The 50,111-nt window shown below is 62.6% G+C and carries 49 protein-coding genes and 2 pseudogenes (1 of these 51 cut by a window edge); 11 read left to right on the top strand and 40 right to left on the bottom strand.

From position 1 onward, the window contains the following. The first annotated feature begins 601 nt into the window (after positions 1–601). The 4 genes from E5CHR_RS31590 (at position 602) to E5CHR_RS31575 (ending at position 7,031) form a co-directional block, all read left to right on the top strand. Positions 602–1,972 (top strand): replication initiation protein, encoded by a 1,371-nt coding sequence (locus E5CHR_RS31590; RefSeq protein WP_068682748.1) that lies wholly within the window; start codon positions 602–604, stop codon positions 1,970–1,972. Between the two features lie 511 nt (positions 1,973–2,483). Next, complete coding sequence (locus E5CHR_RS31585) at positions 2,484–2,954, top strand: excisionase family DNA-binding protein (RefSeq protein ID WP_068682746.1); 471 nt, start codon at positions 2,484–2,486, stop codon at positions 2,952–2,954. 29 nt (positions 2,955–2,983) lie between these two features. Further along, positions 2,984–3,535: a PIN domain-containing protein gene (locus tag E5CHR_RS31580; RefSeq protein WP_232062360.1), complete on the top strand. Its 552-nt coding sequence runs from the start codon at positions 2,984–2,986 to the stop codon at positions 3,533–3,535. 580 nt (positions 3,536–4,115) lie between these two features. Next, entirely contained in the window at positions 4,116–7,031 is a 2,916-nt protein-coding gene (locus tag E5CHR_RS31575) for a Tn3-like element IS1071 family transposase (protein ID WP_003158660.1), read from the top strand. A 130-nt stretch (positions 7,032–7,161) separates the two neighbouring features. Here the strand turns inward: E5CHR_RS31575 and E5CHR_RS31570 are convergent. From E5CHR_RS31570 to E5CHR_RS31520, 11 genes and pseudogenes are all read right to left on the bottom strand, one after another. After that, positions 7,162–7,539 (bottom strand): annotated as a pseudogene (locus tag E5CHR_RS31570) (DNA-binding protein); the annotation flags it as partial. 178 nt (positions 7,540–7,717) lie between these two features. After that, on the bottom strand, positions 7,718–8,767 hold the full coding sequence (locus E5CHR_RS31565) for a transcriptional repressor gene korB (RefSeq protein ID WP_011114060.1): 1,050 nt from the start codon (positions 8,765–8,767) through the stop codon (positions 7,718–7,720). Beyond that, complete coding sequence (locus E5CHR_RS31560; RefSeq protein ID WP_011114061.1) at positions 8,764–9,528, bottom strand: ParA family protein; 765 nt, start codon at positions 9,526–9,528, stop codon at positions 8,764–8,766. Before E5CHR_RS31560 ends, E5CHR_RS31565 begins: the two co-directional genes overlap by 4 nt. Then, complete coding sequence (locus E5CHR_RS31555) at positions 9,525–9,833, bottom strand: transcriptional regulator KorA (protein ID WP_011114062.1); 309 nt, start codon at positions 9,831–9,833, stop codon at positions 9,525–9,527. Before E5CHR_RS31555 ends, E5CHR_RS31560 begins: the two co-directional genes overlap by 4 nt. A 106-nt stretch (positions 9,834–9,939) precedes the next feature. Then, positions 9,940–10,269 carry a DUF2761 domain-containing protein gene (locus E5CHR_RS31550; protein WP_011114064.1) on the bottom strand — a complete coding sequence of 110 codons (330 nt, stop codon included), beginning with the start codon at positions 10,267–10,269 and terminating at the stop codon, positions 9,940–9,942. A 1-nt stretch (position 10,270) separates the two neighbouring features. Then, the gene (gene kleE / locus E5CHR_RS31545; protein ID WP_011114065.1) at positions 10,271–10,597 is read right to left on the bottom strand and encodes a KleE stable inheritance protein; all 327 of its coding nucleotides are present in this window, start codon (positions 10,595–10,597) and stop codon (positions 10,271–10,273) included. Between the two features lie 208 nt (positions 10,598–10,805). Next, positions 10,806–11,042, bottom strand: coding sequence for a stable inheritance protein KleA (gene kleA, locus E5CHR_RS31540; protein WP_011114066.1), 237 nt, complete (start codon positions 11,040–11,042; stop codon positions 10,806–10,808). Positions 11,043–11,199: 157 nt separating this feature from the next. Continuing rightward, positions 11,200–11,457: a transcriptional repressor KorC gene (korC, locus tag E5CHR_RS31535; RefSeq protein WP_011114067.1), complete on the bottom strand. Its 258-nt coding sequence runs from the start codon at positions 11,455–11,457 to the stop codon at positions 11,200–11,202. 16 nt (positions 11,458–11,473) lie between these two features. After that, positions 11,474–12,682, bottom strand: a complete 1,209-nt coding sequence (locus E5CHR_RS31530) for a hypothetical protein (RefSeq protein ID WP_011114068.1) — start codon at positions 12,680–12,682, stop codon at positions 11,474–11,476. An 11-nt stretch (positions 12,683–12,693) separates the two neighbouring features. Further along, positions 12,694–12,912, bottom strand: a complete 219-nt coding sequence (locus E5CHR_RS31525) for a hypothetical protein (protein WP_012478187.1) — start codon at positions 12,910–12,912, stop codon at positions 12,694–12,696. Positions 12,913–12,956: 44 nt separating this feature from the next. Further along, on the bottom strand, positions 12,957–13,385 hold the full coding sequence (locus tag E5CHR_RS31520; RefSeq protein ID WP_011114069.1) for an antirestriction protein: 429 nt from the start codon (positions 13,383–13,385) through the stop codon (positions 12,957–12,959). A 172-nt stretch (positions 13,386–13,557) separates the two neighbouring features. On the opposite strand from E5CHR_RS31520, the gene E5CHR_RS31515 reads away from it, so the two are divergent. From E5CHR_RS31515 to E5CHR_RS31505, 3 genes are all read left to right on the top strand, one after another. Further along, complete coding sequence (locus E5CHR_RS31515; RefSeq protein ID WP_011114070.1) at positions 13,558–13,821, top strand: type II toxin-antitoxin system RelB/DinJ family antitoxin; 264 nt, start codon at positions 13,558–13,560, stop codon at positions 13,819–13,821. Further along, the gene (locus E5CHR_RS31510; RefSeq protein ID WP_011114071.1) at positions 13,808–14,089 is read left to right on the top strand and encodes a type II toxin-antitoxin system YafQ family toxin; all 282 of its coding nucleotides are present in this window, start codon (positions 13,808–13,810) and stop codon (positions 14,087–14,089) included. The genes E5CHR_RS31515 and E5CHR_RS31510 overlap by 14 nt, the downstream gene beginning before the upstream one ends. A gap of 716 nt (positions 14,090–14,805) precedes the next feature. Further along, positions 14,806–17,721, top strand: a complete 2,916-nt coding sequence (locus E5CHR_RS31505) for a Tn3-like element IS1071 family transposase (protein WP_003158660.1) — start codon at positions 14,806–14,808, stop codon at positions 17,719–17,721. Between the two features lie 245 nt (positions 17,722–17,966). On the opposite strand, the gene E5CHR_RS31500 is transcribed toward E5CHR_RS31505, so the two are convergent. The 4 genes from E5CHR_RS31500 to E5CHR_RS31485 all read right to left on the bottom strand — a co-directional run bounded on the left by E5CHR_RS31500 (position 17,967) and on the right by E5CHR_RS31485 (position 19,832). Next, on the bottom strand, positions 17,967–18,593 hold the full coding sequence (locus E5CHR_RS31500) for a lytic transglycosylase domain-containing protein (RefSeq protein ID WP_068683781.1): 627 nt from the start codon (positions 18,591–18,593) through the stop codon (positions 17,967–17,969). Next, a complete protein-coding gene (locus E5CHR_RS31495) occupies positions 18,581–19,156 on the bottom strand; it encodes a S26 family signal peptidase (protein WP_232062359.1) in 576 nt (191 codons plus the stop codon). The genes E5CHR_RS31500 and E5CHR_RS31495 overlap by 13 nt, the downstream gene beginning before the upstream one ends. Next, complete coding sequence (locus E5CHR_RS31490; protein WP_083944709.1) at positions 19,149–19,379, bottom strand: helix-turn-helix domain-containing protein; 231 nt, start codon at positions 19,377–19,379, stop codon at positions 19,149–19,151. The genes E5CHR_RS31495 and E5CHR_RS31490 overlap by 8 nt, the downstream gene beginning before the upstream one ends. A 186-nt stretch (positions 19,380–19,565) precedes the next feature. Further along, complete coding sequence (locus E5CHR_RS31485; RefSeq protein ID WP_198161340.1) at positions 19,566–19,832, bottom strand: DUF2285 domain-containing protein; 267 nt, start codon at positions 19,830–19,832, stop codon at positions 19,566–19,568. Positions 19,833–19,846: 14 nt separating this feature from the next. Between E5CHR_RS31485 and E5CHR_RS31480 the strand changes: the two genes are divergently transcribed. Further along, positions 19,847–20,152, top strand: a complete 306-nt coding sequence (locus E5CHR_RS31480) for a helix-turn-helix transcriptional regulator (RefSeq protein ID WP_232324497.1) — start codon at positions 19,847–19,849, stop codon at positions 20,150–20,152. Positions 20,153–20,160: 8 nt separating this feature from the next. On the opposite strand, the gene E5CHR_RS31475 is transcribed toward E5CHR_RS31480, so the two are convergent. From E5CHR_RS31475 to E5CHR_RS31450, 7 genes are all read right to left on the bottom strand, one after another. Then, positions 20,161–20,670, bottom strand: coding sequence for a DNA -binding domain-containing protein (locus tag E5CHR_RS31475; RefSeq protein ID WP_068683790.1), 510 nt, complete (start codon positions 20,668–20,670; stop codon positions 20,161–20,163). A 34-nt stretch (positions 20,671–20,704) separates the two neighbouring features. After that, positions 20,705–20,908, bottom strand: coding sequence for a transcriptional regulator domain-containing protein (locus tag E5CHR_RS32220; protein WP_232324498.1), 204 nt, complete (start codon positions 20,906–20,908; stop codon positions 20,705–20,707). Between the two features lie 8 nt (positions 20,909–20,916). Further along, complete coding sequence (locus E5CHR_RS31470) at positions 20,917–21,783, bottom strand: phytanoyl-CoA dioxygenase family protein (RefSeq protein WP_068683792.1); 867 nt, start codon at positions 21,781–21,783, stop codon at positions 20,917–20,919. Further along, positions 21,780–22,385: an acyl-homoserine-lactone synthase gene (locus E5CHR_RS31465; protein WP_068683794.1), complete on the bottom strand. Its 606-nt coding sequence runs from the start codon at positions 22,383–22,385 to the stop codon at positions 21,780–21,782. The genes E5CHR_RS31470 and E5CHR_RS31465 overlap by 4 nt, the downstream gene beginning before the upstream one ends. A 73-nt stretch (positions 22,386–22,458) precedes the next feature. Then, positions 22,459–23,244, bottom strand: coding sequence for a LuxR family transcriptional regulator (locus tag E5CHR_RS31460; protein WP_083944710.1), 786 nt, complete (start codon positions 23,242–23,244; stop codon positions 22,459–22,461). 156 nt (positions 23,245–23,400) lie between these two features. Continuing rightward, entirely contained in the window at positions 23,401–25,155 is a 1,755-nt protein-coding gene (locus tag E5CHR_RS31455; protein ID WP_162584083.1) for an amidohydrolase, read from the bottom strand. Beyond that, positions 25,142–25,966 carry a hypothetical protein gene (locus tag E5CHR_RS31450; protein WP_159597443.1) on the bottom strand — a complete coding sequence of 275 codons (825 nt, stop codon included), beginning with the start codon at positions 25,964–25,966 and terminating at the stop codon, positions 25,142–25,144. Before E5CHR_RS31450 ends, E5CHR_RS31455 begins: the two co-directional genes overlap by 14 nt. 277 nt (positions 25,967–26,243) lie before the next feature. Between E5CHR_RS31450 and E5CHR_RS31445 the strand changes: the two genes are divergently transcribed. The 3 genes and pseudogenes from E5CHR_RS31445 to E5CHR_RS31435 all read left to right on the top strand — a co-directional run bounded on the left by E5CHR_RS31445 (position 26,244) and on the right by E5CHR_RS31435 (position 32,544). Then, a complete protein-coding gene (locus E5CHR_RS31445) occupies positions 26,244–28,592 on the top strand; it encodes a thiamine pyrophosphate-dependent enzyme (RefSeq protein ID WP_068685872.1) in 2,349 nt (782 codons plus the stop codon). Between the two features lie 76 nt (positions 28,593–28,668). Further along, positions 28,669–29,481 (top strand): annotated as a pseudogene (locus E5CHR_RS31440) (indolepyruvate oxidoreductase subunit beta family protein); the annotation flags it as partial. Between the two features lie 147 nt (positions 29,482–29,628). Continuing rightward, entirely contained in the window at positions 29,629–32,544 is a 2,916-nt protein-coding gene (locus E5CHR_RS31435; protein ID WP_003158660.1) for a Tn3-like element IS1071 family transposase, read from the top strand. Between the two features lie 116 nt (positions 32,545–32,660). Here the strand turns inward: E5CHR_RS31435 and E5CHR_RS31430 are convergent, their stop codons facing one another. The 18 genes from E5CHR_RS31430 to topA all read right to left on the bottom strand — a co-directional run. Next, positions 32,661–32,897, bottom strand: a complete 237-nt coding sequence (locus tag E5CHR_RS31430) for a TrbM/KikA/MpfK family conjugal transfer protein (RefSeq protein ID WP_159597444.1) — start codon at positions 32,895–32,897, stop codon at positions 32,661–32,663. Positions 32,898–32,910: 13 nt separating this feature from the next. Then, complete coding sequence (locus E5CHR_RS31425) at positions 32,911–33,462, bottom strand: OmpA family protein (RefSeq protein ID WP_159597445.1); 552 nt, start codon at positions 33,460–33,462, stop codon at positions 32,911–32,913. Positions 33,463–33,962: 500 nt separating this feature from the next. Then, entirely contained in the window at positions 33,963–34,187 is a 225-nt protein-coding gene (locus tag E5CHR_RS31420; RefSeq protein WP_070697993.1) for a hypothetical protein, read from the bottom strand. 21 nt (positions 34,188–34,208) lie between these two features. Continuing rightward, positions 34,209–35,606, bottom strand: coding sequence for an LPD7 domain-containing protein (locus E5CHR_RS31415; RefSeq protein ID WP_159609101.1), 1,398 nt, complete (start codon positions 35,604–35,606; stop codon positions 34,209–34,211). 11 nt (positions 35,607–35,617) lie between these two features. After that, positions 35,618–36,337 (bottom strand): KfrB domain-containing protein, encoded by a 720-nt coding sequence (locus E5CHR_RS31410; RefSeq protein WP_159597447.1) that lies wholly within the window; start codon positions 36,335–36,337, stop codon positions 35,618–35,620. A gap of 110 nt (positions 36,338–36,447) precedes the next feature. After that, on the bottom strand, positions 36,448–39,042 hold the full coding sequence (locus E5CHR_RS31405; protein ID WP_159597448.1) for a type IV secretory system conjugative DNA transfer family protein: 2,595 nt from the start codon (positions 39,040–39,042) through the stop codon (positions 36,448–36,450). A gap of 221 nt (positions 39,043–39,263) precedes the next feature. Next, complete coding sequence (virB11, locus tag E5CHR_RS31400) at positions 39,264–40,334, bottom strand: P-type DNA transfer ATPase VirB11 (protein ID WP_159597449.1); 1,071 nt, start codon at positions 40,332–40,334, stop codon at positions 39,264–39,266. Next, a complete protein-coding gene (virB10, locus tag E5CHR_RS31395) occupies positions 40,312–41,391 on the bottom strand; it encodes a type IV secretion system protein VirB10 (RefSeq protein WP_442907309.1) in 1,080 nt (359 codons plus the stop codon). The genes virB11 and virB10 overlap by 23 nt, the downstream gene beginning before the upstream one ends. A gap of 53 nt (positions 41,392–41,444) precedes the next feature. Next, on the bottom strand, positions 41,445–42,323 hold the full coding sequence (virB9, locus tag E5CHR_RS31390; protein ID WP_046532891.1) for a P-type conjugative transfer protein VirB9: 879 nt from the start codon (positions 42,321–42,323) through the stop codon (positions 41,445–41,447). Continuing rightward, on the bottom strand, positions 42,320–43,051 hold the full coding sequence (locus tag E5CHR_RS31385; RefSeq protein ID WP_159597450.1) for a virB8 family protein: 732 nt from the start codon (positions 43,049–43,051) through the stop codon (positions 42,320–42,322). Before E5CHR_RS31385 ends, virB9 begins: the two co-directional genes overlap by 4 nt. Before the next feature lie 2 nt (positions 43,052–43,053). Continuing rightward, on the bottom strand, positions 43,054–43,218 hold the full coding sequence (locus E5CHR_RS31380; protein WP_141762690.1) for a conjugal transfer protein TraI: 165 nt from the start codon (positions 43,216–43,218) through the stop codon (positions 43,054–43,056). A 145-nt stretch (positions 43,219–43,363) separates the two neighbouring features. Next, entirely contained in the window at positions 43,364–44,449 is a 1,086-nt protein-coding gene (locus E5CHR_RS31375; RefSeq protein WP_159597451.1) for a type IV secretion system protein, read from the bottom strand. Positions 44,450–44,460: 11 nt separating this feature from the next. Further along, positions 44,461–44,769 (bottom strand): EexN family lipoprotein, encoded by a 309-nt coding sequence (locus E5CHR_RS31370; RefSeq protein ID WP_070698001.1) that lies wholly within the window; start codon positions 44,767–44,769, stop codon positions 44,461–44,463. A 113-nt stretch (positions 44,770–44,882) separates the two neighbouring features. After that, positions 44,883–45,602 (bottom strand): P-type DNA transfer protein VirB5, encoded by a 720-nt coding sequence (gene virB5 / locus E5CHR_RS31365; RefSeq protein ID WP_159597452.1) that lies wholly within the window; start codon positions 45,600–45,602, stop codon positions 44,883–44,885. Positions 45,603–45,606: 4 nt separating this feature from the next. Further along, complete coding sequence (locus E5CHR_RS31360; RefSeq protein WP_159597453.1) at positions 45,607–48,141, bottom strand: VirB4 family type IV secretion/conjugal transfer ATPase; 2,535 nt, start codon at positions 48,139–48,141, stop codon at positions 45,607–45,609. 9 nt (positions 48,142–48,150) lie between these two features. Next, the gene (locus tag E5CHR_RS31355; RefSeq protein ID WP_070698004.1) at positions 48,151–48,462 is read right to left on the bottom strand and encodes a type IV secretion system protein VirB3; all 312 of its coding nucleotides are present in this window, start codon (positions 48,460–48,462) and stop codon (positions 48,151–48,153) included. Positions 48,463–48,489: 27 nt separating this feature from the next. Next, complete coding sequence (locus E5CHR_RS31350; protein ID WP_070698005.1) at positions 48,490–48,795, bottom strand: TrbC/VirB2 family protein; 306 nt, start codon at positions 48,793–48,795, stop codon at positions 48,490–48,492. 165 nt (positions 48,796–48,960) lie between these two features. Continuing rightward, a protein-coding gene (gene topA, locus E5CHR_RS31345; protein ID WP_159597454.1) for a type I DNA topoisomerase crosses the window boundary here: on the bottom strand, positions 48,961–50,111 show its 3' end. 1,207 nt of this gene lie beyond the right edge of the window; only the last 1,151 of its 2,358 coding nucleotides appear in the window; its start codon lies off the right edge, out of view; it ends in the stop codon at positions 48,961–48,963.

The following is a 50,111-nucleotide window of genomic DNA, read 5'->3' as shown; positions in this document are numbered from 1 at the left end:
GTTGATGGTTGGGCGCGGTGGGGCAATGTCAGTGGAAACCTGGTTTCCACCGACTGGCGGTACGAGAGCGGACATATTGAAGAAGCCTCATTCGACAGAATTCGGCGATTCTATGAGAATCTGCCGAATGAACAAGTTTCAGCCATTCTCCCCTGGAACACCCTCCGCGAAGTGTGAGGTTTATTGGGGAACCGGGGCTTTGGCGGGTCACCAACGCGTTCCGCCAAGGGGTTGAGACGGCCTTTCCCACCCGTGGGCACATCCTTATGGCCCTCTGCAGGGCTATGCACGGGGCGCTGAGGGATTGAAGGAGGGCGGTTGCCCATATCCACTCACATCAAACCCCAAGCCACCTCACATCTTGGTTGATAGGAACCCAGATCTGCTCACCTCAAATCCCATCCGTTCTCACATTATTTCCCAAGGAACCTCACACCAAGTGGTGCAAGCCATTGATCCAATTGAGGAAAATGAAACTTCAACTCTTCAATCTCCCAAGTGTTTCACTTCAACAGCTCAAGCGAAAGCACTCTGCCAACTGTGAATTGACGAAATCACATTAGGCCGACATGATGTGAGCTTCAGCACGAACACTACTTTCATGGTCGAGGACGAATCCCCGCGCAGTTCGCCTCGCCCACCCCCCTCGGTCGAGGAGCAAAGCGTTGCCAAGGCCAACGAGGCCATCGCCATCCGCCCGAAGCGCGGACGCCTGACCCTGCTTTCTCGGCGCATCTATAACGCGCTGCTCTACCATTCCCAGCGTCAGGGCGTTGACGAGCCGGTTTACCGATTGGCCCTGAGCGAGTTGATCGGTGACGCACGCTTCAACTCCAACAACACGGAGCTGCTGAAGTCCCATCTGCGCGATATGCAGGCGACGACGATCGAATGGTCGACCAGCAGCAGCTCGCTCAAGCGCTGGGTTTCGTCCCAGCTGCTGGGCACCGTGACCATCGAGGAGCAGGGCAGGGGGCGCCCGTGCATGGTCACTTGGCGCTATCCCGAGGAAATAAAGGAGCGCCTCGTCAAGCCCCACCAGTACACGCGGGTGTTGCTCGAGATGAGCAGCCAGATGCGCAGCTACTCGGCGGCCGTGCTCTACGAGATCGGTGCTCGTTACCTGACTTCGCCCGGTCGGTTGTCCATGCGAGAGGACGTAATGTGGTGGGCTGCGGTCCTGACCGGTCGCAGCGATATCAAGGAAGTGGACTACCGCTTCCTCAAGCGCGACGTCATCAGCAAGGCGATCGCCGAGATCGACGCCTTGTGCGAGGAGTTCGGGTTGGAGCTGATCGAGCACAAGAGAGGCCGCAAGATCGAGGAAATCCAGTTCCGAGTGGTCCCCAAGGTTCAGCAGCGGCTTGAGGACATCAACGCCGCCAACCGCAACGTTTTCGACCTGGAGCTGGTGGGGCGCCTGATTGCGCTGGGGATCAAGCAAGACGAGGCGCAGGACCTCTATGCAACCACGGACGAGGGGCAGATCCGCGCGACCCTGGATCACGTCGACGCGCGACTGCGCAGCGCTACGATGCCGGCTCTGAAATCGCCTGCCGCCTATTTCAAGGACGCACTCAAGAAGGGTTACGCGGGCGTCGGCATCGCGGTGCCCGCTTCGCCGCCGGACGAGCCAGGCGCCGCACCCGCTACGTCCGTTCCCACGCTGTCGGAGGGCGACCGCCTGCGGCGCATCCGCGAACTGTGGGAAAACGATCAGATGGCCAAGGCGCGCGCGATGTATGCGGAAATGCTGGAGCCGATGCAGGCGGAGTGGCGGACACGTTTCCAGGTCGAGCAGCTTGAGAAGGTTGCCTCTCCCATCGCGCGTGCCTGGCGCCGCGATGGGCCGGCCAGTCGCATTGCCGGGACGACGTTCTTCAAATGGCTGGCCGGCACCACCTGGCCCGCGGAGCCGACGGACCGGGTGCTGTTGGACTTCGCCCTGCAGCGGGGCGTGCCAGGCCTCTGACGGCGGTCCCTGGCCAGACTGGTTTCAGGAATCTGCATCGAGCGGCCGCTGCGCATTTGCGCGGCAAGGTGCTTGGACGCACGATCCCTTCGCAGGGTATTTGGTTGGCCGCGCTTGGGGCGGAACGAGTAACCGAGAGGCTTGTCTTTTCCCATCTGGCGTTCGCCCATCGGGTGGGTGCCAGGCTCACGTGCCCACCAAGATCGCTTGAATCTGACGCCGGCACTTAGAGGAACGTTTACGCTGCTACCGCTTAGTTCGCGTCGTAAGTTAGCCATCACATCGATCTCATAACTAGCACCCTTGACACGTCCGGGTGCTGTCGCAAGTGGCCACCGCCCTCGAAAAGTTGGCACGTGGGCGCGCTCCGCTTCACACGCCGGGGACGCCCCGCCTTGTAAATGCATTATATGAACCAACGTGCGATTAGTTCATTTGTTGAGGTACAGTATTACCCATCAAGGCAGGTAATCGAGGCAACTGCATTCCCTTTGCATAAGGAGCATACAAAATGACCACTTCGGAACGTACGCGTCGCCGTCAAGCTGCGGAAATGACACCTGAAGAGTTGGAAATGGCTCGCACGGCACAGCGCTGCATCGGCGAGTCGTTGGATCGCTCGCGAGCGGCGAGCATTCTTTTGACCAGCGACGATGGGGATCTCCCGCCGGTGCAGGTGCCGACAAAGGCGCTGCGGTTGATCGGTGAAGTGCTGGGTGCATTGAGCGAGCGTAGGGCGGTGACTGTTATCTCGGACAAGCAAGAAATGACGACCGTCGAGGCTGCCAACCTTCTGAACGTTTCTCGCCCATTTGTCATTCGCGCGATCGAAGAGGGGCGGCTGGCTCATCGCATGGTCGGCACACATCGCCGCATTCCGTTCGACGGGTTGATGGCTTTTCGTGCGCAGATGCGTGAAAAGCAGATCGCAGCCTTGCAACGGCTGTCTGAAAACGCGCAGGAATTGGGCCTCGAATACTGATGGCGGGGAACGCGAGGTACACAGCCCTCTTGGACGCCTGCGTCCTTTATCCGGTCAGCGTCGCCGACGCTCTGATGAGCGTTGCCGTGACCGGGTTGTTTGCCCCCAAGTGGACGACGGAGATCGAGGCAGAATGGATGGGCAACCTCGAGGCTGAACGCCCCGATCTCGTCGGCAGGCTCAGCTTTCGCCGCGACAACATGCGTGAAGCCATTCCCGATTGGGAGATTTCGGAAGCGGCCTGGCGGCCGCTTGTCGGATCGCTCACGCTGCCTGACCCCGATGACGTCCACGTGCTTGCCGCTGCGATCGTTGGCCATGCTGATTGCATCGTGACCGCGAACCTCAAGGACTTTCCGAATGATGTCCTGGCGGGATACGATTTGACGGCAGTGCACCCAGACGATTTCTTGGTCGCACAGCTTGATCTGGACGAGATTGCTGCATTGACGGCATTCAAAGCCATGCGGGCACGGTCCAAGCGTCCTCCCTTCTCGCCGGAAGAGTTCGCTGATGTCCTCGAGCGGAACGGCCTGGCCGCAACCGCTGAGCGCTTGCGAGAGGCAGCTGCGCTGATCTGAATACGACCTCATCACCTGCGTGAGCGCCGGGATCGCTCCCGAAAGCCAATGCGTCGCGCGCTGATGGCTTGGACCGACTCTCGCGTGCTGACATGTCTTCCCTGCCTCATCGTTCATGCGTTCCCATCGGAACCAGCACTCGCTCGCGAGCCCTTAAATACGGGAGAAGCCCGGTGCTCTTCGGGTCCCTGCATAAAGACTGAAGAACCGAGGCGTCATGCTGACCTGCTGGGCGAACGGCCTGCGGCTGTGGCCGATCGGTCAAACTTTTTGCCAGCGACGTCAAACGAGGGAGGGCAGGTGCCCGACGGTTCGTTGACGTCTGATTCTGACTAGTTCGCGCCACAAGGTCTCTTGTGAACGTCGAGGACATCGATTGCTTCACGAGCCCCGCGGCCTACTACCGACGGCGCTGCACGAACTCGTGTACTAGATGGGGTCTCCTCGTTTTCAGTGCAATAAGTGACGGTACGCAAAGCTAGCACTGGCGCGGGGGTGGTCTGGGTAGACCGTTGATTTCATTGACTTTCCTGTTCGCTTTGTAAACGGGTATGGTGGCCTCCCACTTTTGAGGTTCACGATGCAGGGTTGGCACACAACGTTTTTGGGGATGCGTGGGCTCCCCCGCGATATCAGCGACTTCGAGATGAAGGCATTTTTCACCTTCGATGGTGCCGAGCGCGACGCAATCAATGCACGCCGAGGTGATTCCCACAAGCTTGGTCTGGCGCTCCATATTGGTTTCCTGCGCATGAGTGGGCGTTTGCTCGGTGCCTTTCGGGTAATTCCAGTAGCCTTGTGGCGCCACCTTGGCAACGAGCTTGGCATTGCAGCACCAGAAGTCGCCTCGCTGAGAGCCATGTATGAACGCGGGCGCACGCTATTCGATCACCAACAAGTAGCCTGCACGGTCCTTGGATTCCAGTGGATGAGCGAGCACCAGCGCCGCTCACTGGTACGTGAACTGCGCGACGAAGTGGCGCGCTGCGCCGACCGCGATCAGCTACTCGTGCGGGCGCGTCAATGGCTGTACAAGAACAAGCTGGTGATCGTGCACGAGCGGGCAATTCGGACACTGATTGCGGCGGCACTTGCCCAGCTTGAAGTTGAAACAGGCACCGCCATCGCCGCCAGCGTTGATCCAGCAACACTTGATCGCTGGCGAGCCTCAGTTTCAGAGCTGCGCCCAGATGGACAAACCCAGCAGAGTTGGCTATGGGCTGCACCGGCGAAACACTCAACCCGCCAAATCAGCGAGGTACTGGAGCGCATCGACCTGCTTTACACGCTGGACGTTCATAAGCACCTGGCAGACATCCCCGATCTCATCTTGCGCCGCTACGCGCGCCGACTTGTCTCCAGGCCGCCCTCAGCCGGAGCCAAGATCAAAGAGCCAGCGCGCACCGTGGAGGTCGCATGCTTTCTTCGGTATTGCCTGTTCACCACCACAGACCAGTTGATCCTTATGGTGCAGCGCCGGATCGCCGATCTGTGGCGTCAGGCTGCCGCCGATGTCCCCGCTACCGTCAATTGGGCCGCAATGTACAAAACGCTGCTCGGCGAACTTGTTGCCTTGAGCGCGCAAGGTGCGGTGCCAGATGCTGAGTTGCGTGCCCGTCTTGAAGCCTTGATCACCGAAACCCAGAAACGCAAACCACCGAGCAGGGCCTCCCTGGTCCGCGAGGGATTGATTGATGGAATTCGCCCCGTGCGGTCGTTGCTCGTCGCCATTGCAAAGCTGCCCTGGCAGGCCACCGGCGAGCATCCTGCCATCGAGTACCTTGCCAAGCTGCAAGCTTTATATCTCAAAGGATCCAGAAAGCTGCCAGTTGAAGTGGTGGCACCAAGTCTGGGAATGATCTGGCAGGTTTCGATCTCCAGCCCAGACCGGGAACGGGCGTTTCAGGCGTTGGAGGTGGCCACCCTGTTTGCCCTGCGCCGCGCGGTGCGCAATGGCTCGGTCTGGATTGAGCACAGCCTGAGCTTTCGGGGTCGTGCGCGCTTGTTCTTCACGGACGAGCGTTGGCAGGCAGAGTCCAAGAAACACTATGCCCGTCTATCGTTACCCAGCAAGGCTGCCACTTTCTTGAAGCCTTTGCTGGCCAGAGTAACTGCCGGTGTCGATGCGGTGGCCGCTGCAGCCCGCAGTGGCGTACTGCGCGTGGATGATGAACTCCATTTGTCGCCATTGCCCGCAGAGGACGAAGACCCAGAAGTGACCAAGCTGCGCGCGGCTTTGGATCACCGCATCGGTGAGGTTCAATTGCCGGAAGTGATTCTGGCCGTTGACGCCCAGGTGCGCTTTAGCTGGATCATGCTCGGACGTGAGCCGCGCTCTACCGACGAGCTGCTGATGGTCTATGCCGGCATCATGGCCCACGGCACCAGTCTGACTGCGGTCGAATGCGCGCGCATGATTCCGCAATTGTCTGCCACCAGCATTCGCCAGGCCATGCGCTGGGCGCGGGACGAACGGCGTCTGAGCCAGGCCTGCCAGGCTGTGCTGGAATTCATGCAGCGACACCCGATTGCCGCCACCTGGGGGCGGTCCGATTTGGCATCTTCTGACATGATGACCATGGAGACCACCAAACGGGTGTGGCAAGCCCGGCTTGATCCTCGGCGCAACACACCTTCCATTGGAATCTACTCCCATGTAAAAGACCGGTGGGGCATCTTCCATGCGCAGCCCTTTGTGCTCAATGAGCGCCAGGCGGGCGTGGCCATTGAAGGTGTCATCCGCCAAGAAAAGCTGGAGACCAGCCAGCTTGCTGTGGATACCCATGGCTACACCGACTTTGCCATGTCACATGCCCGTTTGCTTGGTTTTGATCTTTGCCCGCGGTTGAAGGAACTCAAACAGCGCCACCTCTTTGTGCCACGCGGCACCAAAGTGCCCGCAGAAATCGCTGCGGTGTGCGAAGCCAATGTCGACGTCGCTTTGATCGAAAAGCATTGGGATAGTCTGGTGCACCTGGCAGCCTCGGTCATGAGCGGACATGCCAGTGCGGTGGCAGCTCTTGCGCGGTTCGGTTCTGCCGCCCAGGGCGATCCAATCTATGAGGCTGGCGTGCAATTGGGGCGGTTGCTGCGTACGGCGTTTTTGGCTGACTACTTTGTCAAGGACGCTTTCAGGAACGAGTTGCGCCGGGTGCTCAATCGGGGCGAGGCTGTTAACGCCCTCAAGCGCGCCATTTATACCGGCCGGATCAGCCCGGCGCAGGCCAAACGTGTCGATGAAATGCAGGCTGTGGCCGATGCGTTGAGCCTGATGGCCAACATCGTGATGGCGTGGAATACCTCACAGATGCAGGCGGTCCTGGATCGCTGGTCGAACCGCCGCCAGGTCATTCCACCGGAACTGATCGGGAAGATTGCGCCCACCAGGCTGGAGAGCATCAACTTGCGGGGTGTGTTTCGCTTCCCGGTTGACCGCTATGCTGACCAAATCCTGCCTTCGCGGCCAAATGCATCGATAACTGGCACCAATGGATGAAACCGACCACGGTTTGACGCCACGAATCGCAGATTTGAAAGTGAACAGGAAAGTCAATGAAATCAACGATCTACCAACACCACCTCCGCGCCAGTGCTAGCTTTTCGTACCGTCACTTATTGCACTGAAAACGAGGAGACCCCTCGTCCAGCTCGCCGGTGAGCTGGTCGGCCAGCTCTGCGGCTTCCTGGCGCGCTGCTTCCGTCTCCTGGCGCACGGCCTCCAGCGCCTCGCGCTCGGCGGCCAGGCGGTTGTTCGCCATTTCCAGCGCCACGGCCCACAAGTCGCCGCCCAGCTCGGCCAGCTTGTCAGTGATCGCCTGCGGTGCCGGCTCGCGGATCGGGGCGGCCTGGCTGGCCTTGCGTGCGCGCCACTCGTTCATCGCCTCGCTGATGGTGGTGAAGCTGCCGCTGCCGAGCTGCTTGCGCACGTTCGCCAGCGTGGGGTTCTGGCCGGCCGCGTCCAGTTCGTCGGCCACCGCAAATATCTGCTCCTTCGAGATCGCCATGTCGGGCCTCCTTTGGCCGGTTGTATGTTGTAGCGTGAAGCATACTACAACATACAACACTACGCAAGCGGTTTAGCTGAACTTTTTTTAGCGGCTAAAACGCGGGCAAAAAAAGCCCCGCTCGATGGCGGGGCGATGGGTGGGGGTCGGTGGTCGGCGATGCCCGGCGCTGGGCGTGTCAGCCCTCCAGCAGCGCGACAAGCTGCACGGTGCCAAGGTCGGCCTCGAACTCCTGGCCGTCATCCTCGTATTTGAGCCAGGCCCAGCCCTCGGCCGGGGGCCGGCGGTTGAGGATCAGCCGTGCCGGCCGGTCGTCGTGCTTGACCTGGATGATGGCCTTCTTGAGCTTGTCGGGGTCGGCCTCCTTCGGCTCCTTCTTCCCCTTGGCGTCATCATCCTGCGGCCCCTGCTCGCCGTCGCCGGCCTCGGCGTCGGTCTTGCCGGTCAGCGCATCGACGGTGTTGGGATCACGGTCGCCGTCCTCGTGACTGCGCTTGTCCTCCAGGAACTCGCGCAGCAGCTTCACCGAGCCGCGCGTCAGCTCCTGGCTGTCGTCGGCCAGCCAGGCGGCCACCTCGTCGGGGTTCTTCTTGTAGGCCGTCACCAGCTCGTTGATGACAGTCACGTCCTTGCCCCGGCCGCTATTGAACGCCTCGGCAATGGGTTCGGGCAAGTCCAGCAGCGTGACGTGCTGCGTGACGAAGGCCGGCGACTTGCCGATCTCCTTGGCGATCTCGCCCTTCTTCTTGCCCTTCGCCAGCTCGCGGCCGATGAAGTCGGCGATCTCACGCGCCGTCAGCTCGTTGCGTTGCAGGTTCTCGATAACCTGGTCGGCCTCGTTGTAGTCGTTGTCGATGAAGGCCGGGATCGTGGTCTTGTGCGCCCACTTCGAGCCGCGATAGCGCCGCGCGCCGTGGTTGATGAGGTAGCGCCCCGGTGCGTCCGGGTTCTCGCGCACGCTGATGGGCGACTTCACGCCGCGCGCTTTGATCGTCTCGCCGATCTCCGCGATGCTCTCCGGCGAGAAGCCGGGGTTGTCGGCCGTGCGCGGCTGGTGCGGGTCTTCGTCGATCAGGTCAAGCGGCAGCTCCTGCGGGCCTGCGCCGCCGGCGTTGGCCGCCGGCTGCTCGTTCAGCAGGCCGGCCAGGTCGCCCAGCCCGTCCAGGCCCAGCCCGGACGATTGCGGCTTGTCCTGCTCCTTCTTCTTGGCGTTGGTCTTGGCGCTCATTGCGCGATCTCCATCTTCGTGAACACGTAATCCGCCAGCGCACGCACCTCCTGGGTGGCCTTCCGCGCGGCGGTCTTCTTGATCTTCCACACCGGCATCTGCTCGCCCAGCGCCTCGGCGATGCTGTCACGCGCGCCGATGCTGAACGGCAAGATGAGCTGCGGGTATGCCTGCTGCAACGTCGCCAGGTTGTTGACGTGGCGCGGCTTCCGCGCGTCCACCTTGTTCGGCACCATGCCGAGGAAGCGCAGCTTGGGGTTCTGCTTGCGCAGGTTGCTGATGACCGCGACCATCTTCTTCATGCCCTGCAAGCTGTACGCCTCCATTTCGATGGGCGACAGCATGTAGTCGGCCGTCAGCACGGCCGCCGTCATGGCGACGCCAAGGGAGGGGGCCGTGTCGATCAGGCACACGTCGAAGAACTCGCCCAGCGCGGCCACACTGGCCCGCAGCGCGGCGGCCGCCTGGGAAAGCTCCATCTTGTCCAGGTTCGCCAGGTTGGCGTCTGCCGCGATCAGCGCCAGGCCGTCATCCTCCCGGTCAGCGAACCAGGCGCGCAGCTCGTCGCCGCCGGCGGTGAACATGCGACTGGCGGGATAGCCCGAGTCGTGGCCGGCCAGCGTCCAGCTCGCATTGCCCTGGGTGTCCAGGTCGATCACTGCAACCCGAAGGCCGCGCTCCTGGAAGTCGAACGCCAGGTGGCAGGTTGCGAACGTCTTGCCTTGACCGCCTTTCTGAATTGCCGTGACCAGTGTTTTCATGAGTTGGGTTCCTGTTTCCTCTTTCCCTTGGCGTCGGCTTCCCAACGCTTGACGATGAACGCTTGATGCTCCGGCAGTACCGCCGTCACCCGCTCGAAGCCCTGCGGGAGCACTTCCCCCGCCACTGCCCACACGCGGCTGACCGCTTGCGATACCGCCCCCTTGGTCAGCCCCAGCGAGGCCACAAACTCGGCCTGGGGCCTTCCATCGACCAGCACGCCGCGCGCTATGTCGATGGTCTGTTGCCCGATCTCCAGGCCCTTGATCGCCGCCTGGAATTGGGCTTCGGTTAGCCGTTTCTTCATGGAGAACACCCATATAAACTCCACACCCGGTTGTTGAACAAAAGGCGGTGCCAGCCGCCGACCATGTGCAGAAGTTTAGCTAAACTCGCCGCCCGCGTCAAGCGTTTTAGCGGCTAAAAATGGGCGCGTGATCTTCTTTCTTGGCGTTCAACCTGGCCGCGTCAGCGGCACTCATGAAGAACGTCATCAGCGGGCCGACCGTGCGGCTCGAACCGTTGGCAAAGCACACGTCGAACTGACCGCCGGCGGTGTGCGGATCGACGCCTTCCACCAGTCGCCAGGGGTCAAGGCCCCATTCCTCGGATTGCGCGCTGTACCAATAGGCCGGCGCATCGCCGTTCAAGTCGCTGGCCGCGTACTCGCGCACCAGGACGGCCACCCGGCCGGTGTTCGGCTCCACGAATCCCGGCGGGTAGGGTAGGGTCTGTTTTTTCATGTCAAAGCCCCTTCGGCTTGTAGATCGAAACGAAGTAGGTGATCGCGGTCAGCACCGCGAAGTACGCCAGGAACGACCAACCGGCATACACGCCAGGCGTGTTCCAGTGGTAGAGCATCCGCACGAACTGGAAGAAGGTGGCAATCGACAGCACCCACTTGAGGATCGGCCAGACCAGCACGGTCGCCACCCATACGAACTTGACCAGGCCGGCCAGCAGGCCAGCACCGGGGGCCTTGTTGGGGGCAGCAGACGCGGCGGCAGGCTCCACCGGCGCGGGCGCGGCGGGCTGCTCGATCTCCTTGGGGAACTTGATGATGTTGGACATAGCTTGACCCTCCACGCGCTTACGTGTTGAATGCTGGGTGCTCCCACTCGGAAGCATGGTTACGGTGTGCCAGCACCAGGCCAAGCGCCCCGGATCACTCCGGGGCGTTCCTCCACCTGGGGCCGCCCTTGATCTTGCCTCGGCTCACGCAATACTCCTTCTTGGCGTCCTCGATAGGCCCGGCCGTTGCCGACCGGGCCATGTGCTCTTACCAGCCGGCCCGGCGCTTGGCCTGCTCGACGGCTTCCATCGACCAATGGCCCTTGGCCTGCCCCTCCAGGGAGCATCCGGCGAAGTACGCCTTGCCGCGCAGTTCCTCGGCTTTGCACACCAGCTCGGCCGCCTCGGCCATCATGGCCGCGATCTCGTCACGGCGGGCCGGGAAGTCGGTCGCTGCCGCGCCCTCCAGCTCGTCAATCCAGGGCATAATCTTGTTGTCGCTCATCGGACTTTCTCCGGTAGTTGACCTGGGCAATGTGCCCGGCCTTCAAGTGCTATATTAGGGCAAAATGCCCTAACCTGTCAAGCACTTTAGCTAAACTTTTTTCGCTTTACCGGAATCCGAAGGCTAAACTTTAGCCGCTAAAACCTTTCCCTTGGCGTCAATCCTCTTTCCAGATCACGCCCAGCCCGGCCTGGTCGCACAGGATCGCCCATGCCGCATAGGGAATCGGGGTGTCCTCGCCGATCCAGCGGCGGATCGTGCGGTCGCCCTTCGCGCCCAGCCCCAGCGCCTTCGCGGCCTTGCTGCCGCTGAACCCGGCCAGGCGCAGCACCTCTCGGACTTCCTCGCCGGTCGGTTGCGCCCAGCGTTCGGCCGGCTTCAAGCACTCCAGCCGGATATTGGCGTCGTTCGTCATTCGTTCGTTCTCCTGGTCAAGTGATAAGCCGCAACTGGTCGAAGCCGTAGATCGACTGGATGCAGCTCGGGTCTGAATCGACCACGCGCCGGCCTGCGCGATTGGTCTTGTACGTTACCGGCCTGTCGTCGTGCGCCCACACCTGGCGGGTGTCGGGATGCACCTTCACGATGATGATGCGCTTGCCGATGTAGCGGTCGAAAACCGGGTGATGGACGCTCACGATCTCGCACCGCTGGCCGGGCTTGAACTCCACCAGGTCGGCCGGGCCTCCATCGCCATTCCTGGCGATGCTGCAGGTTGCCGCGCTCGCTCGCGGCATCGTTGTTTCCGGCGATACAGGCCCGCCCTCGCCCGGCTCGGCATCGTCGGCTTTGACGATGCTGCAGGTCATCGTCGTTTCTGGCGATGCGGGATCTCGCTCCGGGCCTGCGCCGGTGATTTTTCCCTTGGCGTCCAACCCGGCGGCCCTGGCCGCCTTGATCCTGGTCGCGGCCTCGGCCGCCCAGCGCCTGGCGATGAAGGCCCGATGCGAGGGCAGCACCACATCGACCAGGACGAACCCCGGCGGCACCAGGACGGTCGCCGGTGCGCGCCGCGCCGGCGGCTCCAAGCCGGCCAGCCAAGCGGGCAGGGGAGCATCGGCCAGGCGGTCGCGGTAGCTGGCCTCGACCATCACCGGGCGCTTCTTCTCGGCTCGCTGCGCAGCCAGGATGCCGCGCGCAACCTCGTCCACCGTCATGCAGCCCTGCGCCGTGTCGAAGTGCGAGCGGTAGCCCGTTTCGGAGATAAACGGCCTGTCCAGGTCGATGACGTGGAACTGGAAGTGGGCACCCAGCGGCCCGCCGTAGCCGGCCTCGTACTCCACCAGGGCGCGCATGTCGCCATCCGCGACCAGGAACTGGCCGCGCTGGCCCCACAAGGGCACGTCGCCAGGCACCGCCGCGCAATGGCGCTCGATGACCTGGCCGGGCGCGTCGTGGTCGGCCATGCTGCCCACGTGCGTTCCGCCGTTCATCTTCCAGATGACGGCCTCGTATCGGTCGCTGGCCGCCTCGGCGGCCGCACCGTCACCGCGCATGATCGCCGCGTCGATCTCCACCACGGCCGCCACGGCGGCGGCCAGCAGCTCGTCGCGGTCGGTGGGCAGCTCGGCCAGCAGCTCGGCCGCCGGCGCGTTCCAGTCCTGGCCCGGCTGGGCCGGCGTCTTGCGTTTCTTCGCCATCGGCCGGCCCCTCAAGTGTCAGCACGCCGCCACGCGATCACGTCGCGGGCTTCGTAGCCGTGGCGCTTGCAGTCGTCGCAGAATCCCGAGCTGAACCCCTTGTGGTTCGTGCCGATCCATGCGGCCGGCTTGCCGCATTCGTGGCCGTAGGTGCCCGGCTCGGCGTTGTGGCACTTGCCGTCCGTCGCGTAGCTGTTCGTCGGTGCCTGGGGAGCGTTGTTCCTGGTCATGGTCGCCTCCTGGAAGCCCCGGCCGAAGCCGGGGCCGCCCCTCATCAGTCAATAGCCCGGTAGATCGCGGCCGCCTCGGCGTGGCTGGCTGCGAAGCCGCGCAGGAAGTGATAGCGGTCGATCAGGGCATCGCCGGCGTCCGTGTCGGCGGCCTCGGCCGCGAGCTGACCCAGCGCGAACAGGGTTGCGACAATGCCGGCGGCGTCGGCCGACAACTCGCCTCGGAAGCCGTTGCCGTCCACCTCGATCTCCAGGCGGTCGGCCAGGTCGGGGGCCATGTAAAAACCGCCGTCCGACAAGGTGTAGTAGTGCCAATACGCGCCGCTGTAGCGTTCGCAGAGCCGGCGAAGCCAGGCATACACCAGGGCCTCGCCGCGCATCATCAGACGCGGGCCGAAGTAGGCGGGCAGGAAGTCGAGGCGCTGGGCCTCGGCGACCAGGGAAGCGGTAACGGGTTGCTCTTGGGTGTTCATCGGACTTTCTCCGGTAGTTGACCTGGGCGAAATGCCCGGCCTTCAAGTGCTATATTAGGGCAAAATGTCCTAATCGTCAAGCACTTTAGCTAAACGTTTTAGCCGCTAAACCTTGCCCTTTCCCTTGGCGTGCATTACAATGTAATTCACGAACCCAACCGGAGAACCAATCATGGCTGCAAACCAGCTCGTACAAACGCGCATCGACGGCGCGATCAAGGAAGAAGCGGCGGCCGTCCTGGCCGCGATGGGCCTTACCGTGTCCGACGCGGTGCGGCTGCTGCTCACGAAGGTGGCCCAGGACAAGGCGCTGCCCTTCGAGCCGCTGATTCCGAACGCCACCACCATCGAGGCGATGAAGGAAGCCCGCAAGGGCAAGCTGCCGCGCTTCGCCACCGTCAACGATCTGATGGCCGATCTGCATGCGGCAGATTGAGCGCACCGGCCAGTTCAAGCGCGACTACAAGCGCGAGGCGAAAGGGCAGCACCGGGCCACGCTCGACGCCGACCTGGTGCCCGTCCTGGTCGCGCTCGCCGACGACCAGCCGCTGGAACCTCGGCACCGCGACCACGCGCTGACCGGGGACTGGAAGGATCACCGGGATTGCCACGTCAAGCCCGACCTGGTGCTGATCTACCAGAAGCCCGACGCCGACACGCTGCGCCTGGTGCGCCTCGGCTCTCACTCCGAACTCGGCTTGTGATCGGCGCGGGCCTGGCCCCGCGTCTCACGTTTCATTGACACTTGAGGGGCGCTTTCCGCGCCACCGGCCGAGCTGGCCGACCCCCTTCCTTGGCGTAAAACCTGCGGCGGTGGAGCTGCTGCGATGCTTGAGGATCGCGCGGCCGGTCGAACCGCGGCGACCTGGTTGGGGAGTGTGAGGGGGCTTTGCCCCCTCGCAAGCTCTCGAACTTACTGCCTTCCGCCAGGCGCTTGCGCCTGGCTCTCCTAAGCCGTAGCGCCGAAGGCGCTCCATTGTGGGGTGAGGCCGCAAGGCGGCCGAGGGGCGTAGCCCCTGGGGGGATGGGAGGCCGCTTGCGGCCGGGTGGGATCGAGAAGGGGGGTTTCCCCCCTTCGGCGGCCGGTCATGCTGCGCGGTAGCTTGGGCCGTGTTGCCGTTTTTTTCGCCAGCCTCTGGTTAAAACTACCTGGTTATATAAAAAGGTTATAAAGACGGTTAAAAACCTGGTTAGCATGACCGAAAAACGCGCGTAAACCGTTGTCACGCCAAGGAAAAGCGCGAAGAGGCCGCCCCTCAAGTGTCAATGGATAAGGGGGTCTCCTCGTTTTCAGTGCAATAAGTGACGGTACGCAAAGCTAGCACTGGCGCGGGGGTGGTCTGGGTAGACCGTTGATTTCATTGACTTTCCTGTTCGCTTTGTAAACGGGTATGGTGGCCTCCCACTTTTGAGGTTCACGATGCAGGGTTGGCACACAACGTTTTTGGGGATGCGTGGGCTCCCCCGCGATATCAGCGACTTCGAGATGAAGGCATTTTTCACCTTCGATGGTGCCGAGCGCGACGCAATCAATGCACGCCGAGGTGATTCCCACAAGCTTGGTCTGGCGCTCCATATTGGTTTCCTGCGCATGAGTGGGCGTTTGCTCGGTGCCTTTCGGGTAATTCCAGTAGCCTTGTGGCGCCACCTTGGCAACGAGCTTGGCATTGCAGCACCAGAAGTCGCCTCGCTGAGAGCCATGTATGAACGCGGGCGCACGCTATTCGATCACCAACAAGTAGCCTGCACGGTCCTTGGATTCCAGTGGATGAGCGAGCACCAGCGCCGCTCACTGGTACGTGAACTGCGCGACGAAGTGGCGCGCTGCGCCGACCGCGATCAGCTACTCGTGCGGGCGCGTCAATGGCTGTACAAGAACAAGCTGGTGATCGTGCACGAGCGGGCAATTCGGACACTGATTGCGGCGGCACTTGCCCAGCTTGAAGTTGAAACAGGCACCGCCATCGCCGCCAGCGTTGATCCAGCAACACTTGATCGCTGGCGAGCCTCAGTTTCAGAGCTGCGCCCAGATGGACAAACCCAGCAGAGTTGGCTATGGGCTGCACCGGCGAAACACTCAACCCGCCAAATCAGCGAGGTACTGGAGCGCATCGACCTGCTTTACACGCTGGACGTTCATAAGCACCTGGCAGACATCCCCGATCTCATCTTGCGCCGCTACGCGCGCCGACTTGTCTCCAGGCCGCCCTCAGCCGGAGCCAAGATCAAAGAGCCAGCGCGCACCGTGGAGGTCGCATGCTTTCTTCGGTATTGCCTGTTCACCACCACAGACCAGTTGATCCTTATGGTGCAGCGCCGGATCGCCGATCTGTGGCGTCAGGCTGCCGCCGATGTCCCCGCTACCGTCAATTGGGCCGCAATGTACAAAACGCTGCTCGGCGAACTTGTTGCCTTGAGCGCGCAAGGTGCGGTGCCAGATGCTGAGTTGCGTGCCCGTCTTGAAGCCTTGATCACCGAAACCCAGAAACGCAAACCACCGAGCAGGGCCTCCCTGGTCCGCGAGGGATTGATTGATGGAATTCGCCCCGTGCGGTCGTTGCTCGTCGCCATTGCAAAGCTGCCCTGGCAGGCCACCGGCGAGCATCCTGCCATCGAGTACCTTGCCAAGCTGCAAGCTTTATATCTCAAAGGATCCAGAAAGCTGCCAGTTGAAGTGGTGGCACCAAGTCTGGGAATGATCTGGCAGGTTTCGATCTCCAGCCCAGACCGGGAACGGGCGTTTCAGGCGTTGGAGGTGGCCACCCTGTTTGCCCTGCGCCGCGCGGTGCGCAATGGCTCGGTCTGGATTGAGCACAGCCTGAGCTTTCGGGGTCGTGCGCGCTTGTTCTTCACGGACGAGCGTTGGCAGGCAGAGTCCAAGAAACACTATGCCCGTCTATCGTTACCCAGCAAGGCTGCCACTTTCTTGAAGCCTTTGCTGGCCAGAGTAACTGCCGGTGTCGATGCGGTGGCCGCTGCAGCCCGCAGTGGCGTACTGCGCGTGGATGATGAACTCCATTTGTCGCCATTGCCCGCAGAGGACGAAGACCCAGAAGTGACCAAGCTGCGCGCGGCTTTGGATCACCGCATCGGTGAGGTTCAATTGCCGGAAGTGATTCTGGCCGTTGACGCCCAGGTGCGCTTTAGCTGGATCATGCTCGGACGTGAGCCGCGCTCTACCGACGAGCTGCTGATGGTCTATGCCGGCATCATGGCCCACGGCACCAGTCTGACTGCGGTCGAATGCGCGCGCATGATTCCGCAATTGTCTGCCACCAGCATTCGCCAGGCCATGCGCTGGGCGCGGGACGAACGGCGTCTGAGCCAGGCCTGCCAGGCTGTGCTGGAATTCATGCAGCGACACCCGATTGCCGCCACCTGGGGGCGGTCCGATTTGGCATCTTCTGACATGATGACCATGGAGACCACCAAACGGGTGTGGCAAGCCCGGCTTGATCCTCGGCGCAACACACCTTCCATTGGAATCTACTCCCATGTAAAAGACCGGTGGGGCATCTTCCATGCGCAGCCCTTTGTGCTCAATGAGCGCCAGGCGGGCGTGGCCATTGAAGGTGTCATCCGCCAAGAAAAGCTGGAGACCAGCCAGCTTGCTGTGGATACCCATGGCTACACCGACTTTGCCATGTCACATGCCCGTTTGCTTGGTTTTGATCTTTGCCCGCGGTTGAAGGAACTCAAACAGCGCCACCTCTTTGTGCCACGCGGCACCAAAGTGCCCGCAGAAATCGCTGCGGTGTGCGAAGCCAATGTCGACGTCGCTTTGATCGAAAAGCATTGGGATAGTCTGGTGCACCTGGCAGCCTCGGTCATGAGCGGACATGCCAGTGCGGTGGCAGCTCTTGCGCGGTTCGGTTCTGCCGCCCAGGGCGATCCAATCTATGAGGCTGGCGTGCAATTGGGGCGGTTGCTGCGTACGGCGTTTTTGGCTGACTACTTTGTCAAGGACGCTTTCAGGAACGAGTTGCGCCGGGTGCTCAATCGGGGCGAGGCTGTTAACGCCCTCAAGCGCGCCATTTATACCGGCCGGATCAGCCCGGCGCAGGCCAAACGTGTCGATGAAATGCAGGCTGTGGCCGATGCGTTGAGCCTGATGGCCAACATCGTGATGGCGTGGAATACCTCACAGATGCAGGCGGTCCTGGATCGCTGGTCGAACCGCCGCCAGGTCATTCCACCGGAACTGATCGGGAAGATTGCGCCCACCAGGCTGGAGAGCATCAACTTGCGGGGTGTGTTTCGCTTCCCGGTTGACCGCTATGCTGACCAAATCCTGCCTTCGCGGCCAAATGCATCGATAACTGGCACCAATGGATGAAACCGACCACGGTTTGACGCCACGAATCGCAGATTTGAAAGTGAACAGGAAAGTCAATGAAATCAACGATCTACCAACACCACCTCCGCGCCAGTGCTAGCTTTTCGTACCGTCACTTATTGCACTGAAAACGAGGAGACCCCGCTTCACGATGACGCCACATGATGCTGTCCTTCCCGAAGGCTATGCTCAACGCTGGGCGGCCGAGGTGAACGCAGCCAAGTGAGGGGGCGCCGAGGCTAGCTTCACGGTTGCGATTCAGCCGAAGCGAACGATTCCGTGCTGAGCGGCACGAAGAGTGTCGGGGAACCCGCTCGATCGCTGGTCTTGCCGGATGGCGCCGATCGCAGGGCGAAGAAGATCGGGTTCACCGGCACCGTTTGCATTGAGTCTGGCCGCTGCGCGGTCACACCGCCCACCGACGCGAGATAGGCACGCGTCTCGCCGGGAAGCGTTCGGCCCGTCGCGAGATGCTCGGCGTAACGCGCGGGCCCGGCATTATAGGCCCCGAACAGCCCGGGATAGCCGAACCGGTCGTACATCAACCGCAGATAGGCAGCGCCCGCGACAATGTTGTCGTGTGGGTCGTGCGGATCAGCTCCAAGTCGAAGCGCCGCACGCACCTGTGCCCATGTGCCGGGCATGAGCTGCATCAGGCCCATCGCACCGGCCCGGCTGGTGATCGGCCGCCCATTCAAAATCGTCTTTCCGGCGCTCTCGGCGCGCATGACGCGTTCGATCCATGCCGCCGGGATGCCTGACCGGGCCGATGCTTCATCGATATAGGGACGCCAACGCTCGACCAGTTCCGCATGCGCCGACGTTGCTACCAGCAGCGCTAGCGCGATGGCGAGCGATCTCAGCGCGCCCACAGCAAGGTTGCTTTGCCGACGATATCGCCGCGGTCCGTTGGACCGAAATAGCGCCCGTCGAACGAGGCGGGGCTATCGGCCATCAGCAGCAACATCGCCCCGCGCCGGAGCGTGATGCAGCCGGTCCACCACGGCATCGGGCGGCCCGCGCCATCGCGGATCAGGCGGTTCGCGATCCAGCGGCCATCGACGAATATCTCCTGCCCGAGCGCGCAAACGGTATCACCAGGTTCGGCCGCGACGCGCTTCACCAGCGGCACGTTGGCGGGCAGATAGTGCCGGCGCGCGGCGAAATCGCGGGCAGGAGCTGGCGGCCAGGCGATGACCATATCGCCGGTCGCGAGATCGGTCCCCCCGACACGGTAGAGCCCGATCGGTGCGCTCGCGCTGGCATTCCAGACAAGGAAGGGGCGCGGCGGGAGCGCGATCGTGGCGGCGAGCGCGGCCGCGAGCCCACCAAGGGCGAGGCCGCGGCGCGCAAAGCGCCGCCGCCGCGATCGGGCGAAGCGAAGGCTCTGGCCCCAGCGCGCGAGCGCGGCAGCCGCGGTGTGGCGCTCAATCACGATCGCGCTCCCCGCGGGCGCCCAGCGACCAGCAATCGAGATCGTCGATATGATAGCGGACATGGCGGCAATGGCGCCGGAAGCGCGGACCGGTGCCGGCGCTGCGATGTTCCTGGAGCGTCCGCACCGAAACGCCAAGATAGTGTGCGGCCTGTTCGGGGCTCAAGAAAGGGGAGCCGCGCAGTGCGAGGCCCGCGCGGGCGACTTGATCATCGTCGTTCATGGCTTCGATCCAAATGTATCGCGCCGCGACGCGCGGCGGGTGGATCGGGTGATGCCGACGGATCGCGCGCGCGGGGAGTGTCGAAAACCGGCACTCGCATTTCGACACACCCGGGTGAGAGGGCAGGGTGCCGACGGGGCGGCGCAGACCCGCCCGAAGCGCGAGGCGCCAAATTAAACTTTGGGCTTAACCAGCCTGTTCGGATTTCCGGCCGAACGCCTCCAGTGCGGAACCAAGCCCCTCACCGACGATCCAGTGGGCGCGGGCAAGATGGCTTTCCCAGCACTTTCGCGCGGTCTCGCCATCGGCCGCGACGTCGAGGCCGAGGATCAGTCGTGCTCCTTCGGCCCAGCCCATGCCGGCAGCGTCGGCGTCGAGCAACTCGGCGTAAATCGGAAGGGTTTGCCGATCATAGCCCGTTACCTGACCACTTGGCGCGACATTCCGCAGCACAAGAAACTCCAAATGTGGTGTTTGCTCATCAATTTGGAGACCTTACGCCATGGCTAAAAGGCCCGCAAGCGGGCTCAACATCGCTTATGTCGAGCCGGAAGACTCTTGCCCACAATTTGCGCGTTCTACGTGCCGCGAGAGGCTTGTCACAGGAAGCGCTGGCAGATGCCGCGATGGTCGATCGAACTTACATCAGCGCTCTCGAACGTCAGAAGTATAGTGTCACTATCGACCGGCTCGATGAGATCGCAAAACCTCTCGGCATCGAAACCTACGTCCTGCTGATGAACGACCTTCCGCCAGAAGTCCTGAAGAATTAGCCGTCGGGTCACCAGGTCAGGATCGGCAGCGGTCCCTGCCTGACCAAGCTTTCACCCATTGCGACCAACCGGCGTATGGCGGACTTGCGGTATTCTCCCGGCCCAGGCCATTCGCCGCCCTCCAACAGTTCGGTCGCGATTTCCCTGAGGGATGCGCCATCCGCGCGGGCATCGCGCGCGCGCAGCGCCGTGGCCGATCGTATTACCCTGGAAGCCCTCTCGACCGCGCTAGGTTCAGTTCCCGCAAGTCTATGCTCAAGTCGCCGGATAGTGTCCATCTGCTGGGCTAGCCGCCCATCCTGTGCGAGCAGGTAGGTCAGGTGGACGGGACCTGACATTACGGTCCCCGAGACAACATCCAGGCGAAATATCTCGCCATGGGCGATGAAGCGGACGTGCTCGCCATCCGCATCCGGGAGGATGCGCGAATCGAAGCGGCGAATGTCCGTGGCATCGAGCCGGGTCGTCGCTCTCGCCCCGACCAACAGCACGCGCGCATCGACGTCCGCTCTCCACATGGGTGCCGCGTGGACGCAATCGAGCTCCGGATTCTCAGGGAAAGTGCAGCCCCCATTCGCCCGCGGAGCCGGGCTCGCCTGCGGGTATCTCCGCGGTCAACGCGCTGGCCGCGGCAAATCGCCAATAAGCAGAATTCCGGCGCAGTACTTCCCAGGCAAGTGCATCGCGGCCCAGCGCCGGGATGGCATCATAGGCCGCCCGGTCGCGCCAGTCCGGCAGATGCGCGGTCCCGCTCACGGCGTTCGTCAGCCCATCTCGCCCATCTGGGAGCGGATGAACATCTCGGCCGCTTCGGCCTGGTCGGGCCGCAGCGCGTCGATCGACGGCAGATGGTCCGGCACTCTGTCTCGCAACAGGATCGAGGGGCATTGGCCCTCGACATTGCCGAGGTTGGGGCGGTGCTGGGCGTAGCCGACGAGCGCAGCCAGTTCCGGCGAGAAGTGGCGCGCTACCTGTGGTGGGTAGACTAGCCATTGCAGCTCGAAGGGTTTCAGCCAGCCGAGGCAGTAGCTGATGACGATGCCGCGCCGAGGCGCCGCGCTGGCATTGCCGCCACCGCCATGCAGGGTGGAGCCGAGGAAGATCAGGGCGTCGCCCGGCGACACCGTTGGCACGACCACGTCCTCTTCGGCAAGCACCGGAATGTCCTGCTCGAGGTGGCTTCCCGTCCAGATTCGCGTGCCGCCGTTCTCCCGCGTGAAGGTGGTCAACGGCCACATTACGTTGACGAGATATTCGAGGCTGCCTTTGGGCCCTTGCCACATGTCCTGGTCGCGGTGCGGCAGCTGGGGCAGAGCACCGGGGTGGATCTCGATGGCCTGGGTCAGATTGAGCGCGATCCGCTCGCACCATGGCAGGAGCATCTGCTCGACGATCTCCAGGATCAGCGGATGCCTCGCCAGGCGTTCGATCGCCGACGAGCGGGTCAGCAGCGATCCGAAACGCTTCGTCCTGTCGCCGTAGAATGCCCCTTGGCATAGCGGTGTCGCAGCGAAGCGAGGGTTCAGATCCGCCTCGATGCCAGCGATCAGGGCAGGCTCGACGCCGCGCCCGAACACGCACCAGCCATCGCGCGCGAGCATCGCGGCGTGGCGATCGACGGCGGCGCTCATGCCGACACCCGATCGGCAGCATCGGCATAGACACCCGTCCAGCGAAGCCGCTCGGGCGTGTCCGGACGGACATGGATGAGGAAGGCGCCGATCGCTCCGCCTGGGAGATGCACGGCGGGCCCGAGCGGCTCGGCCTGCCAGCCCATCGCGAGGACTTCCTTGCGGAACGGATCGGGGATGAGGCCAGTCAAGCGCTCGATCCCGCGCTCCAGCGCAAAATCTACGACTGCCGAGAACAGCATGTTGCGCAGTTTGAGTCTCCGGGCAGCACCGTGTCGCTGGGGCAGACATAGCCGCGTGGTTTCCCAGGTCGTATTGCCCACGGGGACCCCGAATGGGCAGAGATTAGAAAAGAGCGTACCAAGCATGTGCGGATGGGTACTGGGAAAGAGCCGGATAGAGGCTTGATGCTCACCGCGTGCGTCAGAGACGATGAAATAGACAGTATGAGCATTGTCGAACTGGTCGATCTCGTACTGGTCATCGACCACCGGGACATCCCAACCGAACAGGTCGACGAAAAGACGCTTGCGGTCGGCGAACATCGAACAAAGCAGCGGCTGGCTGTCCGCTGCCAAATCATTTTCGATAACATGGATCATAGAGGTTTCTCCCGGCATAGACCTGTCGTGCCGGAAGAGAGCAGCGATGAGCGGCCCGAAATAGACCGAGTGATTACTCGGGTTGACGAGCCCTCAGCTCGTCCAGACCGATTTCCCCGGCAAGCACGGCGCTCACGACGAGCTCGGTGCGGTCTTGCGCGCCAAACAGGCGGCGCGCTTCGGTCAGATAGCCATCAACCGTGCGAGGCGTGAGAGCTAGCGCGCGGGCAATCTCCTTATTGGAATATCCGCGTCCCGCCAGAATGACACAATCACGCGGGCGCGGGTGCAGTCTCGGCCGGCATGGGACAGTCGGCAACTCCCCGCAGAGCAGCCGGCGGGCCGCCTGGAAAGCAAAGACACCGATCATCTGCGCAGCACCGAGGAACAACTGCGCACGCTCGGGGCGGCACATTCCTGCGAATGTACAGGAACCCATACGCTCGCCGAGCCGGACATGCGGCACCGTGATGCCTTCGTTCAGCCCCTCTTGTGCGCCACGTTCCAGGCTCGTGCGATCCTGCTGGTCCAGGCGAATGATCCGAGGCAGGTCGGACCAGAGGAATGCACTGTCGGCAAAGATGCATCCGCGGATAACGGGATCGCGCCTGAAGCGACGCTGGGTCACGAGCCGCTCCATGATCGCTGGCGGATAGTCCCTTAAATCGACACGGTCGGGTCGCGGCGTCCGCAGGTCGTCGTGATGCACCAGCGCGTAATGCCGGAAGCCCATCTCGCGGACGACCGCCTCCATCAAGGTGACAAGTTCATCCCGCGATGACGTCGCCCGAAGGACTTCGACAACGGTGCTGGTCAGCTCAAGGCAGAACGGTCTGCTGGGCCGTGCGTCAGACTGCATTCATTCATGCCTCGTCCCCCTGCTGGACCGATTGCAACAGATTCCCCGACGTTCAGATGACGCGACGTTCCGCCACTTGAAGCTCAAGATTCCCCGCTTCGTCAGGTTTTCATTGGCTGTGGGCGTGATAGCGGGCCCGTCATCTCGACGCCCCACTCATTTCGCCGGCTCGCCAACATCGGCCCGATAGACCAGCTCGCCCTCAATGAAGGTCATGTCCACTCGCGTCTCGTGGATCTTCGTGGGCGGGACGGCAAACGGGTTTTGATTGGTGACGATAATGTCAGCGAGCATTCCCGGAACGATGCGCCCCACCTTGTTTCCCATTCCTTCCTGCCGTGCCGAATTTTCGGTGAAGATGCGGAATGCCTGCTCAAAGCTGATCGCCTCGGATTTGCCAAAGCTATCCGCGCTGCCACCGGACCTTTGGCGCGTAACCAACTGCTCCAGGCCTATCCAGGGATTGACCGACGGGACAACCGACCAGTCGGAGCCCGGCACGACCAAGGCATCGGCCTCCAGCATTTCGCGCACCGGCCAAACCCGCTCGATCGTTTCCGGCCCCACCGCCTTGGTGATGTCGTCGTTGATCGGAGTGGGACCCCAGAGATAAGGGGAAACCTCGAAGGTCGCACCGATCGCTCGTGCCCGCTTGATGTCCCCGGGAGCAACGAATACATTATGTCCGACATTGTGCATATTGGGCGTAAAACCATTGGCCTTGCGGGCAGCCTCGATGGCGTTGAGCCCTTCACGCACCGCGGCATCTCCCGCTGCGTGGAACTTCACTGTTAGCCCCTGCCTGTCGAAATCGGCAACCGCCTTGTCGAGGACATCTTGCTGTATCAGCAACAGACCCATGCGGCTGGCTTCATCGTTGCGCCCACCAACTCCGCCCGCATAGGGCTCCAGCATGCCGGCTGTATGACTATCAGTCGGAACACCATCGAGAAAGATCTTGACGCAATCGGCCGCCAGTCGATTCCGCGAATAAATGTTGCGAGATGCAATCGCCGACAGGGTCGAAGGGACGCCCGGCGCCCACGTGATGCACAAGCGCACCCTTTGCTTCAGCTGACCAGCATCGGCGATAGCGGCATAGGTCGCAAGCTCGGTTGCCCCTCCGGCGGTGAAGCCGACAGCGGCTTCGGTAAAGGAGGTGATGCCGAACGACAGCATCTGCTGCAGCGACCATCTAAGGCCAGCTTCTGCCTGCGCCAACGTCGGCTTGGGGGTGATGCGCGAGATGACATCGACGGCGGACTCCCTTTGCACGCCGCTCGGCACGCCATCAGCATCGCGCTCGAAGATGCCGCCAGGAGGGTTGGGAGTCTCTTTGGTGACACCAGCCAGCTTCAGCACCTGGCTGTTCACCCAATTGCTGTGGCCGCTGGTGTCCTCCAGATAGACTGGATTGTTGGGTGCCACCTTGTCGAGCATGGCTCGGTTGGGGATCTTGCCCAGTGCCGAAGCATCCCATTGACCGCCGATGATCCAGTCTCCCGGCTTGGCTTTGTCGACACAGGCCCTTACGAGGTTGAGCGTCCGTTCGAGGTTCGACCCCTGCGGAATCTTGCACTGTGCCTCGCGCACCCCGGCATAAATGGGATGCACGTGCAGATCGTGCAGCCCAGGCAATACGGTGCGGCCACCCAGATCAATGGTCCGGGTGCCGTCTTTTCGTAGCCTGGCGACCTCTTCCGAAGATCCGACCGCGATGATCACCCCTTCATGGACCGCCAGCGCTTCCGCCCATCCATCTGGTGTTTTGACGTGTCCGTTTGCCAGAATCAGGTCCGGACCGGATGATGTGGCAGTGTCCAACAGAGGCGCCGGCGCGCCACGGGCGGGCTCGACGATCATCATGGCGGCGAGCAGCGAATGAGCAAATATGGCCCTATGCATCGGCATCTCCCTGGCGCCTTGGTTGAAATGAAATGGAATGATCGCGCGAGGCTAATGCGGCAGGCGCTTCCAGGCCGGGCATCACGTCGAAGGTGGTCTCCATCTGGCTCGGCGCCCACTCGTCCTCGATGCTGCGCAGGGGCATCCCCAGGGCCAACAGGTGCTGGCGCACCTCGGCCATGATGGGCTCGACCTCGTCCAGGTGGTTCTCCAGCAGGTACGAATACCCTTTGGCCACCGGCATCACCTTGGGAGGCGCCGCAGGCGTTCCGGGGCCGCCAAGGGTTTCGGGCTCCAGGCAGGGATCGACGATGCGCGTCAGATACCACTCGACCTCGAGGCCGGCCTGGTAGTCGTAGCCCAGGTCCTGCATCTCGGCCAGCGCCTTTTTCAGGATGGCGCGCGGACTCAACGCGAACGGGCGCCCACTGGTCATGTAAAGGTCGGCCAGCATCCAGCCGGTGCGATCCGCCCAGGGCAGGATGCGAAACGTGGTGGGGTCCGGGACCATCACGACGTTCGGGCTGCCGGCCAGTTCGGCGCTGCCGAGGCCCCCGTCGGCAGAGAAAGGGTTGAATACGATGGCGCTGGCGGTATCGAAAAAGAACGGCGCCATCGTGATCTCCGAGCCGCTGGCGAATGCCGACTTGAGCGCGGCGACCGACAGCATTTTTCCGCGCAGCAGTCCGTACTGATCCGGCCAAGACAACCGAACCATCTGCAGCCCCGCTTTCTCAATTTTATTCAGGACGTCTGCTGCTGCGGCTTTCTGGGTATCCGACCAGATGCCGTGCTTTTCAATGAATTTCCCGCTCATCGCGTCTCCTAGGTTATTTGCGGCTAATTATATTAGTCGGCGATACTTGATGATCTAGGGGAAAACCCTTCAAATTCACCGTCTTTTTTTATTATCATAGATCAAAAATGATGCGTACATCCGGGAAAACACCAATCCCGCCGAGCGGGTTGCGGCCGGCATGGCACTTGATCGACCCAGAACGCTGCACCGGCTGAAGCGCACCGACTCGCGAAGCTTCACAAATGTCGCCTTCATCGGAAGGCTCGGAGCACCCGAAGCAAGACAGGAGAACACGATGGCAGAGCGATCATTCGTCGAGGAAGTCAAGAAGCTCAGGCTGGGCGAAGGCGAGGTGTTCCGCGGCGAAGGCATCCTGGCGGTGACCAAGGCGCTGCTGGAATCGGGCGTGGCCTACGTGGCCGGCTACCAGGGCTCGCCGATCTCGCACCTGATGGACGTGCTGGCCGACGCGCAGGACATCCTCGCCGACCACGGCATCCGCTTCGAGAACAGCGCCAGCGAGGCGACCGCCGCAGCCACGCTGGCGGCCTCCGTCAACTACCCGCTGCGCGGCGCCATCACCTTCAAAGCCACCGTCGGCACCAACGTCGCCTCCGATGCCCTGGCCAACCTGGCCTCCGGCGGCGTCACCGGTGGCGCGCTGATCATCGTGGGCGAGGACTACGGCGAGGGCTCATCGATCATGCAGGAGCGCAGCCACGCCTTTGCGATGAAGTCGCAGATGTGGCTGCTCGACCCCCGGCCCAACCTGCCCAGCATCGTCCAGTCGGTCAAGGACGGCTTCGAGCTGTCCGAGGCCAGCCACACGCCCGTGATGCTGCAGATGCGCATCCGCTCCTGCCACCTGCACGGGCATTTCATCTCCGGGGCCAACCGCCGGCCGGCCTTCACGGTCAAGGATGCCCTGGAGAACCCCGCGCGCGACGTCAACCGCATCGTGCTGCCGCCGGCCTCCTTCCTGCACGAGCGCGAGAAGATCGAGCAGCGCTGGCCCGCGGCCATCCGCTTCATCGAGGAGCGCTGCCTCAACGAATTCTTCGCGGAGGACATGGCCGATGTCGGGATCGCGCTGCAAGGCGGCGGCTACAACACCCTGATCCGTGCCCTGCAGAAGCTCGGTCTAGCGAACGTGCATGGCGACTCGAAGATCCCGCTGTACGTCATGAACGTGGCCTATCCGCTGGTGGACGCCGAATTCGAGCGATTCTGCCGTGGCAAGCGCGCCGTGCTGGTCGTCGAAGAAGGACAGCCGAACTTCGTCGAGCAGAACGTGGCCAACATCCTGCGGCAACTGGACATCGACACCAAGTTGCACGGCAAGGACGTGCTGCCGCTGGCAGGCGACTACAACACGGCCACGGTGCTCGCCGGCGTGCGCGCCTTCCTGGAGCGCTATGGTTTCGTCGAACCCCAGGCCCAGCCCGAACGGCGCCAGCGTCCCATCGGCATTCCCGTGATCGCGGTGCCCGCCGCACCGCCCGCAGCTCCGGCGCCGGCGATGCGCCAGCCAGCCCTGGCCTTCGCCGATGGCGACCTGGAGGACGATGCCCAGGACGATGGCGATGGCAACCGCATCCCCGTGGGCAGCCCCGTGGGCAGCATCATGGCGTACCAGCAAGGATGGCTTGCCGCAGCTGACGACCTCCCGCCGTTGAGCGAGACCGTGCATCCACGCCCTCCGGGCCTGTGCACCGGCTGCCCGGAGCGGCCGATCTTCACCGCCATCAAGCTGATCGAGCGCGAATTGGGCGCGCACCACATCAGCGCCGACATCGGCTGCCACCTGTTCTCCATCTTGCCGCCATTCAACCTGGGCAGCACGACCATGGGCTACGGTTTGGGCAGCGCCAGCTCGGCTGCCTTCACCGTCGCCCCGGGCAGCGCCCCAGCCGCCAAGCGGGCGATCTCGATCATGGGTGATGGCGGCTTCTGGCACAACGGCCTGACCTCCGGCATCGCCAACGCGGTTTTCAACCGCAGCGACAATCTGACCGTCATCGTCGACAACAACTACAGCTCGGCCACCGGCGGCCAGGACATTCCGTCCTCGCGCGCGCTCAATCCAACGCGCAGCACGGGCCACGAGATCGAGCGCGCCGTCAAGGGCGTGGGCGTCGACTGGGTGCGCACCATCAAGCGCACCTATGACCTGAAGGCCATGATGGCCACGCTGCGCGAGGCGCTGACCACGCCCGAGCAAGGCCCCAAGGTGCTCATCGCCCAGAGCGAATGCATGCTCAACCGGCAGCGCCGCGAGAAGAAGCAGGTGCGCCAGGCGCTCGCCGACGGCCAGCGCGTGGTGCGGGAACGCTTCGGCGTCGATCCCGACACCTGCACGGGCGACCATTCCTGCATCCGGCTGTCGGGCTGCCCCTCGCTCTCCATCCGAGACAACCCGGATCCGCTGCGCACCGACCCGGTGGCCATGGTCATCGACAGCTGCGTGGGCTGCGGCAACTGCGGCGAAGTCGCGCATGCAGCCGTGCTCTGTCCTTCGTTCTACCGCGCCCAGATCGTGAGCAACCCGACACGCTGGGACCGGCTGCTCCAGCGCGTGCGCACCGCCGTGATCGGCTGGCTGCAGCGCGGCGATGCCCGCCGCCGCGCCCGCTACGCCTTCTGAACGGCATGCCGCACCGCAAGCCGAGCCCCAACGCCGATGCACCAACCGTTCCACCTCTCTCGCTTCAACCAGAACCATGAGCCCCCGTGACCTTCCTCCAGCGACGCTGACCGAACCGATCAAGATCGCCGTCCTGGCGATGGGTGGCGAAGGCGGTGGCGTGCTTGCCGACTGGATCGTCGACCTCGGCGAAGCCAATGGCTGGTTCGCCCAGACCACCTCCGTGCCCGGAGTCGCGCAGCGCACCGGTGCGACGATCTACTACGTGGAATTGTTCCCTGGCGCCGACGTTCCAGGAGCGCGGGCGCCCGTGCTCGCCCAGGCGCCACTGCCCGGGGATGTGGACATCGTGCTGGCCTCCGAGCTCATGGAAGCCGGCCGGGCCGTCCAGCGGGGCTTCGTGACGTCGCACAACACGACGCTGATCACTTCCACGCACCGCGTCTACTCGATCGCCGAGAAATCGGCGATGGGTGACGGCCGGGTCGACAGCGCCGCTCTCCTGCGACAGGCCGGACGGGCGGCCAGGCGCTTCATCAGCTTCGACATGGCCGAGGCCGCCGAGCGCACCGGCAGCGTGCTCAGTGCGGTCCTGTTCGGCGCCCTGAGCGGCTCGGGGGTGCTGCCGTTCAGCTGCAAGCAGTTCGAAGAGACCATCGAACGCGGTGGTGTCGGTGTCAAGCCCAGCCTCAAGGCCTTCGACTTGGGCCAGGCCGAAGCGCGCAAGGCCGATACCGACGCGCCCCCATCCAAGCCGCGTGCGCCGCAGTCCGCCGCCGCCGATGTTCAGCCGAGCCACCCCGCCGTGGCCCGCCTGGTCGCGCGCGCACTCCAACTGCCCGCCAGCGTGCGCGGCACCGCCGTCGAGGGGGTCCGCCGTCTCGTGGACTAGGGGTCTCCTCGTTTTCAGTGCAATAAGTGACGGTACGCAAAGCTAGCACTGGCGCGGGGGTGGTCTGGGTAGACCGTTGATTTCATTGACTTTCCTGTTCGCTTTGTAAACGGGTATGGTGGCCTCCCACTTTTGAGGTTCACGATGCAGGGTTGGCACACAACGTTTTTGGGGATGCGTGGGCTCCCCCGCGATATCAGCGACTTCGAGATGAAGGCATTTTTCACCTTCGATGGTGCCGAGCGCGACGCAATCAATGCACGCCGAGGTGATTCCCACAAGCTTGGTCTGGCGCTCCATATTGGTTTCCTGCGCATGAGTGGGCGTTTGCTCGGTGCCTTTCGGGTAATTCCAGTAGCCTTGTGGCGCCACCTTGGCAACGAGCTTGGCATTGCAGCACCAGAAGTCGCCTCGCTGAGAGCCATGTATGAACGCGGGCGCACGCTATTCGATCACCAACAAGTAGCCTGCACGGTCCTTGGATTCCAGTGGATGAGCGAGCACCAGCGCCGCTCACTGGTACGTGAACTGCGCGACGAAGTGGCGCGCTGCGCCGACCGCGATCAGCTACTCGTGCGGGCGCGTCAATGGCTGTACAAGAACAAGCTGGTGATCGTGCACGAGCGGGCAATTCGGACACTGATTGCGGCGGCACTTGCCCAGCTTGAAGTTGAAACAGGCACCGCCATCGCCGCCAGCGTTGATCCAGCAACACTTGATCGCTGGCGAGCCTCAGTTTCAGAGCTGCGCCCAGATGGACAAACCCAGCAGAGTTGGCTATGGGCTGCACCGGCGAAACACTCAACCCGCCAAATCAGCGAGGTACTGGAGCGCATCGACCTGCTTTACACGCTGGACGTTCATAAGCACCTGGCAGACATCCCCGATCTCATCTTGCGCCGCTACGCGCGCCGACTTGTCTCCAGGCCGCCCTCAGCCGGAGCCAAGATCAAAGAGCCAGCGCGCACCGTGGAGGTCGCATGCTTTCTTCGGTATTGCCTGTTCACCACCACAGACCAGTTGATCCTTATGGTGCAGCGCCGGATCGCCGATCTGTGGCGTCAGGCTGCCGCCGATGTCCCCGCTACCGTCAATTGGGCCGCAATGTACAAAACGCTGCTCGGCGAACTTGTTGCCTTGAGCGCGCAAGGTGCGGTGCCAGATGCTGAGTTGCGTGCCCGTCTTGAAGCCTTGATCACCGAAACCCAGAAACGCAAACCACCGAGCAGGGCCTCCCTGGTCCGCGAGGGATTGATTGATGGAATTCGCCCCGTGCGGTCGTTGCTCGTCGCCATTGCAAAGCTGCCCTGGCAGGCCACCGGCGAGCATCCTGCCATCGAGTACCTTGCCAAGCTGCAAGCTTTATATCTCAAAGGATCCAGAAAGCTGCCAGTTGAAGTGGTGGCACCAAGTCTGGGAATGATCTGGCAGGTTTCGATCTCCAGCCCAGACCGGGAACGGGCGTTTCAGGCGTTGGAGGTGGCCACCCTGTTTGCCCTGCGCCGCGCGGTGCGCAATGGCTCGGTCTGGATTGAGCACAGCCTGAGCTTTCGGGGTCGTGCGCGCTTGTTCTTCACGGACGAGCGTTGGCAGGCAGAGTCCAAGAAACACTATGCCCGTCTATCGTTACCCAGCAAGGCTGCCACTTTCTTGAAGCCTTTGCTGGCCAGAGTAACTGCCGGTGTCGATGCGGTGGCCGCTGCAGCCCGCAGTGGCGTACTGCGCGTGGATGATGAACTCCATTTGTCGCCATTGCCCGCAGAGGACGAAGACCCAGAAGTGACCAAGCTGCGCGCGGCTTTGGATCACCGCATCGGTGAGGTTCAATTGCCGGAAGTGATTCTGGCCGTTGACGCCCAGGTGCGCTTTAGCTGGATCATGCTCGGACGTGAGCCGCGCTCTACCGACGAGCTGCTGATGGTCTATGCCGGCATCATGGCCCACGGCACCAGTCTGACTGCGGTCGAATGCGCGCGCATGATTCCGCAATTGTCTGCCACCAGCATTCGCCAGGCCATGCGCTGGGCGCGGGACGAACGGCGTCTGAGCCAGGCCTGCCAGGCTGTGCTGGAATTCATGCAGCGACACCCGATTGCCGCCACCTGGGGGCGGTCCGATTTGGCATCTTCTGACATGATGACCATGGAGACCACCAAACGGGTGTGGCAAGCCCGGCTTGATCCTCGGCGCAACACACCTTCCATTGGAATCTACTCCCATGTAAAAGACCGGTGGGGCATCTTCCATGCGCAGCCCTTTGTGCTCAATGAGCGCCAGGCGGGCGTGGCCATTGAAGGTGTCATCCGCCAAGAAAAGCTGGAGACCAGCCAGCTTGCTGTGGATACCCATGGCTACACCGACTTTGCCATGTCACATGCCCGTTTGCTTGGTTTTGATCTTTGCCCGCGGTTGAAGGAACTCAAACAGCGCCACCTCTTTGTGCCACGCGGCACCAAAGTGCCCGCAGAAATCGCTGCGGTGTGCGAAGCCAATGTCGACGTCGCTTTGATCGAAAAGCATTGGGATAGTCTGGTGCACCTGGCAGCCTCGGTCATGAGCGGACATGCCAGTGCGGTGGCAGCTCTTGCGCGGTTCGGTTCTGCCGCCCAGGGCGATCCAATCTATGAGGCTGGCGTGCAATTGGGGCGGTTGCTGCGTACGGCGTTTTTGGCTGACTACTTTGTCAAGGACGCTTTCAGGAACGAGTTGCGCCGGGTGCTCAATCGGGGCGAGGCTGTTAACGCCCTCAAGCGCGCCATTTATACCGGCCGGATCAGCCCGGCGCAGGCCAAACGTGTCGATGAAATGCAGGCTGTGGCCGATGCGTTGAGCCTGATGGCCAACATCGTGATGGCGTGGAATACCTCACAGATGCAGGCGGTCCTGGATCGCTGGTCGAACCGCCGCCAGGTCATTCCACCGGAACTGATCGGGAAGATTGCGCCCACCAGGCTGGAGAGCATCAACTTGCGGGGTGTGTTTCGCTTCCCGGTTGACCGCTATGCTGACCAAATCCTGCCTTCGCGGCCAAATGCATCGATAACTGGCACCAATGGATGAAACCGACCACGGTTTGACGCCACGAATCGCAGATTTGAAAGTGAACAGGAAAGTCAATGAAATCAACGATCTACCAACACCACCTCCGCGCCAGTGCTAGCTTTTCGTACCGTCACTTATTGCACTGAAAACGAGGAGACCCCTTTCAGCGTGTCCGACAGCTTCTTGTGACTGATCGAGAAGTACCGCTTCAACGACGGAGCGCACTCGCTCGGCCGCGTGCCCGAAGACAAGCACAAGACGGCTTCGCACGCGAGGCGCACGTCGCCAGTGAAAAGGCCATCGTCGGCCTGGGCCGCCGTGGCGCTGAACATGCCCGCGAGCGCGAGCGGCAAAAGGGCGAGCTTCTTCATAGTCGATTCCTCCTTACTGGTTGAAAACCTCGATTTCCACGCGGCGGTTCTGCGCGCGGCCAACGGCCGTGCCGCCTTCCGCTACATGGTCGCCACCCGACAGGTAGTTGACCGATACCTTCGTCGCGGGAACTCCACGGGCCACCAAGTAGTTCATGGCGGCTTGTGCGCGCTTGAGCGCGATACGCTCATCGCCAGCACTCGGGCGCTCGGCATCCGTGCGGCCCCTGACCTCGATCCGGCGAGCATTCGCCAGGAGCGGCAGAAGCTCGGCTTCCTGGGCCGCCGTGGGCTGGAAGTGTGCCGAGTTGAAAGGGAAGTGAACCGTGACCGTGTGCGAAACCGGCGCGGGCGGCGGTGCTGGATGCACGACGGCCGGCACTGCGGCCGGCCGGCGTTCCAGTTCTCGCACTCGTTGCTTCGTTTCGGCCAGATCGGCCCGGAGGGACAGCACGGAGGCGGTTTCCGCGTCATTCACCGCCGTGCGGTTCGTGCCGTCCACGGTCGGCGGTTTAGGTGGCGTCGAGCACGCGGCAAGCATGGCGGCACAACTGATGATGACCAATCTACGCATTTTGAACCCCTTAGTTGGTGACTTTTGCGAACCAAAATTATACATCTTGGTAGCGTTTGAGGATAGGCGCGGCGCTGAAATTGTCTTGCCCGACATGCGTCGAGCTGTCCAGGTCGGCCGACGTGCCGGCATTGGTGACAAACAGATCCACCAGGTTGGATGCGTTTGTCACCACACACGGGAGCTGCGCAGCGTGCCGATGGTGACGGCCGCCGCGCCTGGCTGGGCTGGCCGTGTCACCACGTCCGGGCGATTGGTGACGGATCTCGCCGGCGCCGGCGGCGGAACTGTCACCAACGAAAGAGGCGGGCAAAAAAATGGTGACATCGAGCGCGCATCGAGGCGGCCGCGGCGTCACCATCAATAGACTGGCGCTATCATAATCCGCCGGTCATTTTACATAATCTATATTATATGTAGTAGGCTAAAGCCTTGTCGCGCAAGGCTTTTTGCCGTTTCCAAGACAGTTTCAGCGTGTCGTGAGGCTGCATTCAGGCACTGCGCGAGTACGCGCCGGCCGGCATCGACTGATCCAGTCGTGCGGCCAGTGTGGCGACCACCGACGCCCGCGTGTTGTCGCTGGCCGGCAGTGCATCGCCAGCCAGCGCCGCGACCGCCTCGGGCGAGGCGGTGCGGATGTAGTGCAGCACCAGGGCCGGCGCGTTGTCCAGCAGAGCCTTTTCGAGCTGGTCGGCCTGTTCGTTCCAGAAGTCCATAGTCGTGTCTCCAAGAGTGAATTAACGGGTGCGCTCGGCGTTGCGCTCGACCTGCGGCCGGCTGCGCTCGGGCTGCTGCTGCGTGGTCGGAGCGGCTTTGTCGTACACCGGCACCGAGGGCACCTTGCCGGCCTTCTCGCGCTGTTCCAGCCGCTCGTTGATGGCCTTCATGATCGCGTCCCGCTGCTTCGGGTCTTTGACCTTCTCGGCCAGCACTTCGGCGGCGACGGCGGCCACCACCTTGGCCTTGTCCGACCGCTCAGGCGCTTTTTCAGGCTGCGGCGCGGCCTGGGTCTTGCCGGTGTCCTGCTGCGTGCCCTGGCGGCCTTTCTGCGCGTCCTGGCGCGTCTGCGTGGCCTCATGCTCGACTACGTTCTTCGAGCGCAGATCGCGGCGGGCTTCCAGCTCCTTCAAGTCCTTCTCCTGCGGCTTGAACCCGCGAACCTCTATGCCGCGAAGGTTCGCTTCCATCCAGACCTCGCGCTGGAAGTCAGGATGACCGGAAACGCGAATGGTCTTCCAGCCCTTCGCCTCGGCCATCGTCGCCATCGCGTGCGCGACACGCTCATCGTTCGACGCGGACACCATGCGCGGGCCTTTGTCCTTGAAGGCCACGCGCTGCGGCTGATCCTTGAAATGGAACTTCGCGCCGGAGACGCGGAACTGCTGGTGAACCTGCTGCATGAGTTCCACTTGCCGGTTCTTCTCGCGCTCGGTCGATACCTGTTCGGGGTAGGCGGTATCCGCACCCGTGCGCTCGGCGATGCGATTCGCGTCGTCTTGTTCCTGGGCTTTCTCCGACAGGTTTTCAACCTTGATGCGCTTGCCCTCGGCCTGCTGCCCGAGCTGGTTTTGCTCGGCCGCAAGACGCTGCTGACGCTCGGCCTCTCGCATGCGCGCCACGCGGGCCAGTGCCTCGTCCACGTCGATTTCTTCGAGCTTTTCCGGCTCGTGCGACACGACGTTTTTCTCGGTCGGATCGTCCGGTTGCATGCGGTCAAACTCGGCCTGCTTGCGATCCTCCTTTTCGGCTATGCGACGGGCGTTTTCCTCGGGAGAAAGGCCGTACTCATTCGCCAACGCCGCGCCTTTCAGCGTGCCCTTCTCGGCCTCAGCTTCACGAATTGCCTTCGCATTTTTTTCGCCGACTGCGTTCTCCAGGTCGATGTCATCAAGACCCTTGAGCTTCGCCACGGTCTTGTTGTCCATCGTGAACGACACGTTGTAGGCGGGCTGGCCGTCCTTCTCGCCGCGTTCGTACTTCACCGCCGTGGCCGGCTTGCCGTCAATCTCGATGATGCCGACAGCAGGGCTGCGCATCGAGGCGTTCAGCTCGGTTGTCACTTGCTTGAGTCCGTCGATTTGCTCCTTCAAGTTCGCATCGACTTCGGGCGCGTTGCCCTTGTTGATTTCAGCCATGTTCGCGCCCCTTAACGTTCGATGCCCTTGTCAGCCTGCTTCGCAGGCTGCGCCTTGGTCGGTGCCGGCTTCGCGGCCTGCTGCGCCGCTTGCTCGCGCGGCTCGAAAGCCTGCTTCGTCACGGCTTCCATGTGCTTCAAGAACGCGGCCCGCTGGTTCGCGTTCTTGATGTTGCCGGCCGCGTATTCCTGCGCCTGGGCAAGCAACGCTTCGGGCTTCATCGTCTCCTTCGCTTCCTTGGCCTTCGGCGCTTGGTCGCGCTGCTGGCCCTGCGCCTGATCGGCCGTCGCTTCCTTCGGCTTGAACGGGTACGCCTTCGCCTTGTCGCCCGTGTAGTGAATCTGGACGTTGAAGCCGTTGAGCTGCTTCTTCGCGTCCAGCATCGCCAGCGTGGAGCCTTGCAGCTCCACCTTGTCCTTCGGATGCACTACCGCGTAGCTGCGATCCTTGCCCACGGCCTGCACGATGAACTTGTCGTTGTTCAGGACAACGGGGCCGTAGTAGCTGCCGTTCTCCTTCGCAGCGGCAATACCGGCGCGAACTTCCTTGCCGGCGTCGTCTTTCAGCCGGTTGCCGTCAGCGTCTTTCGGGGAAAGTTTGTTGATCGCGTAGTCCCGAACTTCCTTCGGAACTTCCTCGATCTTCATCAGGTAGTCGCCCACCTGGGGGCGCTGCTTCGCGGGTTGCTTGGCCGGTGCGTTGTCGCCGGCAGGGATGGTGCGGTCATTCATGGTGAAGGCTCCTATGGAGTTCAAAAAATGCGACTTGCGGTGAAGTCGCCCTTGGGCTGCGCCCGTTTTGGTAGTTGCCGACGTTCATCGACACATACCAAATTCATGCCTTAACCAGCATTCTTCGTTGAAGGCAGGGGCTTGTCAAGCACGCCTAAATCCAGTAAAGGCGCGCGAGACTCGGTTTCCGGTGCCGGCTCATCGTCCAGCATCGGCGGTTCTTCCATCGCATCGAGGGCGGCCAGCATGTCCGCCTCGTCCGGCATCCCGTCGTCGCCGGGCATGGCCGCGTCCATCATTGCGGCCAGCTCGTCGTCGCTCGGCAGATCGTCCAGGCCGTCCGGCAAGACAGTTTCATCGTCCGCCGTGTCGTCGGCTTCGGCCACCGTCGCCGGCAGCGCCTGGGGCGCTTCCTGGGCGTCCTGGGCGGCATTCGCGTCGTCGTCGGTGTCCACGTCCACCGCGATGGCGTTCTGCGCTGTATCCGCGTCCAGGGCCGTGTCCAGCACGTTGTCCAGCTCGGCCGCGTCGTCTGCCTCGGCCTGGGCGGCTGCATCGACGCCGGCATCCGGTTCGGCATCGAGCGCGGCCAGCTCGTCGTCGCTCGGCCGCTCGCCGATGCCGTCGTCGCCGATTTCCTCGTCGTCGTACTCGTTCACGGCGTCCAGGGCGTCGAAGAATCCGTTCACGAAGTCTTCGACCTGTTCGGGCGCGATGCCTTCGCTACCGCTCGCCACCTTGAGCGCCGAAGTGTCCAGGGCCAGCTTGCGGAGGTCGATGCCCTTCTCGACATCGGCCGTCGTCAGCTCGCGGATACGCGACTGAACGACAGCTTCGTGCAAGTCCAGATCGAGCGACGGCACAGGCGAAGCCAGCTCGCCGGAACCCCACACATCTTCAAGCTGCTTCTTCGACGGCAGCTTGCGGCCGAGCTTCGCCAGCGTAGGCGACACCGACTTGAGCCGATCCATGAAAGCGTGATCGGCGTAGTAGGCGATCTTCTCGCAGCGAATCGGCTTCGTGTTTTCCAGACTGATGATTTGCTCGCGCTGGCTCATTTCCTTGAGTTCCTGCGGCAGCATCAAAGCCCGGCGCTGGCCGGCACCCTCGCCGATGGACTCGGAAAGGCTGGTGCCGCCCCGGCCGTTGCTCTTGTTCTTCGAGTGAACCGTCATGTAGCCCAGGGCTTCCGAATACTCGTTCGCGTCCCGTTGCTCCCGTGGCGTGTAGAAAATCTGGCACGCATGGTTCGTCACGAAGGTGCGCGCGTTCTCGCGGCCGTAGCCCTTCGGCGGCTCGGCTTCGAGCTGGCCCGGCGACTGGATAATCGTCAGCAGGCGCAGGCCATAGCCGGCCATGTAGCTGTTGGCCTTGTCGATGATGCCGATCCGGCCGGGCGCGGTGAACTCGTCGGCCAGGATCAAGCATTGGTATTTCAGCTCGGGCGTGGCGTGCAGAAGCTGGTTCGTGTTCAGGTTCACCAGTTGGGTGTAGAACAGGTTGATGAGCAGCTTCGCCTCGGCCAGCTTGTTGGCCGGAATGCCAAGGTAGATCGACATGCGCCGCTTGCGCACGTCGCGCAAGTCGAAGTCGTTCGCCGACGTGGCCGCGTCCACGATGGGGCTGGCCCACATCGTCAACGGCACGTTGAACGTCGCCATGATGGACGACAGCGTGTTGTCCGAGGTGGACGTGAAGCGGTTGATCGCATCGACGCATTCACTCGACAGCGGCGGCAAGCCTTCGCCGTCCCACTCGGTCACGGGAACGAGCGTCTTCGCAATCTCGCCCGTTTCCTCGTCCACTTCCTCAACCTCGCGGTAGTTCCGCTGGTTGATGATGCCTTGCAAGTGATCCTTGATCGGCTGGCCCTTGCCCGACGACTGGCGCAGCAGCTCCCCGATGGTTCGCGGCAGCGTGGGCGTCTCGCACAGGTACAGCGTCAGGCCCAGGAACAGGTTTCGCGCCGCATCATCGAAAAACGCATCGCGGCCTTCGCCCGGATAGAGCGAGTAGCCAATCGCCAGGATGTCCGTCACGCGCATGCGCGGATCGTCGCTGATGTACCCCAGGGGGTTGTATCGGTGCGTCTTGCCGTTCAGCGGGTTGCCCTCGGCGTCCTCGGCAATCGAGAACGGGTTGAACAGATAGACCTCTTGCCCCCACTTCCTGCGGAACTTGGACGTGATGAGGAAGTTTTCCAGCTTCACGTCCATTGCCACGACCGACTCGGCCCAATTGAGCAGGTTCGGGATGACGATGCCGACGCCCTTACCCGAGCGAGTCGGCGCGGCCAGCAGCACGAATTGCATGCCGGCGAACATCAGGAAGCGGTTCTTCCACTTCCCGATGATGATGCCGGTCTTGTCGAACAGCCCGGCCTTGGCAATCTCCGGCGTCTTGGCGAAGCGGGCTTCGCCGTGCAGCGTCCGCACGTCGCGCAGCGCCGCAATCGTCAGCACGATGGGCACGCCGTAGCCCACGGCCGCCGCCACGATCATGGACACCGTGAGGCGCTTCGCCACGACCGGATCGTTTTGGTAGAACTGCCAGTACGTCCACCACGTCGAAAAGTCGGTCTTGCCGAACGGGTTCGCCTTGCTGAACAGGAAGAAGACAAACCCCGACAGCCACACGATGCCCACCGTCGCGGCGATGAACACGGCCAACCCGAATAGCCACTTCACCCACTTAGGCATTTCCATATCAATCCCCTTTGGTGACAGGCCGACGACCTGGCCAGCTCGCCGGCGTCACCATCCAGAAAAACAAAATGGTGACGAACAGATCCACCAGGTTGGATGCGTTCGTCACCACCGCAGCGGCTTTGCCGCCTTTCCCCACCCCGGCCAGGGGCCGGAGGGGGCGGCGTGCATGATTGGCGACAGGCGCAGCTCCTCGATCGCGCGGGCCTGTCACCATCGCCCTACGCATCAGCCGGAGCCGGTGCGCGTTTCAGCTTCGGCTCGTACCACAGCTCGGTGATGTGGCGGCCGAAGTCGCCGTACACGTCGTTATGCACATGCACCACGACATCCACCACCATGTAGAGCAGGCGACGGATGACCGCATAGGGAAGCGTCCGGCCCTGGCGGTTCTGGAGCACCATCAAGCCCAGGCGCTCGAACGTCAGTTCGGCGGAACCGGCGTGGCAGCTCGTGATGCTGCCGCCGTGGCCCGAGGCGGCCACGTTGATGAAGTCGAACGTCTCGCCGCTGCGCAGCTCGGCCAGCAGGATGCGAGTCGGCTTCATGCGCAAGCAGCTCTTGAGCAGCGCCGCCGCCGTCACGGGCGCGTTTTCTTCTTCCTTCGCCTCGGACGGGTAGAACAGATGGACGTGGTTCGGATGGTTCGGCAAGAACAGCTCGGGCACGTCTTCAATCGTGATGATGCGTTGATCCTGGGGAATCTCCTGCATCAGCGCCTTCATGAAGGTGGTCTTACCCGAGCCGGTTTCGCCGGCCACCACGATGACCTTTTCGAGCTGGACGGCCCGACGCAGGAAGCCGACGTAATCGTGCTTTTCCTTGAGCTGCAAAAGCTCCAGCTCGTCGGGACTCAGTTCGGCGCTGATCGGCCGAATGTGAGCGAAGAAGTCTTGCTTCGCGTAGTCATCCAGCGTGCGAACCGTGAAGGACGGCTTTCGGATCGTGACCGAAATCGTTCCTTGCTCGCACGCGGGCGGCATCACGATTTGCACGCGCTCGCCTTGCGGCAGGATGGCCGAGAGGATCGGCCGCACGTCCGACACGTCGTTGGATGAGAACTTGGCGACGGCCGTCGCCAGCGAACGCAGATGCTCGTAAGTGAGAGCCGGCGCTTCGTGCCGTTCCCACTTGCAAGCCCTTTCGCACCACACTTCACCCGGCCGGTTCACGCAGACTTCCGTGATGGCCGGATCGCTCATCCAGGTGGCGAGCGGTTGAAGGTGGAAATCGACCGAAGTCGCGCGGTTCAGCGAGGCCGCGAGGTATTCACTGGTTGGTTGCTGCGACATCGTACACGCTCGAAAAGTCCAGATCGCGGGCGATGTAGACACCGACTTGCTCGCCCTGATTCTTGTAGAGGGTTGGCGGAATGTTGATGGTGTTCTTCAACGCTTCCGCCGCCATGTTTTGGGTGGCCTCGCCCGTGCTGCTGAAATTGATTTGGCCGCTGTTGTTGTTCGTGCCCTGGGTGGCATACCGTGCAACGTCATCGACCAGACTCAGCATCAGCGCGCCGCCGAACCGCTGCCAGAAGTGGTTATCAATGTAGCCCGGCAGGCCCGCGCCGCCGAGCGGATCGGTGCCTGGGGAATCCAGGTTGATGACCACGCCGTTCGGCGTCTTGATGCGCGACCACAGCACGAAGATGCGAGCCATGCCCTGACGCATGTTCGATTGGTACTCGCCCGAAATGGTCGAGCCGCGTTCGACCAGCAGCACCTTGCCGTTGTCGCTGTAGATGTTGCGCGTCACGACGCAGGCCGTCATGCCGGGCACCGTGCTATCGAGCTTCGTTTGCAGCGCGCAGTCGATGAAGCTGCCTTTCGCCAGGATGAAGTTGCGATTGCCCAAGTGCCCGGCCTTGCGCGACGGCGTGCGCGTCGAAGACAGCAGGGCCGAGAGGCCGCCACCTTCGGGCGGCGGTGCAGCGCGGCCCGGCTGGCCGCCCGCATCCGCGCCCGTGTCGCCCTTCTGCGCGACAGCCATCAGGCCCGAGCCTGACTTGTCCAGCGAAGGCGCGGGCCGTTGCTGGCCGCTGCCGCCCGCATCGCCCGGCAGAGGCGGTGCGCTCGCCTGCCCTGCCCCACTCGGCGCAGGAACGACCGGCACCGGAGCCGCAGGGGCCGGCGCAGCTCCAGGCAGCTCGGGCGGATCGGTGAAGGTGCGCGCCGGCACGGCGCTGGTGAGTTGCATCGCCTTGGCTTGCTGCGCGTCCGCCTCGCGGTCGGCGCGCTGCTTGTGCTTCCAGTAGGCCGCACCGCCGCCCAGGCCAACGACCAGGAGCAGCACCACGACGATGAGGCCACGCTTCGCAGTCGATGGCCCGTGATCGTTCACGCTCGGCATGCCGCGCTCGCCGTCAAACGTCTCCAGCTCGGCCTGCTGATTGGTTTGGTTGCTCATTCTTCATCCCCTCCAACGATTACGCGCTTCACGCCGGGAACCGTCGTGCCATCAGTGGGCGGCAGGCCGTCCACGTCGTACTTGTCGTTGTAAACGCCAACGACAGCGTTCCCCAGGCGCAAGACCAGCTCGCGGGCCACGCGATGGACGACCAGCACATCCTTGTCCACATGCGTGTTCACGAGGCTTTCCGACTTGTCGGCAGCCACGATGAACACGGCCGGGAAATCCCGGTTGTTCGGGAATTTCAGGTAGGTAAAACGGCCGTCGTCGTAGGCCATCGTCGGCGCGATGCCATCGGAGGCATCGCCGACCTGCATCGAGTAGGCCCAATTGCGCGGCGCGGGCTTCTCATCGAGCTTCGCTTGCGCCTTTGCCTTGTCGGCCGCCCTCGCCCGCGCTGCCGCTTCGTCCTCGGGGTACTTGAACTCGACGCGATAGGCCACGCGCTGGTTCTGCGGTGCCTTGCCGCTGTTGCCACCACCCGGCAGCAGCTTCAAGTCGAAGTCGTACATGCGGCGGTTCGTCGTCACCATCAAGTTGGTGTCCCACTTCCCCGCCTCGGGAGCCATCACGATGGCTTCCTGGCCGCTGCCGGTCTTGATCGACTTCGGCTTGACGTACAGGATGTTGCGCCGGTCGGAGAACTCCCATCCCTGGGTGAAGCCCGACGCGACATCAAGGATTTCTTCGTCGGCAGCGAAGACGATGCGGGCACCGAGGCCCGGCAAGGCGCGGACGATGACGACATCGCCCGCGTTGTAGTTGACGTACTGAATGCGGCCGTCGTAGCGCGACCCCACCGGCACGTCGGCCGCCTGCGCGGCCGTGGCCGCGCCGAGTGCCAGCAGCACGGCGAATGCGATCTTCTTCATTGTGCGACCCCCATTTCAGGATCGACGCGGTAGCTCAGTACCTGGAAGCCGAAGGGGTTCACCAGTCGGGCGCTTTCGCGGATCAGCGACGGATTGCGGTACTCGTAGGCGACTGTTGCCACCCACTTGGTGACAGTGCCCGGCGAGTTGGGATCATCAACGCGCTTCGTCGTCTTGATGAACCGCACGGTGCCGATGCCCTTGCCATTCGGCACGACGCTGACAATCTCGACCGACACGCGCACCGAGTTGCCGTATTTTTTATCGAGGGCGTCTTTACCCTCGAACAGCGCGGCGTATTCCTGGCCCACGCGAGCCGAGGACAGCAGGCCCACGGTGTCGTAGTCCTTCTGGAGCGTGTACCAGTCATAGGTTTCATGCGAGCGGACGTATTGGGCCAGCCAATACTTGTCCATGACCTCATCGAAGCGAACGCCCTTCGTGTCCATCGCCGTCACGATGTCCGGGACGCCCGTCGTGTTGTCCACGCGGATGACGTAGGGCGTGTTTTCCTTGAGCGGCAGCATCAAGGCGATGGCGACTACCAGCAGCACCACGCACACCACGGCGAACGTCGCAATCGTCCAGGCGCGGCGCTCCGACTTCTCGACCAGGAGCACGCGCGATGCTTCCCAATTCAAAGCCGCCTCGTGCAGCTTCTCGCCCTTGCTCTTTTCCGGCTCCGCACTCGGTGCCGGTTCAGTCGCGCGGTTCTTGCGTCCGAACATGATTACTCCCCTTCTCGTTGATTGACTGGAGCCGCTGCGGGCGGCACCTGCTTGTTGATCTGGACTCGCGGCTTGCCTTCGAGCGAAGGCACGACCGGAGGACGCGCGTTCGTGGCGCAGCCCGCGAGGGCGGCGGCGAACAGAAGAACGACAGATACCCGTTTCATGTTGGTGTCCCTAAGTGAAATGAATCGGCACGCCAGAATATACCATATTCACAACCAAAGTGCCCTATTTTGGTTGCGCGAAGACGAAAAAAAGCCGCCCTGTTTCGGTGAAAACAGGGCGGCCGTTGGTGGCCGCCGTGGCCTCTTACTGCTTCACCGTGCCGCCCGAGGCGCGGCCCCAGTTCTTGCCCATGTTCTGCATCACATGCTGGCGATAGGCCGGGTTCCACATCGTGTTGCCGGCCACCAGATGGTTGGCCCGGCGAGCCGTGACCATCATCCCGGACTGCATATCGCGGCGCGTCGTCATCGGGTTCACCATGTTGCCGACGCCCTTCGCACCACGCAGACCACCCGTGACGGGCATCGCCAAATGGCGAATGCCCATCGCTGCCATCGAGACGCCACCGGCAAGGCCGGAGGCTATGCCGCCTGCCTGCAAGATGATCCACACCAGGACGCCCGTCAGCGCGCCGATTTGCAGCGCCGCGAACATCGGGTTCGAGTCGCCGCTACCGGAGAAGTCCGCGCCCGCGATGAAGGCGTCGTATGCCCGCATGGCAAACGTCATGATGATTGCCATGATGACGATGGTCAGGATGTAGTTCATCGCCTGCCCAAACCAGGAATCGAAGAACTTCGCCGTGGCCGGGAACATCAAGGCCAGGATGAACAGCGGCCCCAGGGCGAACACAATCGCCAGCGAGAACTTGGCGACGATGACCACCGCGCCGCCGAGCATCGACACCAGGACGGTGCCGAGCGCCACGACCACGCCGGCAATGGCCCAGCCGAGCACAGCGCCGAAGTTCCAGCCGGCCTCGTCGGCCTTCTGGAAGCACTGCGCGACGATTTCCAGCCCTTTGCCCAGGGACTGGTCGAGCACCTGATAGATGTTCGCGGCGGGCGGCCCGCCCGACGTGTTCATCGCGTCAGCCAAGCCCGTTTCCAGGCCGTTGAGCGCGCCCATCACCCCGTTGGCGTATCCGTCCACCGTGAGCGCAAAGGCCGCGATGATGACGATCTTCACGCACTGCTTGACGAACGTCCAAAACGGCGACTCAATCGCGCCCGTGCTGATGGCGTAGCCGGTCAGCACGATGTAGAGCGTCACGCCAGTGATGGCGATCATTTGCAGCGCGTACATCAAGTTCGTGGCGGCCGGTGTCACGAACGCATTGGTAGCGTTCTGCACTGTCTCGCCGATGAACTGAAAAACCATCGGGTCCATAAGTCACCGTCCTATTTGTTGTTGCCCTCGGTCTTGGCCGGAGCGGCCGAAGACGGAGCGGAAAGAGGCGCTACCTTGATCGCCCCGCCGCGTGCGCTCCAGGTCGAAGACGAATCGGCGCGGCTGGCGTTGACGCAGTTGGGCGTTGCGGCCAGCTCGCCAGGGTTCGACTTGCACTTGGCGAGCTGCGCTTCGCGCTCGGCCTTGTGCTCCTTGAACCACTCGACCGTTTGCACGACCTCCTGCGGCTTGTCTTCCTTGCAGCCGGCCAGGGCCAGGGCCGCGACTGCTGCAAGCATCATCACTACGTTTTTCTTCATCGGTCACTCTCCTATCGTTGGTGACGGGGCCGAGCTGGCCAGGTCGAAAAGTTGTCACCAAAGGATGGTGACGCAAGACGCCGGCGAGATCCTCGCCGGCGTCACCATTGCCATTACGGCGTGCCGAACGTGATCGGCGTTGCCTGAATGCCCTTGCGGGCCGCCCAGGTGCGGGCCTGCAATTCACGCTGCTGCTGCTGCTGAATCTTGTCCTCGGCCTGGGCCACCATCGCGTAAAGCTGGAGCTTCGTTTGCTCGTTCTGGATCATTGCCTGTTCGGCGGCGATCCGGCCTTGCAGCTCGGCGATGGCCTTCGGGTCGGGCGTGTCGTTGATCTTCGCCATGAGGCTGTCAATCTGGTTGAGCCGCGACTTCGCCTTGTCGTAGGCATCCAGGGCGAAAGCCTGATCCTGGGCCGACTTCACGGCCCGCGCCTCGCACAGCTTCTTCTGGTCGCTGACCGTGATGTGCGCGCACGAGTCGAAAATCTTCGACTGCGAGTAGATCGAGGCCGCCCGGCCGCTCAGGCCGGCATAGCCGCCCGTTTTCACCGAGTCATAGACGCCTTGCCAGTCACTCGGCAGGTAATCGCGCAGCGCCGGGTTGTTCAGGATATTGCCCAGGCCGCGAGAGCCAGTCAGGGACTGGTACTGCTGTTTCATCTGGTCGATTTGGCTAACCATTTGGTCATATTGCATCTTCCACTTCGCCATCGTCTCGATTTGTTGCTGGATGCTGTTGGCGATGGAAGCGCCATCCGTTACCGGGATTTGCGCGCTGGCCGCGCCCGCCATCGTGATGGCGAGCGCAGCGACAAGAGCCTTCATCTTCATGATTTCACCTTTCTTGCTGCTTAGAGGACGCCACCCGTGCCTTGCGGCGCTGGTGGAACACGGGAACCCACACTTCCGGGTCATCGCCGACTTCGGCGAGAATTTCATCGAGCAGTTCGACGTTATCGGAGCTGCCCGACAAAATGGCGAGTTCATCGCCGAAGCTAATTACCGTGTTCCCGTCAGCGTCCTTAACGTCGCTCAGATCGAAGCGGCCGATCATCGACTGATGGCCTTGCTTCACCAGGAACATGCGGCTTTCTTCACCCATCGTCTTGATGATTTCAAACTCCGAGGGCGTGCATTTGAAGCCCTCGGTGTATTCGGTGAAGTCCGCCTTCGGGTTAGGCAGGTAGATTTCCGTCGCCACCTGTTGCACCAGGGACGCGGCAATCTTCGACTTCAACATGCTGCTAGGCATTTGCGTAGCGAACACGCCGAGGCCGTTTTGCTTGCGAATGGTCAATTGCTTGTCGCCCGCGAAGTCCGCGAACGCCTCGGCATCGACCCACTTCCAAGCCTCGTCCATGAAATAGACGAAGCGGCGGCCGTCGATGACCGAATCCATGCGATGCAGCAGGTACATGGAAATCGGCGTCCGCACGTCGTTGTTGTCCAGGAAGTGCGTGCCGTCGAAGCCATAGTTCGCGTGCGTGGTGAAGTCGATGAGGTCGGTCGCGTTGTCCAGCACCCACCAGAACGGGCCACGCTTGCCGTGGCCGTCATCGACGCACCACCGCGCGAGGCGCTTCGCCACGCTGTTTTCGCGGTCTTCCTTGTCGGTGCCCTCGGTGATGTTCTGCAACACCACCGACAGCCGGCGAATCTCCTTCGGCATCTTCATGACGGTTCGCACCGCATGACTGATGCGCGCATCGTCCGCCGTGGTGACGCGCTCGCCACCGGCCGACACCAGGACGCGAATCAGCTTCTCCAGGAACAGGATGTTCGTCTCGTTGGCTTCCATCTGGAACGGATTGAAGCCGGTCGGCTGGCCGTTCCTGACGGCCAGATACTTGCCGCCGATGGCGCGAATCAGCAGCTCCGCGCCGCGATCCTTGTCGAAGAACACCGTCGTGAAGCCGACAGGCGAGCGCGGCTTGTATTTCTGCGACTGGCACAGAAGCATGTTCAGCAGCACCGTCTTACCCGCACCGGACTGGCCGATGACGCGGGTATTGCCGAGCACCTTCTTGTCGAAGGCGTCTTCGTCGCCCTTCGAGTAGTGGAAGTTGAAATACAGCGGCTGGCCCGAAGGCGTCTTGAACAGCGTCACGGCCTGCCCCCACGGGTTGCCGTCGCGCTTGCCCGCGCGGAAGTTGTGGAAGCTGCACAGGCCCGCAAAGTTCTTGCTGGTCAGGCCGGCCACGCGCGGCCGGTACGACCAATTGCAAGGCAATTGCGCGTAGAAAGCCGAGTCGGTCGCCGTGGCGATCAAGGCGGACAGAAAACCCCTGTCCTGAATGATCGTCATGGCCGACGTGGTGTTGCGGCGCACCTTCTCGACCGTCTCGCCGAAGACCAGCAGCGAGTAGTGGTACTCGCCCATGACGAACTGACCTTGAATCAGCTCGTCAATGGCCTGCGTCATTTCCGCGATTTGCGTCGCGCTGCCGTCCTCGGCGTTCATCAACTGGCGTTGCTGCCGCTCCAGAAAGTCCTTGCCGTCGCGCTTGCTCATGAAGCTGAACGACTGCGTGATGACGTACTCGTAATCCTCGTACAGCAGACCGTTCAAGATGCCCGGCTCGGTGTGCGCCGAGTAGTCCTTGAAGTCGATGCCCATCGCGTAGCGCGTCTTCGTCGGCGAGCGGATTTCGATAGTCTCCGCGCCCACGAACACCCAGGCCGTGCCCAGGTAAGCGTTCAGCGGCCCGGCCGGCACGCGCACCTTCTGCCACTCGCCGGACACCAGGAAGTTCAAGAACTCCAGCGCCTGCGAGCACACGATGCCGTTCTCGTCCTCATAGGTGCGCAGTTCCTCGATGCCGGTTTTCTCGTCGGTGCCGTAGCGGCGCATGCTGGCCTCGACCTGATAGGCGATGTCGTCCAGCTTGCGGATGGCCGCCTTCTGATCCTTGAGGATTTCATCGACGGTGCGCCGCGCCGACTTCGCCATCGCCTTGCCGATCCGCGAGGGATTCGGCCGGTAGATGACCGTCAGATACAGCTCGTTCGCCATCATGCGATAGCCCACGAAGCTGTCGTAATACTTGCGATCCAGCTCGCGGCAAAAGTCGTTGTCGTACACGCCCTTGAGCCTGTCCGACGTGCGGCGGCGGACGTTGTGCGTCCACAGCGCCACGTTGCTGGTAGCGATGGAGCGCAGCAGCGTGTTGAGCTGTTCCTTGCGCCGCAGAATCTCGTCCGGCTCTGCCGTCTCGAAGCTGATGCCGGCCACGCGCCACACGCGCAGGAAATCGCCCTGCGTCGTGACGATGGTGTTCGGCGACACATGGCTGCTGTAAGGAATGAAGGGCGCAACCGCCCTTTCATTGTTCACTTGGTCGAAGTATTTAGGTTTTGGCAGGGCAGACATAAGTCCCTCTCACTTGCGTTTCGTGAAGGCAATCGGGCTGTAGGCCGATGCCTTCCAGAAGCGCCCGTTCTTGTTGCGGTTGATGACCCGGAACACGAATTTCAGGCCCAAGAGCCTGAATTGTTGATCGTCCGATTTGGCGATGATCCGCATCGTTATCACGATGGGAATCAGCGTGAAGGCGAACAGGATCGTCGTCCACACGCTGATGAGAACCACCACCCCGCCGACCACTGCGAGCGGCACCAACGGGACGCCGAACAGCATGGCCGGCCGGGTGCAACCCTTGAACAGCGGATCGCGCGGATCGAAGTCATCCATTGGTGCCGACATCGCGTGACCTCCCGCTTAGGACAGGAGGTAGCGGGCCAGCTCGGCCGCGCCGCCGATGAGCAGACCACCGGCCAGAATCTTGCCGACCTCGGCGATGTCGGCATGCTTGAACAGGAACTTGTAGCCCGCCCACATGATGGCGATGGTCACGGTCGTGATGGACACGCCGCGCAGCACGGCCAGCACGTTGTCCATGAAGGTGTTCACCTTGTCCAGCCCGCCAGTCTGCGCGAGCGCCGGCTCGGCCGCGAACAGCGCGGCCATCACCAGGAAGCCGAGCATCACGGCCATGCGGTTGTTGGAAGTGGTAGCAGTCGTCATTTCATTTGCTCCTGAAGTGAAAGAAAAAGGTAGCCGGTAGGCCGGCCGGCAAGCCGGTTGAAAAGCGTCCAATCTAGTTCATGCTGCAATGTTCTCCCCGTTATCCGTGCCTGCCGGATTATACAACAGGCCGCGCCAAAATAGTATATTTTGGCGAGCGTTTTTCTACTTTTTTGGCGTCTTGAGAACAAGCCGCGTAGGTGCCGCCGCGCGCTTCACCGTCGCCTTGGCTGCGGGCTTTGCGCCCTTCGCCTGCTTCGGTACAGGCTTGCCGGCCTGATCGTCCATGATGACCTTGCAGCCGTCTTTGAAGCCGCTGCAACCCCACCAGTAGCCGTACTGGCCCTTGCGGCGATACATCGGCTTGCCGCAGGACGGGCAAGGGGCCGTCTTGATCGCCACCGGCTGGCCCTTCTCGTCGTCCAGGAAGGTCTTGCACTCATCGTTCGTGCAGAACCACGCGAACGCGCCCTTGATGGGCTTGCCGCTTTCCTTGTCCTTCTTCTGGAAGCGCCGCAGCGGCGAGCTGCATTTCGGGCACGGGTGAACCTTCGGTTCCACCGGCCGCCCCTTGTCGTCGTCCATGAACGTCTTGCAGTCGTCGGTCGGGCAGAACCACCCCAGGCCGCCCGCCTTCTTCTTGTACCGCCGCAGGGGCGTGGAGCACTTCGGGCACGGGTGTTCCTTGCGTTCCACCGGCTTGCCGTCCACGTCGTCCAGGAAGGTCTTGCACTCGTCGTTCGTGCAGTACCAGATCGGCAGCTTGCCGGGCTTCTGGTACTTGCGCAGCCCGGCGCTGCACTTCGGGCACGCGAAGCGCGGCTTGAAGTCGCCGCCCTGGGCGATGGCGTCCAGCTCGGCCTTCAACTGATCGTAGGCCGGGGCCACCACGTCCAGGTACTCGCGCTCGCCTTCGGCGATGCGGTCGAGCTGCGATTCCAGCTCGCGCGTGAAAGCCAGCTCCATGAACTCGAAGCCGGCCTTCACCAGATGTTCCACCAGGATGGTGCCTGTCTCGGTCGGCACCAGATAACGCTTGTCTTCGACAAGGTAGCCGCGCGCCATGATGTTGCCCATGATCGCGGGATAGGTCGCCGGGCGGCCGATGCCTTCGTCTTCCAGCTTCTTGATGAGACTCGCTTTCGTGAAGCGCGGCGGTGCCTTCGTCACCTTGCGCAGCAGCTCGCCGCTGTCGGCCTGCTTCGCGCTGCCGACATCGAGCACCGGCACCTTGCCGGCGCTGTCCTCGGCCTCGTCGTCCGTCTTGTCTTCCACCGCGTCCTTCGCCGTCAGCACTCGCCATCCCTGTTCAATCA

It is taken from the genome of Variovorax sp. PBS-H4 (assembly GCF_901827205.1).
Taxonomy (GTDB): Bacteria; Pseudomonadota; Gammaproteobacteria; order Burkholderiales; family Burkholderiaceae_C; genus Variovorax.
Note: the sequence above shows the minus strand (reverse complement) of the source record. Positions and strands in the feature narration are given on the sequence as shown.

Excerpts from the sequence above, each read along its gene's own strand:
- E5CHR_RS31460 (WP_083944710.1), bottom strand. The coding sequence starts at position 23,244 with ATGCAGTCTGACGCACGGCCCAGCAGACCGTTCTGCCTTGAGCTGACC.
- E5CHR_RS31590 (WP_068682748.1), top strand. The coding sequence starts at position 602 with ATGGTCGAGGACGAATCCCCGCGCAGTTCGCCTCGCCCACCCCCCTCG.
- E5CHR_RS31470 (WP_068683792.1), bottom strand. The coding sequence starts at position 21,783 with ATGAGCGCCGCCGTCGATCGCCACGCCGCGATGCTCGCGCGCGATGGC.
- E5CHR_RS31370 (WP_070698001.1), bottom strand. The coding sequence starts at position 44,769 with ATGAAGAAAAACGTAGTGATGATGCTTGCAGCAGTCGCGGCCCTGGCC.
- E5CHR_RS31385 (WP_159597450.1), bottom strand. The coding sequence starts at position 43,051 with ATGTTCGGACGCAAGAACCGCGCGACTGAACCGGCACCGAGTGCGGAG.
- E5CHR_RS31355 (WP_070698004.1), bottom strand. The coding sequence starts at position 48,462 with ATGGATGACTTCGATCCGCGCGATCCGCTGTTCAAGGGTTGCACCCGG.
- E5CHR_RS31530 (WP_011114068.1), bottom strand. The coding sequence starts at position 12,682 with ATGGCGAAGAAACGCAAGACGCCGGCCCAGCCGGGCCAGGACTGGAAC.
- E5CHR_RS31565 (WP_011114060.1), bottom strand. The coding sequence starts at position 8,767 with ATGAGCGCCAAGACCAACGCCAAGAAGAAGGAGCAGGACAAGCCGCAA.
- E5CHR_RS31515 (WP_011114070.1), top strand. The coding sequence starts at position 13,558 with ATGGCTGCAAACCAGCTCGTACAAACGCGCATCGACGGCGCGATCAAG.
- E5CHR_RS31350 (WP_070698005.1), bottom strand. The coding sequence starts at position 48,795 with ATGACGACTGCTACCACTTCCAACAACCGCATGGCCGTGATGCTCGGC.
- E5CHR_RS31520 (WP_011114069.1), bottom strand. The coding sequence starts at position 13,385 with ATGAACACCCAAGAGCAACCCGTTACCGCTTCCCTGGTCGCCGAGGCC.
- E5CHR_RS31555 (WP_011114062.1), bottom strand. The coding sequence starts at position 9,833 with ATGAAGAAACGGCTAACCGAAGCCCAATTCCAGGCGGCGATCAAGGGC.
- E5CHR_RS31445 (WP_068685872.1), top strand. The coding sequence starts at position 26,244 with ATGGCAGAGCGATCATTCGTCGAGGAAGTCAAGAAGCTCAGGCTGGGC.
- virB9 (WP_046532891.1), bottom strand. The coding sequence starts at position 42,323 with ATGAAGAAGATCGCATTCGCCGTGCTGCTGGCACTCGGCGCGGCCACG.
- E5CHR_RS31490 (WP_083944709.1), bottom strand. The coding sequence starts at position 19,379 with ATGAACGACGATGATCAAGTCGCCCGCGCGGGCCTCGCACTGCGCGGC.
- E5CHR_RS31380 (WP_141762690.1), bottom strand. The coding sequence starts at position 43,218 with ATGAAACGGGTATCTGTCGTTCTTCTGTTCGCCGCCGCCCTCGCGGGC.
- E5CHR_RS31410 (WP_159597447.1), bottom strand. The coding sequence starts at position 36,337 with ATGAATGACCGCACCATCCCTGCCGGCGACAACGCACCGGCCAAGCAA.
- E5CHR_RS31585 (WP_068682746.1), top strand. The coding sequence starts at position 2,484 with ATGACCACTTCGGAACGTACGCGTCGCCGTCAAGCTGCGGAAATGACA.
- virB5 (WP_159597452.1), bottom strand. The coding sequence starts at position 45,602 with ATGAAGATGAAGGCTCTTGTCGCTGCGCTCGCCATCACGATGGCGGGC.
- E5CHR_RS31415 (WP_159609101.1), bottom strand. The coding sequence starts at position 35,606 with ATGGCTGAAATCAACAAGGGCAACGCGCCCGAAGTCGATGCGAACTTG.
- E5CHR_RS31525 (WP_012478187.1), bottom strand. The coding sequence starts at position 12,912 with ATGACCAGGAACAACGCTCCCCAGGCACCGACGAACAGCTACGCGACG.
- virB10 (WP_442907309.1), bottom strand. The coding sequence starts at position 41,391 with ATGCCGAGCGTGAACGATCACGGGCCATCGACTGCGAAGCGTGGCCTC.
- kleA (WP_011114066.1), bottom strand. The coding sequence starts at position 11,042 with ATGAGCGACAACAAGATTATGCCCTGGATTGACGAGCTGGAGGGCGCG.
- virB11 (WP_159597449.1), bottom strand. The coding sequence starts at position 40,334 with ATGTCGCAGCAACCAACCAGTGAATACCTCGCGGCCTCGCTGAACCGC.
- kleE (WP_011114065.1), bottom strand. The coding sequence starts at position 10,597 with ATGTCCAACATCATCAAGTTCCCCAAGGAGATCGAGCAGCCCGCCGCG.
- E5CHR_RS31360 (WP_159597453.1), bottom strand. The coding sequence starts at position 48,141 with ATGTCTGCCCTGCCAAAACCTAAATACTTCGACCAAGTGAACAATGAA.
- E5CHR_RS31510 (WP_011114071.1), top strand. The coding sequence starts at position 13,808 with ATGCGGCAGATTGAGCGCACCGGCCAGTTCAAGCGCGACTACAAGCGC.
- E5CHR_RS31560 (WP_011114061.1), bottom strand. The coding sequence starts at position 9,528 with ATGAAAACACTGGTCACGGCAATTCAGAAAGGCGGTCAAGGCAAGACG.
- E5CHR_RS31575 (WP_003158660.1), top strand. The coding sequence starts at position 4,116 with ATGCAGGGTTGGCACACAACGTTTTTGGGGATGCGTGGGCTCCCCCGC.
- E5CHR_RS31475 (WP_068683790.1), bottom strand. The coding sequence starts at position 20,670 with ATGTGGAGAGCGGACGTCGATGCGCGCGTGCTGTTGGTCGGGGCGAGA.
- E5CHR_RS31435 (WP_003158660.1), top strand. The coding sequence starts at position 29,629 with ATGCAGGGTTGGCACACAACGTTTTTGGGGATGCGTGGGCTCCCCCGC.
- E5CHR_RS31455 (WP_162584083.1), bottom strand. The coding sequence starts at position 25,155 with ATGCCGATGCATAGGGCCATATTTGCTCATTCGCTGCTCGCCGCCATG.
- E5CHR_RS31465 (WP_068683794.1), bottom strand. The coding sequence starts at position 22,385 with ATGATCCATGTTATCGAAAATGATTTGGCAGCGGACAGCCAGCCGCTG.
- korC (WP_011114067.1), bottom strand. The coding sequence starts at position 11,457 with ATGACGAACGACGCCAATATCCGGCTGGAGTGCTTGAAGCCGGCCGAA.
- E5CHR_RS31430 (WP_159597444.1), bottom strand. The coding sequence starts at position 32,897 with ATGAAGAAGCTCGCCCTTTTGCCGCTCGCGCTCGCGGGCATGTTCAGC.
- E5CHR_RS31505 (WP_003158660.1), top strand. The coding sequence starts at position 14,806 with ATGCAGGGTTGGCACACAACGTTTTTGGGGATGCGTGGGCTCCCCCGC.
- E5CHR_RS31375 (WP_159597451.1), bottom strand. The coding sequence starts at position 44,449 with ATGGACCCGATGGTTTTTCAGTTCATCGGCGAGACAGTGCAGAACGCT.
- E5CHR_RS31550 (WP_011114064.1), bottom strand. The coding sequence starts at position 10,269 with ATGAAAAAACAGACCCTACCCTACCCGCCGGGATTCGTGGAGCCGAAC.
- E5CHR_RS31420 (WP_070697993.1), bottom strand. The coding sequence starts at position 34,187 with ATGGACTTCTGGAACGAACAGGCCGACCAGCTCGAAAAGGCTCTGCTG.
- E5CHR_RS31405 (WP_159597448.1), bottom strand. The coding sequence starts at position 39,042 with ATGGAAATGCCTAAGTGGGTGAAGTGGCTATTCGGGTTGGCCGTGTTC.
- E5CHR_RS31450 (WP_159597443.1), bottom strand. The coding sequence starts at position 25,966 with ATGAGCGGGAAATTCATTGAAAAGCACGGCATCTGGTCGGATACCCAG.